This window comes from Psychrobacter sp. Pi2-52, assembly GCF_904846705.1.
In the GTDB taxonomy this organism is placed as follows: Bacteria; Pseudomonadota; Gammaproteobacteria; order Pseudomonadales; family Moraxellaceae; genus Psychrobacter.
The window spans coordinates 1-57,671 of record NZ_CAJHBS010000008.1 but is presented as its reverse complement, the minus strand read 5'-3'; the positions used below and the strand labels follow the sequence as shown (position 1 = coordinate 57,671).

Annotated in this window: 53 protein-coding genes, 1 tRNA gene and 1 pseudogene (1 of these 55 running past the window's edge); 34 read left to right on the top strand and 21 right to left on the bottom strand. The window is 41.2% G+C overall.

The window, feature by feature from the left end:
* The 3 genes from mraY to JMY00_RS06365 all read left to right on the top strand — a co-directional run.
* Positions 1-28, top strand: partial view of a phospho-N-acetylmuramoyl-pentapeptide-transferase gene (gene mraY, locus JMY00_RS06375; protein WP_201579523.1) — the end only. The gene continues 1,091 nt to the left of window position 1, outside the view; only the last 28 of its 1,119 coding nucleotides appear in the window; its start codon lies off the left edge, out of view; it ends in the stop codon at positions 26-28.
* 139 nt (positions 29-167) lie between these two features.
* Positions 168-1,115, top strand: coding sequence for a putative RNA methyltransferase (locus JMY00_RS06370; RefSeq protein ID WP_201579522.1), 948 nt, complete (start codon positions 168-170; stop codon positions 1,113-1,115).
* Between the two features lie 379 nt (positions 1,116-1,494).
* Entirely contained in the window at positions 1,495-1,806 is a 312-nt protein-coding gene (locus tag JMY00_RS06365) for a hypothetical protein (RefSeq protein ID WP_201579521.1), read from the top strand.
* A 95-nt stretch (positions 1,807-1,901) separates the two neighbouring features.
* Here JMY00_RS06365 and JMY00_RS06360 read toward each other — a convergent pair whose 3' ends face one another.
* Complete coding sequence (locus JMY00_RS06360; RefSeq protein WP_201579520.1) at positions 1,902-2,618, bottom strand: hypothetical protein; 717 nt, start codon at positions 2,616-2,618, stop codon at positions 1,902-1,904.
* A 493-nt stretch (positions 2,619-3,111) separates the two neighbouring features.
* A tRNA-Ser gene (locus JMY00_RS06355) sits at positions 3,112-3,202 on the bottom strand.
* A 177-nt stretch (positions 3,203-3,379) separates the two neighbouring features.
* On the opposite strand from JMY00_RS06355, the gene JMY00_RS06350 reads away from it, so the two are divergent.
* From JMY00_RS06350 to JMY00_RS06340, 3 genes are all read left to right on the top strand, one after another.
* A complete protein-coding gene (locus JMY00_RS06350) occupies positions 3,380-4,225 on the top strand; it encodes a DNA/RNA non-specific endonuclease (protein ID WP_201579519.1) in 846 nt (281 codons plus the stop codon).
* 71 nt (positions 4,226-4,296) lie between these two features.
* Positions 4,297-4,560 carry a hypothetical protein gene (locus tag JMY00_RS06345; protein WP_102092103.1) on the top strand — a complete coding sequence of 88 codons (264 nt, stop codon included), beginning with the start codon at positions 4,297-4,299 and terminating at the stop codon, positions 4,558-4,560.
* Between the two features lie 261 nt (positions 4,561-4,821).
* Entirely contained in the window at positions 4,822-5,205 is a 384-nt protein-coding gene (locus JMY00_RS06340; RefSeq protein ID WP_101205965.1) for a DUF2147 domain-containing protein, read from the top strand.
* 194 nt (positions 5,206-5,399) lie between these two features.
* On the opposite strand, the gene JMY00_RS06335 is transcribed toward JMY00_RS06340, so the two are convergent.
* From JMY00_RS06335 to JMY00_RS06320, 4 genes are all read right to left on the bottom strand, one after another.
* Positions 5,400-6,662: an ammonium transporter gene (locus JMY00_RS06335; protein ID WP_101205964.1), complete on the bottom strand. Its 1,263-nt coding sequence runs from the start codon at positions 6,660-6,662 to the stop codon at positions 5,400-5,402.
* Between the two features lie 107 nt (positions 6,663-6,769).
* Complete coding sequence (locus tag JMY00_RS06330; RefSeq protein WP_010197981.1) at positions 6,770-7,108, bottom strand: P-II family nitrogen regulator; 339 nt, start codon at positions 7,106-7,108, stop codon at positions 6,770-6,772.
* Positions 7,109-7,587: 479 nt separating this feature from the next.
* Positions 7,588-8,442 carry a universal stress protein gene (locus JMY00_RS06325; RefSeq protein ID WP_057762029.1) on the bottom strand — a complete coding sequence of 285 codons (855 nt, stop codon included), beginning with the start codon at positions 8,440-8,442 and terminating at the stop codon, positions 7,588-7,590.
* Positions 8,443-8,616: 174 nt separating this feature from the next.
* Positions 8,617-10,116: a SulP family inorganic anion transporter gene (locus JMY00_RS06320; protein ID WP_201579518.1), complete on the bottom strand. Its 1,500-nt coding sequence runs from the start codon at positions 10,114-10,116 to the stop codon at positions 8,617-8,619.
* 708 nt (positions 10,117-10,824) lie between these two features.
* On the opposite strand from JMY00_RS06320, the gene murD reads away from it, so the two are divergent.
* Both murD and JMY00_RS06310 read left to right on the top strand, forming a co-directional pair.
* Complete coding sequence (gene murD / locus JMY00_RS06315; protein WP_201579517.1) at positions 10,825-12,252, top strand: UDP-N-acetylmuramoyl-L-alanine--D-glutamate ligase; 1,428 nt, start codon at positions 10,825-10,827, stop codon at positions 12,250-12,252.
* Positions 12,253-12,529: 277 nt separating this feature from the next.
* A complete protein-coding gene (locus JMY00_RS06310; RefSeq protein WP_182176715.1) occupies positions 12,530-13,726 on the top strand; it encodes a putative peptidoglycan glycosyltransferase FtsW in 1,197 nt (398 codons plus the stop codon).
* Between the two features lie 127 nt (positions 13,727-13,853).
* On the opposite strand, the gene gluQRS is transcribed toward JMY00_RS06310, so the two are convergent.
* From gluQRS to JMY00_RS06280, 6 genes are all read right to left on the bottom strand, one after another.
* Positions 13,854-14,849 carry a tRNA glutamyl-Q(34) synthetase GluQRS gene (gene gluQRS / locus JMY00_RS06305; protein WP_201579516.1) on the bottom strand — a complete coding sequence of 332 codons (996 nt, stop codon included), beginning with the start codon at positions 14,847-14,849 and terminating at the stop codon, positions 13,854-13,856.
* A 241-nt stretch (positions 14,850-15,090) separates the two neighbouring features.
* Entirely contained in the window at positions 15,091-15,528 is a 438-nt protein-coding gene (dksA, locus tag JMY00_RS06300) for an RNA polymerase-binding protein DksA (protein ID WP_057762021.1), read from the bottom strand.
* A 492-nt stretch (positions 15,529-16,020) separates the two neighbouring features.
* Positions 16,021-16,860, bottom strand: a complete 840-nt coding sequence (locus tag JMY00_RS06295) for a metallophosphoesterase (RefSeq protein ID WP_201579515.1) — start codon at positions 16,858-16,860, stop codon at positions 16,021-16,023.
* 316 nt (positions 16,861-17,176) lie between these two features.
* The gene (locus JMY00_RS06290) at positions 17,177-17,980 is read right to left on the bottom strand and encodes a metal ABC transporter permease (RefSeq protein WP_101205961.1); all 804 of its coding nucleotides are present in this window, start codon (positions 17,978-17,980) and stop codon (positions 17,177-17,179) included.
* A 113-nt stretch (positions 17,981-18,093) separates the two neighbouring features.
* Positions 18,094-18,891 (bottom strand): metal ABC transporter ATP-binding protein, encoded by a 798-nt coding sequence (locus JMY00_RS06285; protein WP_201579514.1) that lies wholly within the window; start codon positions 18,889-18,891, stop codon positions 18,094-18,096.
* Between the two features lie 78 nt (positions 18,892-18,969).
* Positions 18,970-19,548 carry a transcriptional repressor gene (locus JMY00_RS06280; RefSeq protein WP_201579513.1) on the bottom strand — a complete coding sequence of 193 codons (579 nt, stop codon included), beginning with the start codon at positions 19,546-19,548 and terminating at the stop codon, positions 18,970-18,972.
* Positions 19,549-19,758: 210 nt separating this feature from the next.
* Between JMY00_RS06280 and JMY00_RS06275 the strand changes: the two genes are divergently transcribed.
* The 13 genes from JMY00_RS06275 (at position 19,759) to JMY00_RS06215 (ending at position 32,807) form a co-directional block, all read left to right on the top strand.
* Complete coding sequence (locus JMY00_RS06275; RefSeq protein ID WP_201579512.1) at positions 19,759-20,652, top strand: zinc ABC transporter substrate-binding protein; 894 nt, start codon at positions 19,759-19,761, stop codon at positions 20,650-20,652.
* 277 nt (positions 20,653-20,929) lie between these two features.
* Entirely contained in the window at positions 20,930-21,328 is a 399-nt protein-coding gene (locus JMY00_RS06270; RefSeq protein ID WP_201579511.1) for an ATP synthase subunit I, read from the top strand.
* Between the two features lie 676 nt (positions 21,329-22,004).
* A complete protein-coding gene (gene atpB, locus JMY00_RS06265; RefSeq protein ID WP_101205957.1) occupies positions 22,005-22,871 on the top strand; it encodes a F0F1 ATP synthase subunit A in 867 nt (288 codons plus the stop codon).
* Between the two features lie 33 nt (positions 22,872-22,904).
* Positions 22,905-23,153 (top strand): F0F1 ATP synthase subunit C, encoded by a 249-nt coding sequence (gene atpE, locus JMY00_RS06260; protein ID WP_010197960.1) that lies wholly within the window; start codon positions 22,905-22,907, stop codon positions 23,151-23,153.
* 117 nt (positions 23,154-23,270) lie between these two features.
* Positions 23,271-23,741 (top strand): F0F1 ATP synthase subunit B, encoded by a 471-nt coding sequence (locus JMY00_RS06255; protein ID WP_101205956.1) that lies wholly within the window; start codon positions 23,271-23,273, stop codon positions 23,739-23,741.
* Between the two features lie 13 nt (positions 23,742-23,754).
* On the top strand, positions 23,755-24,378 hold the full coding sequence (locus JMY00_RS06250; protein WP_057762004.1) for a F0F1 ATP synthase subunit delta: 624 nt from the start codon (positions 23,755-23,757) through the stop codon (positions 24,376-24,378).
* A gap of 93 nt (positions 24,379-24,471) precedes the next feature.
* A complete protein-coding gene (atpA, locus tag JMY00_RS06245; RefSeq protein WP_057762002.1) occupies positions 24,472-26,016 on the top strand; it encodes a F0F1 ATP synthase subunit alpha in 1,545 nt (514 codons plus the stop codon).
* 216 nt (positions 26,017-26,232) lie between these two features.
* Entirely contained in the window at positions 26,233-27,114 is an 882-nt protein-coding gene (atpG, locus tag JMY00_RS06240; RefSeq protein WP_160022091.1) for a F0F1 ATP synthase subunit gamma, read from the top strand.
* A 38-nt stretch (positions 27,115-27,152) separates the two neighbouring features.
* The gene (atpD, locus tag JMY00_RS06235; protein WP_057761998.1) at positions 27,153-28,586 is read left to right on the top strand and encodes a F0F1 ATP synthase subunit beta; all 1,434 of its coding nucleotides are present in this window, start codon (positions 27,153-27,155) and stop codon (positions 28,584-28,586) included.
* 114 nt (positions 28,587-28,700) lie between these two features.
* Positions 28,701-29,117 carry a F0F1 ATP synthase subunit epsilon gene (locus tag JMY00_RS06230; RefSeq protein WP_201579510.1) on the top strand — a complete coding sequence of 139 codons (417 nt, stop codon included), beginning with the start codon at positions 28,701-28,703 and terminating at the stop codon, positions 29,115-29,117.
* Positions 29,118-29,717: 600 nt separating this feature from the next.
* On the top strand, positions 29,718-30,434 hold the full coding sequence (locus JMY00_RS06225; protein ID WP_057761994.1) for a response regulator: 717 nt from the start codon (positions 29,718-29,720) through the stop codon (positions 30,432-30,434).
* Positions 30,435-30,751: 317 nt separating this feature from the next.
* A complete protein-coding gene (locus tag JMY00_RS06220) occupies positions 30,752-32,449 on the top strand; it encodes an ATP-binding protein (RefSeq protein WP_201579509.1) in 1,698 nt (565 codons plus the stop codon).
* 178 nt (positions 32,450-32,627) lie between these two features.
* Entirely contained in the window at positions 32,628-32,807 is a 180-nt protein-coding gene (locus JMY00_RS06215) for a hypothetical protein (protein WP_057761990.1), read from the top strand.
* A gap of 38 nt (positions 32,808-32,845) precedes the next feature.
* Here JMY00_RS06215 and JMY00_RS06210 read toward each other — a convergent pair whose 3' ends face one another.
* Positions 32,846-34,321 (bottom strand): ATP-binding protein, encoded by a 1,476-nt coding sequence (locus tag JMY00_RS06210; RefSeq protein ID WP_201579508.1) that lies wholly within the window; start codon positions 34,319-34,321, stop codon positions 32,846-32,848.
* 426 nt (positions 34,322-34,747) lie between these two features.
* On the opposite strand from JMY00_RS06210, the gene rpsP reads away from it, so the two are divergent.
* The 4 genes from rpsP to rplS all read left to right on the top strand — a co-directional run bounded on the left by rpsP (position 34,748) and on the right by rplS (position 37,183).
* A complete protein-coding gene (rpsP, locus tag JMY00_RS06205; protein WP_021812802.1) occupies positions 34,748-35,017 on the top strand; it encodes a 30S ribosomal protein S16 in 270 nt (89 codons plus the stop codon).
* A gap of 165 nt (positions 35,018-35,182) precedes the next feature.
* Positions 35,183-35,716: a ribosome maturation factor RimM gene (rimM, locus tag JMY00_RS06200; protein ID WP_201579507.1), complete on the top strand. Its 534-nt coding sequence runs from the start codon at positions 35,183-35,185 to the stop codon at positions 35,714-35,716.
* A gap of 77 nt (positions 35,717-35,793) precedes the next feature.
* Positions 35,794-36,558, top strand: coding sequence for a tRNA (guanosine(37)-N1)-methyltransferase TrmD (trmD, locus tag JMY00_RS06195; protein WP_102092093.1), 765 nt, complete (start codon positions 35,794-35,796; stop codon positions 36,556-36,558).
* Between the two features lie 205 nt (positions 36,559-36,763).
* Positions 36,764-37,183: a 50S ribosomal protein L19 gene (rplS, locus tag JMY00_RS06190; protein WP_101205948.1), complete on the top strand. Its 420-nt coding sequence runs from the start codon at positions 36,764-36,766 to the stop codon at positions 37,181-37,183.
* A 224-nt stretch (positions 37,184-37,407) separates the two neighbouring features.
* Here the strand turns inward: rplS and JMY00_RS06185 are convergent, their stop codons facing one another.
* Complete coding sequence (locus JMY00_RS06185; protein WP_201579506.1) at positions 37,408-37,968, bottom strand: DUF4442 domain-containing protein; 561 nt, start codon at positions 37,966-37,968, stop codon at positions 37,408-37,410.
* Between the two features lie 512 nt (positions 37,969-38,480).
* On the opposite strand from JMY00_RS06185, the gene JMY00_RS06180 reads away from it, so the two are divergent.
* Positions 38,481-40,004 (top strand): DUF3360 family protein, encoded by a 1,524-nt coding sequence (locus tag JMY00_RS06180; RefSeq protein WP_201579505.1) that lies wholly within the window; start codon positions 38,481-38,483, stop codon positions 40,002-40,004.
* 154 nt (positions 40,005-40,158) lie between these two features.
* Entirely contained in the window at positions 40,159-42,003 is a 1,845-nt protein-coding gene (gene uvrC, locus JMY00_RS06175; RefSeq protein ID WP_201579504.1) for an excinuclease ABC subunit UvrC, read from the top strand.
* Between the two features lie 128 nt (positions 42,004-42,131).
* On the opposite strand, the gene JMY00_RS06170 is transcribed toward uvrC, so the two are convergent.
* From JMY00_RS06170 to JMY00_RS06150, 5 genes and pseudogenes are all read right to left on the bottom strand, one after another.
* Entirely contained in the window at positions 42,132-42,704 is a 573-nt protein-coding gene (locus tag JMY00_RS06170; RefSeq protein WP_201572239.1) for a dihydrofolate reductase, read from the bottom strand.
* Positions 42,705-42,768: 64 nt separating this feature from the next.
* Positions 42,769-43,053 (bottom strand): annotated as a pseudogene (thyA, locus tag JMY00_RS06165) (thymidylate synthase); the annotation flags it as partial.
* Positions 43,054-43,271: 218 nt separating this feature from the next.
* Entirely contained in the window at positions 43,272-45,074 is a 1,803-nt protein-coding gene (locus tag JMY00_RS06160) for a restriction endonuclease subunit S (RefSeq protein ID WP_201579502.1), read from the bottom strand.
* Positions 45,075-45,076: 2 nt separating this feature from the next.
* Entirely contained in the window at positions 45,077-46,552 is a 1,476-nt protein-coding gene (locus tag JMY00_RS06155; RefSeq protein WP_201579501.1) for an N-6 DNA methylase, read from the bottom strand.
* A 123-nt stretch (positions 46,553-46,675) separates the two neighbouring features.
* On the bottom strand, positions 46,676-49,102 hold the full coding sequence (locus JMY00_RS06150) for a DEAD/DEAH box helicase family protein (protein ID WP_201579551.1): 2,427 nt from the start codon (positions 49,100-49,102) through the stop codon (positions 46,676-46,678).
* Between the two features lie 272 nt (positions 49,103-49,374).
* On the opposite strand from JMY00_RS06150, the gene JMY00_RS06145 reads away from it, so the two are divergent.
* The 4 genes from JMY00_RS06145 to JMY00_RS06130 all read left to right on the top strand — a co-directional run bounded on the left by JMY00_RS06145 (position 49,375) and on the right by JMY00_RS06130 (position 54,288).
* Positions 49,375-49,812, top strand: coding sequence for a hypothetical protein (locus JMY00_RS06145; RefSeq protein WP_201579500.1), 438 nt, complete (start codon positions 49,375-49,377; stop codon positions 49,810-49,812).
* A gap of 146 nt (positions 49,813-49,958) precedes the next feature.
* A complete protein-coding gene (locus tag JMY00_RS06140; RefSeq protein WP_201579499.1) occupies positions 49,959-50,567 on the top strand; it encodes a hypothetical protein in 609 nt (202 codons plus the stop codon).
* Positions 50,568-50,737: 170 nt separating this feature from the next.
* On the top strand, positions 50,738-52,648 hold the full coding sequence (locus tag JMY00_RS06135; protein WP_201579498.1) for an AAA family ATPase: 1,911 nt from the start codon (positions 50,738-50,740) through the stop codon (positions 52,646-52,648).
* Positions 52,645-54,288: an ATP-dependent helicase gene (locus JMY00_RS06130; protein ID WP_201579497.1), complete on the top strand. Its 1,644-nt coding sequence runs from the start codon at positions 52,645-52,647 to the stop codon at positions 54,286-54,288. Before JMY00_RS06135 ends, JMY00_RS06130 begins: the two co-directional genes overlap by 4 nt.
* A gap of 41 nt (positions 54,289-54,329) precedes the next feature.
* Here JMY00_RS06130 and JMY00_RS06125 read toward each other — a convergent pair whose 3' ends face one another.
* Positions 54,330-54,539, bottom strand: coding sequence for a helix-turn-helix transcriptional regulator (locus JMY00_RS06125; protein ID WP_201579496.1), 210 nt, complete (start codon positions 54,537-54,539; stop codon positions 54,330-54,332).
* A gap of 84 nt (positions 54,540-54,623) precedes the next feature.
* On the opposite strand from JMY00_RS06125, the gene JMY00_RS06120 reads away from it, so the two are divergent.
* Both JMY00_RS06120 and JMY00_RS06115 read left to right on the top strand, forming a co-directional pair.
* Entirely contained in the window at positions 54,624-55,916 is a 1,293-nt protein-coding gene (locus tag JMY00_RS06120; protein ID WP_201579495.1) for a hypothetical protein, read from the top strand.
* Positions 55,917-56,044: 128 nt separating this feature from the next.
* Positions 56,045-56,293, top strand: coding sequence for an antitoxin VbhA family protein (locus tag JMY00_RS06115; protein ID WP_201549598.1), 249 nt, complete (start codon positions 56,045-56,047; stop codon positions 56,291-56,293).
* 76 nt (positions 56,294-56,369) lie between these two features.
* Here JMY00_RS06115 and JMY00_RS06110 read toward each other — a convergent pair whose 3' ends face one another.
* Entirely contained in the window at positions 56,370-56,960 is a 591-nt protein-coding gene (locus JMY00_RS06110) for a recombinase family protein (protein ID WP_201579494.1), read from the bottom strand.
* A gap of 357 nt (positions 56,961-57,317) precedes the next feature.
* On the opposite strand from JMY00_RS06110, the gene JMY00_RS06105 reads away from it, so the two are divergent.
* Positions 57,318-57,632: a hypothetical protein gene (locus tag JMY00_RS06105; protein WP_201579493.1), complete on the top strand. Its 315-nt coding sequence runs from the start codon at positions 57,318-57,320 to the stop codon at positions 57,630-57,632.
* The last annotated feature ends 39 nt before the right edge of the window (positions 57,633-57,671 follow it).

Sequence of the window (57,671 nt, the reverse complement as noted above, 5' to 3'; positions counted from 1 at the left end):
TGGGCTAATGACGCTAAAACTGCGTTAAGCTATAACCACCAAATATCTATATGGATATCAATTTGCAAAACTCCAAAAAGCCGTTTCAATCATGATTGAGGCGGCTTTTTATCGCTCAAGGCAGATGAATTTTGTTAAAATGCGAAACATATTGCTATCACTTTGAGATGCCCGTGTCGTTATTTATTTGTCCACTTTGTCAGTCACCACTACAGCCTGCCGTAGATACTTGGCGCTGTGATGGTAGTTTGCACCCTAAGCAAACTTCACATCCCTTTGATGTGGCGCGTCAAGGCTATGTCAACTTACTACCAGTACAACAAAAAAAGTCCAAAGCACCTGGGGATAGCCAAGAATCTATCGATGCGCGTAAGCGGTTTTTGAATCATGGACACTATGCACCGCTCCAAGAGTTAATTAGCCAAAAAATGATAGAATTGCTGTCTAACGATGAGTTAATAGATAAGCAAGATAGCAAGACGGTCAATTGGCTTGATATTGGCTGCGGTGAAGGTTACTACACGCAAGCAATGGCGCAAATGGGATCGGATGTCATAGACACACTGATAGCCGCTGACATCAGTAAGCCTGCAGTGGTTGAGCTGGCCAAAGTCAGTAAAATAGCAGGTCGTCTATGGTATCAGCCGCGCAAAGAAGATACTTCCAAGACGACAGCAGTCTATCCATTAGTGACCAGTGCTGCACATCTACCATTACGCCCGCACAGTATGACGGGTATTAGTAGTATTTTTAGCCCTATCTTGTCCGAAGCTTTTGATAATGTATTGATGGATGGTGGCTATTTAATTATTGCCAAACCTGATATCGGGCATTTGGCAACGATGCGTGATGCGCTATTTGATGATGTACGTGAGCATGATTCTGATAAATTTTTGCAAGAATTGGCACCATATTTTACGTTGGTTGAGACCTGCCGTGTCAGTACAGAGCTGACGTTATCCGCAGAGGATTTGGCTGATTTGATGACGATGACACCTTATGCGTACCGTGCCCGCAGCGAAAAAAGGCAAGCACTATTGGCTGCCGTAGAAACAGTAGCATTTAGCACAGAGGCGAAGTTTGTGGTTTATATTTTGCAGAAAACGTCTGTTTAGCACATTTAGAGCATAGCAGGATGGGGTATTGCTATGCTCGTTTTAGACATTAGCCAGCAACTTCACCGTTTCCGTATTTGCATTCTTCAACAATCAGCTAGTCATTCGCGTTTTTATAAATATTCTGTTTACGATGCTTACCGATGAATCGTAAATAGACTGTCATTTAACCAAACATTACGCCAACACCTAACATGCCTTTAATCGCGCATGCCTTCGTAACAATCGCAACCTTTCTTCAAGTTTCATAAATCTACTTAATACTAGAATCATTTATCATTCTCTTTGTCGATAGAGTAAAGCTTTATCACGATAGTTCATTTAACACTAAGTGAATTATCTATAACTACTCTAAATATGAATTCAAAGGAATAAAATTATGAAAAAGATACTAGTTAGCTCGATTCTAGCCGTTACTGCTTGTTTGTCGATGGTTGGTCAGGCCAATGCCGCGCCTAATTTTGATAAGCATCATACAGCTCAGGTACAGCATCAAAAACACAGCAGCAATAAAGAGAGTAATAACTATAAGCATGCCAAAGCTAAGGCAGCAAAGTCACATCACAAAGCGAACGTAGTGGCTGCTAAACACAAAGCAACAGCCAAAAATGTCCATGCTAAAAACAGCAATGCTAAAAACAGCCACGACAAAAACAGTCATGATAAAAATAACCATGATCGTCGCTCGTAAAAACACAATTTTACTATCCAAAAATAGCGCCTTAATTAGGCGCTATTTTTTTTGTTCTTATATGACACTATTGATCGTTACTCGTTGAGCAAGTGCTACTGACTGATAAACGTCATTGATGTGGATGTACCGCTTTTATTAGGCTGAGTGAGTGTTACTTTACTACTCAAAACATCGCCTTTGGCATTGATTTTATAGCATTCTGACGACGTACCTGCAGCATCAGAAGTCAAAAGTAGATTGCCTGAGGTTTCTATACAGAGCCACGCCGTGTTATTTGTATCTTGTGTGAGCGACCAGTCCTGCTTATAAGTGGCGGTTTTCTGACGCATACTGCTGTCAGCATATACGTTTTCAGTGATGAGCTGATTTGAGTCGCCCACCGTAGCTATCTTAGGGATACTTGTCGTTTGTTTAGCGATTGAATACTCACCCGTACTATCCGTAAAACCATGGAACACCAATGGGTCTAGCGTAAAATAATTGATAGCGACTGACTGATCCGTGATCTGCTGATTCACTGTGTTGATTGTGCTGACTTCTGCGCCTTGTACCATTTTATTATTAAAACGCATGCTGCCTTTAGGAGTGATTTGAATATCTGCGGCTACGCTTTGTCCGCCGACAGTAGCGACCAATTTTTCACTACGTTGTTTGGTATAGATATTGAGTAAGGCAGTCTCAACTGGGTATTGAGTGACTACGTTAGCAGAGTTGTTATTTTGATTGGTGCCTGTTGCCATGCCGCCCATGCCAGTAGCGCAAGCACTCAATCCGAGTCCTGCTACGATACACATTCCTAGTGTTTTCATTATTGTATCCTTTAGTTTATTTAAATAAATACTACCAATATCTACTATAATCCAATTTTTTGACAATGGCATCTGCCAAGTATCAGTGACTCTACTGTTATTACATTTTTGTACGGAATAGCAATGATAGTAAATATAGATACAAAGCTAGATTAAGCGCTACAGAAAAACTCAAAGCCTTTTCGTATAAGGGTCTAGGAATAAAATTAAGCTATTAATAAAACGAATCGTAATAGAGTATCTACTCATTTTATGAGTCACTCTCAGCCCATGGTACGAATTTTTTAGTTTGGTCAATCAATGTGTTATTCAATTAGATATATAGTTATTAAATCTTATACGACATATGAAATTAAGGCTAAACAGAAATATTTCAGACAGCAGTAGAGGATGAGTATAGACTGAAAGTCTTACTGTTAAAAAGTATAAAGAATATTTAGAGAAAGGTAGAACAAGACAGGAAAACTGAGGTTTTGCTTAAGCAGAATAAGATTGGCGGTGAAGGAGGGATTCGAACCCTCGATACGCTATGAACGTATACACACTTTCCAGGCGTGCGGTTTCAGCCACTCACCCACTTCACCGTTTTTTGAACGCCTAAGTATAGCGGATACCATTTAAAATGTCACGACTTGCGCGCTATCTTTCTTTATTGGCAAGCGCCTGCTAGGATAGCAAGTATGTAACGGCAAGTATAAATGGTTGAAAGTTGAATGATAAGTTTTAGTAGGCTTAAGTACGGATGTAAGAATAGTGCGCTGATGGCAGTATTGCTTGTCGCGACGGGTATTACCCAAGCGCACGCTGATGATCTAACCCAGTGTAGCCAGTCTTTTTATGGGGGTGTTTATCCTGAATTTACCAATACCAAGCTAAAAAAAGACACACAAGCGCTATGCATGGATGGCTTTGCGGTTATGTATTCAGGAGTATCGCGTACACCGCTTTGGTCAGCAGAGCATCTCGATCGCACACGTCTGCAACAAGCTAAGCAGATCGATCGTGAAGATAGCTTCCACGAAGAGAGTAAACTACCAAAGTCAGCACGAGCCTCATTGTCTGATTATTCAGGTTCTGGCTATGATCGAGGTCATTTGGCACCCAATGCCAATATGGCCAATCGCAGCCAGCAGTATGATAGTTTTAGTTTAGCCAATATTGCCCCGCAGTCACCACGTAACAATCGCTACATTTGGCGTAATATTGAATCTGCCACTCGGTATTTAACGCAGCAATACGGTGAGGTGTATACCATCACAGGTGTGGCATTTACTAATAAAAAAACCAAGCAGCTCGCTAACCGTGTCCTTGTGCCCAGTCACTTCTTTAAAGCGGTATATATCCCAGCAACCAATCAAGCAGGCGTGTATTACGCCCCAAATGATGAGTCAGAACGCATCGACGTAATTAGTATCGACGAGCTGACTACTGAGATTGGCATCGATGTATTACCTATGCTAGATAGTCAGTCCAAATCTCAAGCGTTTGATTTACCATTGAAGGCGGGTGAGAGCTCAGATACCCCTGAGGCGCCTGTGGAGGAGCCTGAGTGGATGCTGTTTGTCTGGGCTATTTTAGAGTGGTTAATTGCACAATTGCAGGCTTAAGCTGAAAGTAAGCCCCTAAAATATCCACATTTCGAAAAATATAAAATGTTACTAATAATAAGGATAATCAAATGATTGAGCCATTCGCCAACGACCATCAAAGCATGCAGATTGGTGATCTTGTCATTGAAAATCAAAAAGACAAGATTATTATATATGGTGATATTGATCTCACTTTTGACGAATTAGGATACGACCAAGCCCAACAGCTACATGAGCTGTCGGGGAAAATTGTACAAGCATTTGCAGACAAAAATCTATATAGCAAGAATGATGCTAAGTCAAAGGAAAATGATGACCAATTAGATAAAGATATCGACAATCCTTTCCTATAAGTCTTTGATATGGTTTTATTTTTATAGAAATAAGAAACTGTAAAAAAATTACTAGGCAAAACCTAAAAATTGCTTATAATGAGTTAAGACATCGCTTGTGTCGCTTGAATCTTTAACCAAAAGCTTATAAGTTGTAATGGTAACTATCATTTAAAAAGGTCGAAATCATAAAGCTCGTAATGAAAGATTCTAGCAAAGGATAAGCATAGGACAACAGAAACATAACGTTTCGAGTAATCATTGTATGAAGGGAGTCAATCTATGAAATTATTTACAAAGACCACTTTAGCAGTTGCTGGTATTGGTATTGCTAGCATGGCATTCGCCGCTGACCCATTAGCCAACACTACTTGGCAGACATATGATGAAGGCAAGCCAAAAGGTACGGTAAAGATCACTGAGTCAAATGGTGTGTTGACCGGTACTCTTATTGCTACTAACTCAGCTAAAGGCAAAAAGCACGTTGGTACGACCATTATTAAAGGTCTAAAAGCTGACGGTGGTGGTAAATATAGTGGTGGTACGATTACTGACCCTGAAAAAGGCAAAGACTATCGTATGACTGCAAGCTTAAGCGGCAACACATTGAAGCTAAAAGGCTATATCGGACCATTCTCTCGTAGCCAAGAGTGGAAAAAGAAATAAACTAAAAAATTAGTTTCAGCTTAATACATAAAAATCCCGCGTTACCGAAAGGTCTCGCGGGATTTTTTACGTTTTAGATTTAAGCTTATGGCTTCAACAGGGGAGAACTTTAAACACTAAAATTATAAACGCCGATACTACAGTGGGTAGTATCAGCGCATTTAACATCAATCTTTAGCTTACTTGAAAGGAGCTTATCTTATAAATTCTGGGTAAGCTTCCATACCACATTCTGCAATATCAGCACCTTCGTATTCGTCTTCTTCAGAGATACGTAGACCGATAACTAGCTTGATGATAGACCAAACCACTAGGCTGGCAATGAATACCCAAGCAAAGATGGTTGCAGCACCCACAATCTGACCGATAAAGGTAGATGCTGGGTTAGTGATAGGTACAATTAGTAAACCGAATAGACCGACCACACCGTGAACTGAGATTGCACCAACTGGATCATCAATCTTGATTTTGTCTAAGGCTAAGATTGATAACACTACAATGATACCGGCGATAACACCAAAGATAGTGGCTTGTAGTGCAGAAGGGGTTGAAGGCTCAGCAGTAATGGCAACTAGACCTGCTAGTACACCGTTTAGAAGCATGGTTAGATCCGCTTTACCAAAGATGATGCGGGCTAAGATTAAGGCACCGACAGCACCGCCAGCAGCAGCAGCATTAGTGTTCAAGAATACCATTGCAACAGCATTTGCACTAGCGATGTCGCCTAATTTGAGCACTGAACCACCGTTGAAACCGAACCAACCCATCCATAAGATTAGTGTACCGAGTGCCGCCAATGGTAGGTTGGCACCAGGAATAGCGCGTATCTCGCCATTAGGGCCATATTTACCTTTACGTGAGCCTAATAGTAGTACACCTGCTAGAGCTGCTGCTGCACCTGCCATATGTACGATACCAGAGCCTGCAAAGTCAGAGAAGCCCATGTCGCCTAGGTTGAATAGGCCAAAGACATCGTTGCCGCCCCATGTCCAGCTACCTTCTAGTGGGTAGATAACACCAGTCATGACCACAGCAAACAACAAGAATGACCACAGTTTCATACGCTCAGCAACAGCACCTGATACGATTGACATACAGGTCGCTACAAAGACCACTTGGAAGAAAAAGTCTGATGCGGCAGAGTAGACAGAGTCGCCACCGAAGCCATTTTCAGCAGAGGCTGCTAGGGCGTCTTCTACTAATGTATCACCGCCTGCAATTCCGCTTAAGAATAGATCGCCACCATACATAATCGCATAGCCGCATACCATATACATGATACTAGCCGTTGCAAATAGTGCGACGTTTTTGGTTAAGATTTCGACTGTATTTTTTGATCGGACGAGTCCGGCCTCTAACATAGTGAAGCCTGCTGCCATCCACATGACCAACGCACCACATATCAAAAAGTAAAACGTATCGAGCGCATATTGGAGCTCAAAGATTTGACTTTCCATTTAAATTCCCCCTTGAATTTATAATATAGATATCGGCATTACCGATAGATAAAAATGCTGTAAGAGTCTGTACCTATAAGTTTATGCCCGTAGGTAGGTCTTCAAATTTAGATAGCGTCAGGTCCTGTTTCACCCGTACGGATGCGGATAACTTGCTCAAGTGCAGTGACGAAAATCTTGCCATCACCAATCTTACCAGTGCTAGCGATACGAGTGATTGCCTCGATAGCAGGCTCAACCATCTCGTCGATCACAGCGACTTCGACTTTTACTTTAGGTAAAAAGTCCACCACGTATTCTGCGCCACGATAGAGCTCTGTATGACCTTTTTGACGACCGAAACCTTTGACTTCAGTGACAGTGACACCTTTAACACCGATGTCGGAAAGCGCTTCACGCACGTCGTCGAGCTTAAACGGTTTTAAGATCGCAGTGATTAGCTTCATAAAAAATTCCTTATTTGTGTGATGCCGCAGATTGATAGAAGTACTATGGTGCATCATCATATCTCTGCCTTGCTTACTGTAAGTTATTCAAGAACTGTGCCAACCTACTCAAGGGGGGAGGTAGAATTGGCGTTGTTCATTAAAAAGTAATAACAGTAGTAACATAGAATATGGGCTACGATGCAACGATTAGAGCCATCGCTACAAGCATAATAAAGGTGAATCAATCTTTAGCGTTTGGTTAACGAAAACTTTATTATAACCAACTTTTTGAGTGCTTGGGGAGGCTATCCCTTTATTTCATGTGACGATTTGCTAACTTGAGTTTGGTCGTTCGCTTGGCCTTTTCATGCAAGCGTATCAAAGATGAATGGCGGGAAGGTAGAGAGAGAATAGAGGTAAGCGGCAGAGCCTAACATAGTAGTCAGACCCCTGGGCTTAGATAGATAAAGGGTTTGGGCGTGTTTATATATACGTCGTTAGGCTTTAGGAAATAGTAGATAAGGGGTTTTTGTACTGACCAATAGCTTTTTAGTGTCGCTACCTTGTAGTAATTCGCGTAGACGAGATTGGCCAAAAGCCCCAGTCATAAGTAAACCGATATCATGCTGATTTTGATAGTAGTTCAAAGCCGCAGCTACATCACGGCAGTCAAGCAATGTCTTTTTGGATTTGATACCCGCCTGTTTGAGTTTGGCGTAGGCTTCACGCAACGCATCACAGTTATCAGAAGTTTCCTTGCCAACCATCACAATATGAACCGTTAGTGCACGCACCAGTGGCGTTTTACACAGCCAATTTAGTAGTTTATGGCACGTTGGACTGTTATCAAACGCAAATAAAGCGGTAGTAGGGGGCAAAAATGGTGCATGTGTCACCAAAATGGGGCAGTGACTGACTCGAATGAGTTGACTTAGTGTTGATTTGCAGGTGACATGATGACCTATAACGATCATTTGTGCTTTGTCATCGACGTAATCAATGCTTTGGTTGAGGTTCTCATGACGATGCAGTGTGTATGTCTTTAGCTTATGGCGTTGCTGCTCACAATACGAGGTTGCTTGAGATAATAGCAATCGGCCTTGTGCCTTTAGTTCACAGTTGCTTAGATGTTCTTTGGATGTGAACTGTTCGAGCAAAGCGTTTTCGTCATCAATATTGAGACAACCAGAATAATTAATAGCGGCTTTTTGCTGCAAACTTGGCATCGAGTGCAATAAGCCAACAGGCGCGCGCAGGCGAATAGAAGCCCACATACTGGCCTCTAGTACCGCTTGAACATGATCAGGACAGTCCAAGCAAGCAATCACACTATCTGGTTTTAAATTACTCATAAAACGACCACATCATTTTAATAATAAAAATCTGCTATCTTAGTTTAGGGTTGGCGTATAAAAAATACATCCAACCCTTTTACCAATATAACTGTCTATTAATATCCGATACATTATCCATAGACTAATAATATAGTCACATGGCAACCGCGTAGATTTACTTAGCAGTGTCGCTTAGTCTAACAAGCCAATGTCTCGGCGGTCATGAATAGAGAAGCGATCAATCAGTGTTCGACTCGCATTGTTGAGTCCTACCACTTTGACATCAATACCTTCACGTTGCAAGCGCATCACTAGCTTGTCTAAAGTATCAACAGCGCTAACATCCCAAAAATGCGCTTGGCTTACATCAATCTGAATACTGTCTACAGCTTCTTTGGTATCGAAACTATTTAGGAACTGGGTGGTAGAGGCAAAGAATACCTGCCCTTGAACATAATAATAACGGGTGTTGCTGCTGTCATCATATTCACTAAAGATAGTTAAGAACTGACCAATTTTATTAGCAAATGCTAAAGCAGACAGTAAAACACCTACGCCGACACCGTAAGCCAAGTTGTGAGTAAAGACGGTAGTCAATACAGTCGCTAGCATGACAATATTGAACGACATTGGATGCGTCTTAAACTCGCGAATAGATTGCCAGTTAAACGTACCAATCGATACCATAATCATGACTGCAACTAGGGCTGCCATTGGGATTTGACTGACCCACTCACTTAAGAACACGACCATAATCAGAAGGACAACCCCGGCCATCAAAGTAGACAGACGCGTACGACCACCCGATTTGACGTTAATCATTGACTGGCCAATCATCGCACAGCCTGCCATACCACCAAAGAAACCCGACACGACATTAGCCATACCTTGACCACGACACTCTTTGTTTTTATCACTTGGGGTATCGGTCAATTCATCGACGATTGTCGCTGTCATCATAGACTCTAAAAGACCAACGATGGCAAGCGCGATAGAGTAGGGTGCAATAATCAGCAAGGTATTTAGGTTTAATGGAATGTCAGGCAACAAGAATACTGGCAATGAATCTGGCAAATCACCCATGCTGCCAACGTTGCGAATGTCAAGATTCATATACATTGCAACAGCGGTCAAACCTACAATACAAATAAGCGGTGAAGGAACGATGCGACCGATTTTAGGAATAAGGGGAAACAGATAAATAATCGCCAAACCAGCTGCCGTCATGATATAAACGGTCGTGCCAACACGCTCAGTCATGGGGTTCAGTTCTGGTAATTGCGCAGCAAAAATCAATATTGCTAAAGCATTGACGAAACCGATAACCACTGAGCGGGAAACAAAGCGCATCAGGTTACCAAGCTTTAGAATGCCCATCACGACCTGAATGGCACCACAAAGCAAAGTTGCGGCAAGCAAATATTGCAGACCATGGTCAGCAACCAAATCGACCATAACCAGTGCCATAGCGCCAGTCGCTGCCGAAATCATACCCGGACGACCACCGACAAAACTGATCACTACCGCGATACAAAATGAGGCATATAAGCCAACCTTTGGATCGACACCAGCGATAATAGAAAAGGCAATGGCTTCTGGAATAAGGGCTAGAGCTACAACCAAACCCGATAAAACGTCACCGCGAACATTGGAAAACCACTCGTCACGCAAGTTATCAATAAAAGATGTCATAAGTAAACTACATAGGGTTAGAGGCAAAAAAAGTAATCATTACTCATTTATAAAATGATCGCGTCGCTAATAATAGCTATTCATTTTTCTTTTACTTCAACATGCACTAGGTCATGTTGCTGTGTTGGATTGTGAGAAACTAATAACCAAAATATCTAACTAATAACCAAGATATCTAACTAATAACCGAGGTATCTACTGATTTTTTTGGTATCAAAAATACGCTCATCAATAATCAATACGATGATAAGGGCAGTAAATTACCTAAAAATATTTTTTAAAAGATTGCTTAAAATAGGCAACTAGATAGATGTACCTACAATAATATATAGAGTCAGCAATCACTTGCTGTAGTAGAAGGTGATATATCACTCGTCAAATTATCAAAATTGTCTGATACACCCTTATCACAACAAGAATCGTTGATGAAGAGGCGTGACAATAGCGCGATAAATGTGACAACATGCTAAACTAAAATGCTTGAGCAATGTGCTCAGCAAAATACTGATAAATATTAATCAAGCTGACTATTATAGCATTAGCCACTTAATATAAAAACAGGCGAATAATAGCATAAAGTCATAAAAAATCATTACCGAAATCTGAACGATGGCGTTAAGATGCTGCATATCTTAGCGGCGTCGTTTAGAGTCGCTATACAGCAGACTTATTTGATGCAATTTTTCTCGTTTAATAGAAGGAATAGATATGACCACTAATACAGCAACAGAAGCCTTACTTCATAAGGGTAGTGGTCTACAAGTCGTAGTCGGTTTGGGGCAGTCTGGATTGTCCGTCGCGCATTATCTGGCCAAACAAGGCTATCAAGTCGCAGTCACTGATGCTCAAGTTACCCCTAAATTGGCCGATCAGTTGCCAGCCGAGATAGAGATTCGTCAGTTTGGTGATATAGATGCCGATTTATTGCAGCAAGCGGCACGTATTATTATTAGCCCAGGTATTTCTCTCGAAACTGCCGCAGTAGCTGCTGCTCGCCAAGCCAATATTCCTGTAGTTAGTGATATTCAACTGTTCTGTGAAGCGTGTACCGTACCAATCGTAGCGATTACAGGTTCTAACGCCAAAAGTACGGTCACTACGTTAGTTGGTCAAATGGCGGCAGATGCTGGCGTTAATGTAGGTGTCGGCGGCAATATAGGTGTACCAGCTTTAACATTGCTAGCGAATCCTGATATGGAGCTTGCGGTGCTTGAGCTGTCTAGCTTTCAGTTAGAAACCGTCACCAACTTGGGCGCAAAAGTAGCAACTGTGCTCAATATGTCGCCTGATCACTTAGATCGTCATGGAGACATGCTTGGCTACCATCAAGCCAAACACCGTATATTCCAAGGTGCCAAGTCAGTGATGATTAACCGCGAAGATGCACTGACTCGTCCATTGGTCGCAGACAACCTACCGAGAATTAGTACCGGTATTCATGCCCCTGATAAAGGTCAGTATGGCCTTATTACCGACACAGAAGGCCAAACTTATCTTGCTCGTGGTACAGAACGATTACTGTCGGCAGACAAACTGTTGATTAAAGGTCGTCATAATCTACTGAATGCGCAAGCGGCTCTGGCACTTGGCGAGCTTGCAGGATTACCGCTAGAGAGCATGCTAACCACTTTGCAGCAGTTCACAGGTCTTGAGCACCGCTGCCAATATGTGGCTAACGCTGCTGGTATTGATTATTTCAATGATTCTAAAGGCACCAATATTGGTTCGACCATGGCCGCTATCGAAGGCTTGGGTGCAGTCTATGCGCCGAAAGACGGTAAGCTACTATTGATCTTAGGTGGGCAAGGCAAAGGGCAACAGTTTGGTGAATTAACGCCTTTTATCAATCAATACGTGAGCCAAGTCTTGTTCATTGGTGAAGATGGTCAGCAGATTGAACAACACCTAAGAGCTGCTAAATTGAGTGATGATGTTGCACTACATCAGTGTCAGACATTAGAGAATGCATTTGCGACTATCCAACAAGTCACTACCAGTAGTTTATCGCAAGTGCAGGCTGTATTGTTGTCACCTGCCTGTGCTAGCTTTGACCAATATAGTGGTTATGCCGCGCGCGGTGACCACTTTAGCCAACTGGTCAATCAATTAAGCACAGCGCAATCAGAAGCTTCATAGGTAGCCAAATAGGTCAGTCAGCTATATAGATTGGCATATCGCATATCGCGTCTTTAGCAGCAGCCAGTATTTTCTGGATAAATGATTGTTTTGCTTATAGATTGCTGCTACTGTCAAGCATATAATCTTGATTGCTGAAATAGGTGCTAGCTCAGACGTTTGCCGAGGGTTACAGGTTTCCTATCACCATCTATTTAGTACGATTTATTTTATGATTTTTTAAACGGTGGCGTTTCATAGACGCCGTGTTTTTTCGTTTGTTAGTGTATATAAAATTATGGCGCTCTCTTCTTTTTTTCGTTCCTCGCCCCAAACCAAGCAAACCTCTGGCTCAGACGGTGTTCTGTCTATGCCGTCAGCGCGCGCAATTTTATTATCAAGCGTCGGCTGTATGATGGTGCTTAGTCTGCTGATGGTGGCTTCTGCTTCTATCCCTTTTGCGCTTAGCCGTGGTATGACTGAGCTGTATTTTTTCAAAAACCAGTTGTTGTATATGACGATTGGTTTAATCGTTGCGGTTATTCCTTATTATGGCGTGTCTTTACGCACCCTATATAAGACTGAGACCCAGTTTGCTTTGTTAGGTATCACAGGGCTATTACTTGTTGCAACACTGTTTAGTACGCCAATTAATGGCTCCAAACGCTGGCTCACAGTAGGCGGCTTTAACTTTCAGGTAGCTGAGTTGGCCAAACTGGTCATGATTGTGTTTGTATCTGACTTTGTGGTGCGCCGATCTTTTGAAGTTCGTAATGGCTTAGATGGCTTCTTGCGAATTATGCTGGTAGTGGCGCTGATAACGATACTGTTATTATCGCAGCCAGATTTTGGTTCTTTTGTCGTCATTATTGGTACGCTGTTCGCGATTTTTTATATTGCTGGAGCACCTTATAAGCACTTCTTAGCCTTGGGTGCTGCTGCTGTTGGCGGTGCAGTGTTGATGGTGACTACGGCAGAGTACCGACTGGTGCGTGTGATGTCGTTTATGGATCCATTTGACGATGTACAAGATACTGATTATCAGCTCGCACGTAGTTTGATCGCCTTTGGTCGTGGGCAGTTCACGGGTGTTGGCTATGGCGAAAGTGTACAGAAACTGTCGCATTTGCCTGAGGCACATACGGATTTTTTATTAGCCATTACAGGTGAAGAGTTAGGGTTTGTCGGTGTCAGTATGGTACTGATACTTGAAGCGTTGATCATCGGTAGTGCGATGCGTATCAGTTACAATGCGCTAAAACGTCGTCAAATGCGTATGAGCTATACCGCTTTCGGAATCGGTGTGGTGTTTATTGCCCAGACGATTATTAACGCTGCGATGAATATGGGTGCTATTCCAACCAAAGGTCTCACTATGCCGTTCTTTAGTTATGGTGGATCGTCTATGTTGATTAGCTTGGTTATGGTCGCGCTATTATTAAAAATATATAAAGAAAGCCCTGAAATAGAAAAAAGCCAATGCCGTTATTACTAATAGGCTCTATATATAATAGTCTCTGCATAGCTTCAGAGTTTCGGTAAATAGTATTGCGAACTATCGGAATGAAAGCGTCACTCATAGTGGCGCTTTTTATTGTCTATTTGTAGCTTTTGAACTCTCATTAATAAGACAGATTTAATTGTTGCTTGCCTTGTAGTGGGGTATTGTCCCATTGAGCAATGGCTTGTTTAAGCATATTTTCTGGGGTATCGACATCGACCTTTGGTTGCTGTAATAGCGATAGTGCTTCAGCAATAAGTTGACTCGGGTCTGATGTATCGATGGGTTGAGCAAGATTTTGCTTAGAAAGCTTTTGACCGTCAGCATTATTAATCAATGGCAGATGATACCATTGGTCAATAATAGGTAGGCGCGCGGCTTGCATAATGCCGATCTGTGCAGTCGTCATAGGTAGAATATCAAGGCCACGCATGATATGAGTAACCTGCTGTAGACCATCATCGAGACTGGCTGCCAGTATGTAATTAATCATACCATCTTGGCGACGAGCGACCATATCGCCTAACGTCTGCTGCGGATTCTCCCATTGTAGTCCCTGAATACCATCATTGAAGCCAATCCGATAGTCTGGTAGTTGAATACGTAGCTTATGCTGCTGTCTATCAAGGTCAGCTGCCACACAGCGACGCGGATACCGCTGCCTATTGAGTTGTACTTGGTCAATTGATGGAACTTGTTCGTTCAAAGGTGTCTGATCGGTCGGCGCAACTAAGCTAGCACGACTATGGTTTCTACTTATCTCTTCTTGCGCCCAATACTGTTCTAAATCTTTACGGGAGCATTGGCAGCCATAGGTCAACGGCCCTAGGTATGATGATAGATAATCGTTGTAGATATCAATGCGTTCAGACTGATAAATAACATCGCCATCCCAATGTAGCCCAAGTGCCTCAAGATCCATTAAAATTTGCTCAGTGAACTGCCGATCACAGCGTTCAGTATCGGTATCTTCCATACGTAAAAGCCATTTACCACCGATTGATTTGATATGGCAAAAGCTGGCAAGCGCGGTGGTTAGAGAGCCAAGATGTAACTCACCCGTTGGTGAAGGCGCAAAGCGGCCAATGGGCTGTGATGGTGGCGTTTGAGTCGGCATGGCGGTAGGCATTGTTTTCAAAATAAATGGCTGTCTATAAAAGGTAATAAAGATAGAATAATAAATATGAGTAACAAAAGATATTCATTAAATGAGATTGTTTTGTTAGTCATGTCATTATTCAAGCGATTATATTTTTCAGAGTAAAATTAGTAACGCAGCAAAATAGTGACAGTCTAAATACAAAAAGCGACCTATTATAAGGTCGCTTCTGCTTACATTCATATCTGTAATATCTGATCTAAGCGCCTTGGTTTTGACGTTCTTTGATTTCAGATAAGGTTTTGCAGTCGATACATTGAGTAGCGGTTGGACGTGCTTCAAGGCGACGTAATCCAATCTCTACACCACAAGTCTCACAAAATCCATAGTCATCATTTTCGATTTCTAACATAGATTTGTCGATTTTGCGGATAAGTTTGCGCTCACGGTCGCGAGTACGTAATGCCAATGCAAACTCTTCTTCTTGAGTGGCACGGTCATTGATGTCTGGCATAGCGCTTGACTCATCTTGGATGTAGTTTTTGGTACGATCCGCTTCGCCAATCAGTTGGTTTTTCCAATCCAATAAAATAGCCTTAAAGTGCTCCAACTGCGCATCAGACATATACTCTTCGTCTTTGGCCGGCACATAAGGAGTAAATTTAACTTCACTCGGATTCGTGGTCAGGGTGCTCATATGGGTATCCTACTTTTTCAAATTAATTCAATAAAACGACGTATCAAAAGACAAGACGTTATTAATGCTACAAACGCTACAATTTGTCCTTTTATCAAACGTTTCACCACTTGGTAATACAAGTAACACAGCTGATCAAATAATATCGTAGACTTTATATCTTGACAGTTATATACCGATTGTTAGATAGGTTGTTATATAAACTTCGGTTTGAATAATACTGTCTAAAGCATGCCGTAGGTCATTGATTGTGAAAACTGAGCTTGTGGTTAATGGGCCATCCTAGCTATCGTGCAGTGACTTCATATTAGATATTGGGCCACCCTTGCTTTATTTCATAAGTTGTATCATTGTTTGTAATAATAATGAAGTGATTTTTTATATTGAATACATATTTTATTTGTTTATTACTGTGTTTTTTATCAAAAAATATTGGTGAAAGCTATAAGTATAAAGGGCTAAGACTTATACCAGTACCAATAATTCTGGGCATCAAGTATCCAGTCTTTCAACCCAGCTTGCAACTGTTCCATTGTTGGCTAATTGCAACCAGCGATATCCTGGTAATGCATGCTCATCATAAGAAAAATCATCTTCATAAGGTTTGAACTGATAGCAGGTAGATGGCGTGCTATACACCGTGACGCCTTGGCGCAGTCGAACTTGCTCTTGGTGAGTATGGCCACTGATCACCACTTGTAGCTGTTCAAATGGCGCCATATGCTGCCAAAAGCTCTCAGTGTTTTCTGCCATATGGGTATCAATCCAGTCAGAGTCAACTGGAACAATATGGTGGTGTAGGGCGATTAATGCGGGCTTATCACAGGTGCTGAGTCTCTCACATAACCAATTGATATCAGTAGGCGTAATCTCGCCTGCGACCTTACCAGAAATAGAGGAGTCTAATAACAACAGCTGCCAGTATTCAGTCTCAATGACATGACGACTTAACAAACGTAAGTCAGCAGGTTGAGCGACAAGTTCTCGCTGAAAAAACGGCAATTCTTTACCATTCTCGTCCGTCACATCATGATTACCCGCAATACAAGCAAAAGGAATCTGAGTCGCTTGTAATACAGTAAAGATATGATCATAAATTGAGGACTTTACTCGATTGACCAAGTCACCGGTCACAATAATCAAATCACAGCGAATATCTTCACTAAGTGCCTGTTGGAGAACTGCTTCAAAACTACGCTGACAAGCCATATCATCACTATAGGTATTACTCTCATCAACAAGGACAGGCGTCGATAAATGCAAATCAGTAATCTGTAAAATATTTATCGTTTTATCAGAGGTGCTTAACTTATTGGCAGGATAGTTTGGCATTGGTTCAGTCCCTTATCGAGTCACAACAATAAGTATTGTTAGCGCGAGTATGGATAAATGAGCTACTATTTTTCACTGGGTCTTTATAATTATTATTAATCTACTATAAAAGAGCACAGCGTTTGCCTTGAGCTTACTTTGACTCTAATCAACGATATTTATACTATCAACTAGCAATAGCAAATTTAAAGTCTAGAGCCACCTTATAGTATTATCGAGCTAAAGTATTCATTATATTAATAAAATAAAGTTGAACAAAAAGATAGCGAAAAACAGTCATGTTTTATTTATTATAACGTATTTACAGCGACGCTAACTAAAGTTTTATCTTTATTAACTTTGAAAAAATGAGTGCAGTAAAAAATAAAGCCGCTAATATCAAGACGATAGAAAGACCTGTTTGAATATCTAGCCAAATACTGCCCCACACACCAAGTGTCACACCCAGTTGAGCGATTATCAACGCTATAATCACCATTTGTTTTGGCGATGCTGACCATAGACGTGCGGTCAGTGCAGGTAGCACTAATAACCCGCTAATTAATAGACTACCAACCGCTTGTAGTGCAATCGCACAAAACCCTGCCAGTACACCCATAAAAAACAGCCGTTGCCGCGTTGGGTTGATACCTTGAATACGTGCCAATGCTTCATGCGTTGCCAGCTTGATTTGCGCAGGCCAAATGTAGATAAGCAGTCCCAAGCCAGCTAATACGCTACCAGCAAGCAAAGGCAAATCTGCCCAATCGAGATCTAGCAAATTGCCGAATAAAAATCCGAGCACATTGGCCTGTTGGTCAGTCAATTGGGTCAAAGCCAGTAAGCCTAGGCACAGGAGCGACACTGACACGACTGCCAATACAGCATCCACTGGCAGACGCTCATCATCAATCAAGACCAGTCCCAGTACGACCATGACACTGACCAATGCAATGCCGATACCCATTGGTAATTGCCACCACACAGCCAAAGCCACACCTAGCAACGTGCCATGAGCTAAGGCATCGGCGAAAAACGCCATGCGCCGCCACAATACCAAGCAACCTAACGGCGCTGATAATAACGCTAATATACTGCCAGCGATCCAAGCAGGCGCAATGATGGCTAACCAAGCAGTCATAATGAATGTCCGTAAAATTTTTTATAAAAGAGTAAAGCCGTATTATTTATATGTTTAATAGTTTTGGCTTTAATGAGCTGGATTTTGGCGATGTTGAGCCTTGATTACTAACGCTATAACTCGCTTGGTGCATGGTGTTCACAGGCATGGGGCTGATGCACGTATGGCTGCTCATAATGATGACCAAATAGCTTTTGAAATTCAGTACTAATAGCCAGCTCGCTTGGTTGTCCTTCACAGCAAATATGCTTATTCAAACAAATGACGCGGCGGCTGCCTTTCATGACCCAATGCAAATCGTGAGACACCACCAGCATGGCGCAACGTAAGAAATCAGGCAGCTCGTCAATAAACTGGTATAGCCAAACTTCAGTATCGGGATCGAGACCCTGCATCGGCTCGTCTAAAATAAGCAAATTGGGTTTGTCTAATAGCGCTCTGGCTAATAGTACGCGCTGCGTCTCACCACCTGATAAATGCAACATTTGCCGTGACAGCAAATGCGTTAATGATAAGTTATCAAAGATAAATTGCCGTTGTTCAGGGGTTAAACGCTTCTTATCTGCTTGCCCCAACAAGTCGCAGACACGCAGTGGTAATATCGGTGGCACAGCAAATCGCTGCGGTACATAACCAAGCTGTAGCGGCTTATGTGCTGTCATAGAGCCATCAGTTGACTCAATCAGACCTAAGATAAGTTTGACTAGCGTTGACTTACCAGCGCCATTGGGACCGATAAGGCTGACCGTCTCATTAACAGCAATGTCAATATCAATATGAGAGAGCAGACGTTGAGGCCCAATATGGTAACTGATATTGTTTAAGCTCAATAATTTGTCGGCATTACTCACAGTACTGCTATTCGCAACAGCAGTATTTAACTGATTAGAAGGTAGGGTAGAGGTATTCATAATATGACAACGCATAGGTAAATAGACAATCGACGAATCATGCTTAAAACGTTTACACAAACTATAGTAGCTTTAATTTTACTGGCAAGCTTGGCAACGACCGCTAAGCTCAATGACACTACGCTCAACCACAAACCCCACATCTTGCTCGGCGAAGCTCATCATTTCCTGAACGGGCAGGCTGCTGCATTCTTGAACCCGTTGACACTGATCGCAGATCAAAAAGGCGGCTGTATGCTGGGCACGAGGATGACAGCAGGGAACATAAGCATTAATAGAGGTTAACTGATGAATCAACCCTTCACTTAGCAAAAATTCTAAACTGCGATAAACCGTCGGTGGCGCGACATTTTTCGGCGCGCTTTTTTTAGTTGTCTTAGTTTCTACCGAAAGTGTTGGTGAGCTCGCTGCTTCTTGAGTATCACTATCATTAGGTATAGACAACCGCATTTGCTGCAACTGAGTGATTAGGTCATAAGCGCCAACGGGCTGATCTGCCTCTAAGACTAATTGGTATATCTGCTGACGCAAAGGAGTAAATCGCGCGCCATTTAGACGGCAATGCTCTTTAGCTGCTGCTAAGCGTTCATGAACATCATGCGGAGTCAGATCTTGCACATCATGCAAATGTTCGCAGATCGATGAAGTAATAGACATGGTACAAGCTCCTAAAAATAGCATGGTAATCGCATGACGTTTTTTATGATAGCGTTTTTTATTGTTATAGTATAACATACTAAAATAAGAAATGAGTTAATTGTCTTATAGTAGTCTTGTATATCTACCCTTTTTACAGGAGTGGGGCAAGACACTATTACTCATACGTTCGTTATCCAACAATGCTATCTAACAATAAAAGAGCTTACTATGAACGCTGTTTTTACTTACTCCGTACGTTCGCTTATCACATTACAGCGCTTGCTAATGACAGGATTGATAGTCCTAGGGTCTTTCACATTGAGTGCACAAGCTGCAACGGTCAGTGTTAGCAATTATCCGCTATTCTTGTTAAGTGAAGCAGTAACAGAAGGCGCGCCGTCAGCCAATCGACTATTGCAAGCGGGGGAGGTGGGACATCATGGTAGTATCAGCCCAGGTGATATCAAGGCAATCAAAGAAAGTAAGTTTGTGGTATGGTTTGGTGAGCCGCTAGAAAACAATCTAGCAGCAAGTCTAAAAACAGCCCCAAATGCCATTGCTTTATTTGAGTTTGACGCATTCAATCGTCATCCATTACGTGATGTAAAGGGCGACGCTATCGCGGGTACACTAGATCCACATATTTGGTTAGATCCTGAAAATGCCAAAGCCATTACCCGTGCATTGGCTGTGATTCATAGTCATGCCAATCCACAATATAAAGATCTATACCACGCCAACGCGAAAAAATTTGCGCAGCAGCTAGACGAAGAAGTTACTGCATTGGAGCAAAGCTCTACTCAAAGCGCCTCAAAAACACGACCTTATTGGGCTTATCATGATGCTTATCAATATATCGAAGACAGCTTACACTTAACGCTCGTCGGTAGCCTTAGCGTAGATCATCATCTCTCACCCAAAGCAAGCCAACTCCGTTGGTTGAACGAGCAACGCCCAGCCAAGCAAATGTGTTTGGTTAGTCCAAGTGAGCCAGCAAAAGGCTTACTTGCGAAGCTACAACCAGTGAAGAGTACGGTACAGCCAGAAGATATGAGTAGTAGCGATGACTTTATCAGTGGGTGGCAGAGTATGGCCAAACAGATATATCAATGTATCTCATAATGTAATCAAAAACAGCAATTTGCTAGGATTGTTTGAGTTGGTTGTACAGCTTCGCTGCAAGCATTTATTACAGACTAAATAATATAATAATCTTAGCAAAATGCGTTAGGTGACTGATAAAAGTCATATTTTACTTGCTTAATAGTTACGATCTACCTATAATAAGTAGCGTTTTATTTTGGCCGAAAGGTAATGCCTGTAGAGTAAGTCATTCACGGATAAAATTATCATAAGTATGATATATTGTCCCAATGCTGTAAGGGCTATAGGAATACCGATGACCAAGCCTGCCAAACGCACGCAAAAAGACAAGATTGGCATCTATATTAAACGACAAGCATGGATACTATTTATCCTTATTATCATTGCTTGGATAGTAGATACTATTTGTTTACATAGTGAGCTTACGATAGCAAAAAGTGCTGCAATTGGTGCGCTACTAAGTTTTATCACTCAAGCAGTATTTGCGTTTTTTATTTTTTGGTACACCGGATATCGCGCGCGCCAACACATCGTTAGCCAGCTATATCGGGGTCAGATGTCAAAATGGTTATTGACCGTGTTTGGTTTTGCACTAATTTTTATTACCGTACAACCCCTATCTGCGCCAGCGCTGTTTATCGGTTTTATGGTAATGCAAATTAGTCACAGTTGGATGTTGTGGCATATACGCTAGCGCTAATAAATGATCGCTAAACAGATGGTTTATTAATAGTACTGGCAAGTCACCCTGCCGTCCAGCTTCTCTATGACTAGTTCGAAAAGTCGAAGCACAACGCTGTCTTAGGATAGCACCAGTGATTATAAAGACCGCACTATGAGTCTCAATGTTAGACGTAGTATGCAGTGAGAGGGTAGGGGTTATTCAGCTATCTGTATTGCTGATAATTAGAGTACTGATATCTAATTATGGTTAATGGCTATATTAGCAAGTAAAACTGGTGGCTAACTTATTCATACAGTGGATAAAAAAATCACAATTGACTTTACACGAATACAACGCTGCATTAATATAGGCGGCTAAATATTTTGCTTATAAGCGCTACATTAAGCGCCGATCGTAAAAAACGGTCAGTGGGCAAGCACATATATAATAATTTTGCGTATAAAAATGCAAGGGCTATTACTGAGTTATCATAAGCCCTTTTTTGATAGCTAAAATTTATCTCACGCTATCAAATACTGCATATTAGTAATAGAACTATGGGTTGGATGTTGTTGGTTACATGAGTGATTTAGTACGGTTTATTTGTCTGCTTAATAGCAAGATAGATATAAATACTACACCTCATCAGATGACAACCATATTTTTGGTAGTTGATTAAATCGTTGATTAATAAGAAGCTTACATTATGGCATCCGAGCAAACATCATCAGAATATATCTCTCACCACTTAACGAATTGGACGTATGGCTATCTGCCGGGCGAAGGTTGGAAAGTTGCTCATACTGCTGAAGAAGCAGGGGCAATGGGCTTTAACGCTATCCATCTTGATTCTATGCTATGGTCGATTGGTCTAGGTATCTTATTTTGCGCCGTCTTTTGGATGGTTGCCAAAAAAGTCACTTCAGGCGTGCCAGGAAAAACTCAGGCAGCAGTTGAGATGATCGTTGAGTTTGTTGATAACAACGTTCGTGATTCATACAGTGGTACATCAAAACTGATTGCGCCATTGGCGTTGACCATTTTTGTCTGGATCTTTTTGATGAACTTGATGGATTTGATACCTGTTGATTTCATTCCAGGTATTGCTGGGCAAATCGGTGCCGCTATGGGCCATGATCCACATCATGTTTTCTTTAAGATTGTTCCAACGACTGATCCTAACATCACGCTTGGTATGTCGTTCTCTGTCTTTGCACTGATTATCTTTTATAGCATTAAAGAAAAAGGTTTGGGCGGCTTTATCGGTGAGTTAACACTGCATCCGTTTGGCGCCAAAAACCCAATCGTACAAGCGATTTTGATTCCCATCAACTTCATCCTAGAAGCAGTTACTCTAATAGCCAAACCTGTATCACTTGGTTTGCGTCTATTCGGCAACATGTATGCTGGGGAATTGATTTTCATACTGATTGCTCTAATGCCGTTTTGGATTCAATGGGCGTTATCGGTACCGTGGGCTATCTTCCACATCTTAGTTATTACACTTCAAGCGTTCGTATTCATGATGCTGACGATAGTTTATATGTCGCTTGCATCATCAACTGAACATTAATTAGACATTCAATAGGTAAATGAGGATACATCAATGGATCCAGTATTAGGTGGTTACACAGTTATCGCAGTAGCACTACTTATCGGTCTTGGCGCACTTGGCACAGGTATTGGTTTTGCTATTCTAGGTGGAAAATTCTTAGAAGGCGTTGCGCGTCAACCAGAGCTTGGCTCACAATTGCAAACTCGTATGTTCATCGTAGCAGGTCTTCTTGATGCTATTCCGATGATCGGTGTTGGTATTGCTATGCTATTGTTGTTCGCTAACCCTCTAGCAGGTTAATCCGAAAGCTCAGTTGTAAATGTTTGGTATTCGGAGACTTTCTATCAAATATAGTCAAGATTTGACTACCAAACATGATCAATGAAACTGATTTTTCATTAACAAAGAGGTGATCACGTGAATATCAATTTTACCCTCGTCGGTCAAGCCATTGCTTTTGCAATATTTGTGATTTTTTGCATGAAATTCGTGTGGCCACCACTTATCGGTGCCATCAATGAGCGTCAGCGTAAAATTGCTGAAGGTCTGAATGCCGCAGAAAAAGCAAAAGCAGATTTGGCGACCGCGGAGCAAAATGTCCAGCAGGAACTTGATCTTGCAAAGACCAAGGCTGCCGCTCTAATCGAGCAAGCGAACAAGAGTGCCAATCAGCTCGTCGAAGATGCAAAGTCGCAAGCCCAAGCGGAAGGCGAGCGCATTCGTCAACAAGCGCAAGCATCTATCGATCAAGAAATCAATCAAGCGCGTGAATCATTACGTGCCCAAGTTGCTGAACTGGCTGTACTTGGTGCAGAGAAGATTTTGCAAGACAAAGTCGATGTGCAAAAACATGCCAGTATGTTAGACCAACTGGCGGCGAAGCTGTAATTGTGAGGATATAATGGCTGACTTATCAACCTTAGCACGACCGTACGCTAAAGCCGCGTTTGACTATGCCAACGAAAACGGCGCAGTCAACGAGTGGGAAAACTTCTTACTTGTTGCTAGCACTGTTGTCAATGACAAGTCGTTCAGTACTTGGCTAGACAATCCAGCTGTTTCTGCTGAGCATAAGTCAGCTGCTTTGGTCGATCTTTATGATACGCAAGTAGCTAGCGCTAATGATTCTGCTTTTAAGCAGTTATTAAGCGAAGCTCAAGGGACTAGCCTTGACAGTAACGTAAGCTATCCAAAAGTATCAGTAGCACTTAGTAACTTCGTTAAACAGTTATCAGAACAAGAGCGTCTGGCGCTGCTTCCTGAAGTTTATGAGCATTATCGCCGTCACAAGGCAATAAGCTTAAAGCAGCTTGACGCATATGTGACCTCTGCCTACCCATTGACTGATGAACAGCGTCAAACGCTACAAACGCGTCTTGCTGCCTCGCTAAATGCTAGTGTAGTGATTCACGAATCAGTTGATCCAAGTCTATTGGCAGGCGCTACAATCAAAGTCGGTGACAAAGTCATTGATGATTCGATGCGCGGCAAGTTACAACAGTTAAAAACACAGCTAACTGCCTAATGCCAATCATCAATACAGTCAAATATTGACTGTATGATTATAAGAGCAATTAAGTCAGTGGGCGGGTTATCATAAATTAAAGGAAACAAGGCAATGCAACAATTGAATCCAGCGGAAATCAGTAACCTGATTAAGCAGCGTATTCAAGACCTTGATGCGGGTGCAACTGCAAAGAATGAAGGCACGATTGTCAAAGTATCTGACGGTATCGTGCAGATTCATGGTCTTGAAGATGCCATGTACGGCGAAATGATTGAGTTTGAAGGCGAAATCTACGGAATGGCTCTAAACTTAGAGCGTGATTCTGTTGGCGCGGTAGTACTTGGTGATTACCTAAAGCTGCAAGAAGGTCAAAAAGCCTATTGTACTGGTCGTATTCTTGAAGTACCAGTAGGTCCTGAGCTGTTAGGCCGTGTTGTTGATGCTTTGGGTAATCCTATTGATGGCAAAGGTCCTATCGATGCCAAGATGACTGATAAAGTCGAAAAGATCGCTCCAGGCGTTATCGACCGTCAATCAGTAGATCAACCAGTAATGACTGGTTATAAAGCCGTTGATACCATGATCCCAATCGGTCGTGGTCAGCGTGAGCTTATCATTGGTGACCGTCAGACTGGTAAAACAGCGATGGCTATCGATGCGATCATCGCACAGAAAGCTTCAGGCATTAAATGTGTATACGTGGCTATCGGACAGAAACGTTCGACTATCGCTAACGTAGTACGTAAGCTTGAGCAAACTGGTGCACTAGAATATACCACTGTTGTGGTTGCTTCAGCATCAGAGCCTGCAGCACTTCAGTATATCGCACCGTACTCAGGTTGTACGATGGGCGAATACTTCCGTGACCGCGGCGAAGATGCACTGATTGTATTTGATGACTTATCAAAGCAAGCAGTTGCTTATCGTCAGATTTCACTATTATTACGTCGTCCGCCAGGTCGTGAAGCTTATCCTGGTGACGTATTCTATTTACACTCACGCCTACTTGAGCGTGCATCACGTGTAAATGCTGATTATGTAGAAAAGTTCACTAACGGTGAAGTGAAAGGTAAAACTGGTTCTTTAACCGCACTACCAATCATTGAAACACAAGCTGGTGACGTATCTGCATTCGTACCAACCAACGTTATTTCGATCACTGATGGTCAGATCTTCCTAGAGTCTAGCTTATTCGCCTCAGGTATCCGTCCAGCAGTAAACGCTGGTATCTCGGTATCTCGTGTGGGCGGAGCCGCTCAGACTAAGATCATCAAAAAGCTATCTGGTGGTATTCGTACCGCTCTAGCTCAGTATCGTGAACTAGCAGCATTCGCTCAGTTTGCATCAGATCTTGATGACGCAACTCGCGAACAGCTTGATCATGGTGAGCGTGTGACTGAATTGATGAAGCAGAAGCAGTATCAGCCGATGTCAATCTCTGAGCAAGCAGCCGTTATCTATGCTTCAAACGAAGGCTTCTTAGCTGACGTACCTGTCGAAAAGATTGGTTCTTTCGAAGAAGCGTACCTACGTTATATGCATGATGAGCAAAGTGAATTGATGCGTGAGATTGATGACACTGCGAACTACAACGATGATATCGCAGGTCGTTTAAAGTCATCTCTAGAGACCTTTAAACAAAATCACAGTTATTAATTTAACGGGTTAAGCCGAATTGGTTATAACTGTAGCTTAGAGCTGATAAAGTGGCGCGTTGTCTGACCAGATATTTGCGCCACTGTTTTAACCATTACCGGTATTAGATCGCGTAATGCCACAAGATATAAAATGTTATTCTGTAAGATTGATGTTGTATATCAAACGATTGTCGCATGCGCCAATGCTTTTTAACCCTCTTATATTGGAATCATTATGGCAAGCTTAAAAGAGATACGTGCCAAAGTCACCAGTATTAAAAGCACCCAGAAAATTACTCGTGCTATGCAAATGGTAGCGGCAAGTAAAATGCGCCGTGCGCAAGAGCGCATGGACGTGGGTCGCCCGTATGCTGATAGTATGCGCCGGGTTATTTCACATTTGGTGCATGCCTCATCAGACTACAAACATCCGTATATGGTATCGCGTCCAGTCAATAAGGTTGGCTATATTGTCATTACCTCTGACCGTGGCCTAGCGGGTGGTTTGAATATTAACTTATTCAAAGCCCTAACTAAAAGTATCCAAGATTATCAAGATCAGTCTGTACAAGCTGAGTTTGCAGTCATCGGTGCCAAAGGTGTGAGTTTCTTCAAAAACTTTGGTGGTAAAGTTACGTCGGCTGTGACCGATTATGGCGATAAACCAACGTTTGAACAATTGAATGCACCGGTTCAAGCGATGCTTGAAGACTATAGTAACGGCAATATTGACCGTATCTATGTGGTCTATAACCGATTCGTCAATGCGATGACTCAGAAACCAACGGTCAATCAGTTGGTTCCTCTACCAGAGCAGTCATTTGATGATGAAGACAGTGGTCTACAGACAGAACTTAGCTGGGATTATATCTACGAGCCTGACATCAAGACGTTAATTGATGAATTGCTTGGTCGCTATATTGAGTCGATTGTTTATCAAGCGGTAATGGAAAACATTGCCTCTGAGCAGTCTTCACGTATGGTTGCGATGAAAGCGGCAACAGATAATGCTGGTGACCTTATTAACGATTTACAGTTGGTTTATAACAAGCTGCGTCAAGCGGCGATTACCCGAGAAATCTCGGAAATCGTTGGCGGTGCTGCTGCTGTTTCATAATTGACTACACCTATATATAGAAGTTCAAGGAGAACGCAATGAGTAGCGGTCGTATTGTACAGATTATTGGCGCGGTTCTTGACGTTGAGTTCAACCGTAATGAAGTTCCTCAAATTTTTGATGCCTTGCAAGTAGACGGTACCGAAACTACCCTAGAAGTACAGCAACAGCTAGGTGACGGTATTGTACGTACTATTGCAATGGGTTCAACTGAAGGTTTAAAGCGTAACCTACCTGTTACTAATACTGGTGCACCTATTTCTGTGCCTGTAGGTACTGGTACGCTAGGTCGCATCATGGATGTTCTTGGTCGTCCTATCGACGAAGAAGGTCCTGTTGTTGCTGACGAAAAATGGTCTATCCACCGTGAAGCGCCAAGCTACGCGGATCAGTCAAACAGCACTGAGCTACTAGAAACTGGTATCAAAGTTATCGATCTACTTTGCCCGTTTGCTAAAGGTGGTAAAGTTGGTCTGTTTGGTGGTGCTGGTGTTGGTAAAACCGTTAACATGATGGAGCTGATCAACAACATCGCTCTAAAACATGAAGGTTTGTCAGTATTTGCTGGTGTTGGTGAGCGTACTCGTGAAGGTAACGATTTCTATCATGAAATGCAGGAAGCTGGCGTTGTAAACACTGAAGACTTTAGTAAGTCTAAAGTAGCAATGGTATATGGTCAGATGAATGAGCCACCGGGTAACCGTTTACGTGTTGCACTGTCTGGTTTGACCATGGCTGAGTACTTCCGTGATACCAAAGATCCTGTTACTGGTAAAGGTCGTGACGTACTATTGTTTGTTGATAACATCTACCGTTATACACTAGCGGGTACAGAAGTATCAGCACTACTTGGTCGTATGCCCTCAGCGGTTGGTTATCAGCCAACACTAGCTGAAGAGATGGGCTTACTACAAGAACGTATTACGTCAACTCAGTCAGGCTCTATTACTTCAGTTCAGGCAGTATACGTACCTGCGGATGATTTGACCGATCCATCACCTGCTACAACGTTTGCTCACTTGGATGCAACAGTTGTACTAAGCCGTGATATCGCATCACAAGGTATCTATCCTGCGGTTGATCCATTGGATTCAACATCACGTCAGTTAGATCCTCAAGTAATCGGTGAAGATCATTACAATGTTGCTCGTGGTGTTCAGGAAGTTCTACAGCGTTATAAAGAGCTTAAAGACATCATCGCTATCTTGGGTATGGATGAGTTATCAGAAGAAGATAAACTGGTTGTTTATCGTGCTCGTAAGATTCAGCGCTTCTTGTCTCAGCCATTCCACGTAGCCGAAGTCTTCACTGGTGCACCTGGTAAATACGTACCACTACGCGATACTATTGCTAGCTTTAAAGCAATCATCGCTGGTGAATACGATGACCTACCAGAGCAGGCATTCTACATGGCTGGTAGCATCGATGAAGTAGTCGCTAAAGCTGAAAAAATGAAGTCTAAGTCAGCGTAAGTTGTATGAGCATAAGCTAACGAGTAGATATAATATAAACCTTGTATCTACTCTTCAGTAACGCATCGCAGTTTTACTGTTTTTTGATCGCGCTTTGATGGTAAGGAATTAAGTATGGCAACGTTACAATGTCGCGTCGTAAGTGCTCGTGAAGAGTTGTATTCAGGCGAAATTAGCATGTTAATAGCTACTGGTACCGAAGGCGAGATTGGTGTATTGCCAGGTCACACACCGCTTATTACTTTGCTAAAGCCAGGTGCAATGCGAGTGCAAACACCAAACGGTGAAGAAGAAGTAATTTACGTCTCAGGTGGCGTACTAGAAGTACAGCCTAAGATGGTTACGGTATTGGCTGATACAGCTATGCGTGCACACAGTCTTGACGAAAGCAAAATCGTCGAAGCACGTAAAAAAGCTGAGCAAATGCTAGTTAACCAGTCTGATACGCTACAAACCAATGCGGCTTTGGCCTCACTTGCAGAGTCAGTAGGACAATTACAGACTATTCGTAAGTACAAAAACCGCGCGTAATTTATTACTGATAGCTCTAGCTAATCATTTAGAGTTATCGCTAAAAGTAATAATAAAAAGACAGTCCATTATATGGGCTGTTTTTTTATGTCTATTCATTATGAAATTAACTGTTCTGCGGTAAATACACATAGTTATTACTTCGATAGTATTTGTGGCGGTTGAATCCATTCTCAGGAAAAATCTTTTATTATCAATGAATCATCGCCTATTAGAATTTTCTTAAAAAGACACTGGCGACAACGGTAATATATGGTTATATTAGACATAACGTATTATAAGTAACGAGCAGTAACTGTACGCGATAACGTTGGCTCGATGGTTTGGGTAATTAGCAAACGATAGATAATACAAATTGCGATGTACTAACGAAGTAATTGGCATAATTTTTGGACGCAAACTAAAGTTTTGATAGGGGTAGTTTATAGGTTTTGTTACCGACTATAAGCTATAGTACAGGAAGCTGATAATTTAATAGTATACTGTGCTACCAAGTTTGTAACAGCTATACGAACATCAATTGTGCCACTATATGGTGCTATTAATTTTACCGCTCTTACTTTTACTGCTTTTAAATTAGATGTATTAGAGGATATAACAATGACAACGAATGAAGAAGACAACACCCCCCGAATCTTGATTGTTGAAGATGATGAGCGTCTGGCCATGCTGACTCAAGATTACTTGGTCAAAAATGGTTTAGAAGTGGCAATTGAAACTGATGGTAATCGTGCTATTCGCCGTATCGTCAATGAGCAACCAGATATGGTTGTACTTGATGTCATGCTACCTGGTAGCGATGGTTTGACCGTATGCCGTGAAGTGCGTCCGCATTATCAAAATCCAATTTTGATGTTGACTGCACGTACTGAAGACATGGATCAGGTATTGGGTCTTGAGATGGGTGCTGACGATTATGTTGCCAAGCCTGCCCAGCCACGTGTATTGCTTGCACGTATTCGTGCGTTACTGCGCCGCTCAGAAAATGCACCATCAGAAGATGTGCCACAACGTCTAGAGTTTGGTGAGTTAGTCATTGATAACGGTGGTCGCTCAGTTAATCTAGGTGATGAGCTCGTCGATTTCACCAGTGCTGAATATGATTTACTATGGTTGCTTGCTTCTAATGCAGGTCGTATTCTATCTCGCGAAGATATCTTTGAGCGTCTACGCGGTATTGAGTATGATGGTCAAGATCGTTCAATTGACGTACGTATCTCACGTATTCGTCCAAAAATCGGTGATGATCCAGAAAATCCAAAGCGTATTAAGACCGTACGTAGTAAAGGCTATCTATTCGTAAAAGAAGGCAACTAATATTGTTGCTTCTATAGGTTGATTAATTATTAATCACTATTCGAAAAAACCAGCAACGATGCTGGTTTTTTTGTGGCTAAATTCTAATTTTTAAACTTAAATGCAGTGTTATGTGGTTTAATTAACTCATTATTATAGACGCTGACTAAATATATGTCATACATATAAGTCTTTGGATGATTGCTGCATATGAATTAAAATGCGGTAATTAAAAGTCTATCTCTATTCGATCATGCTCGATATCATCAAACACATAGCACTATCTATATGTTTGATGGTATTAGCAATTTCTATTTATTAAGTTGGTCACGGCACGTATGTCATTAGTCTCTTCTTTAAAACACAGTATTTTTGTTCGTATCTATGCTGGGCTACTTATAGTCTGTTTGTGTGTGGCACTGTTTGCGCAGTTATTGATGGATACCATCAATAAGGAGCGTGTGCAGTCCTATCGTGAAAATATGGCAAAGGGGGCATTTCATTTGGTGAGTGAAGGAATTGCTCACCAAAATAGCGAAGAAGAACGTGAATATTGGTTATCAGATGCGAGTAGTTTGTTTGGTACCACTTTTAAAGTCTTGCCTATTGATGAAGTAGATTTTAGCGCCAGTGAGTTACGCCACTTTAAAAATGATAATACCGTTGTACGTTATTTCAACCAGCCTGTATATGCAGATGTTTATTATCGCTTACCGGATAATAAGAATGTATTAACAGCGAGAATCTCTCAAGTCACCGAGCAGCAAGTACGAGCAATTGCGGTATTTCTGTTAGATGATTTGTCTTATCACATGACGCTATCGGACAAACGCGCACGTTTGGCTGAATTAGAGAAAAAGTTTTCTTTCCCTTTAGCATTCAAAGCAGTCAATACGCTTGAATTAGATTCAGATCAGATGGCTCGTTTGCGCCGTGATGAAGTTGTCATATCGCTGCAAGATACTAACAGTAGTACGAGTAACTCTGCGATTAGGGTAGTGGTACCATCCGAAATCAATGATATGGCAATTTTGATTGGGCCTATACCGCTATTTAATTGGTTCCCGCTTAACCTAATTATTAGTATGATTCTTATCAGTATGTTCCTAATTAGCTTAGGTGTATATGCGCTCATCTTCCCGCTTGAACGTAAGCTACAATTGATTCAAGTAGGTGTCAATGAGGTCAGTCAAGGTAACCTTGATATTCAAGTACAGGTTATTGGTCAAGATGAAATAGCGCGTTTGTCAGCGACTTTTAATGCCATGACCTCGCATATTAAGCGTTTGATTGAATCACAGCGCGAGCTTACCCGAGCGGTCTCACATGAGCTTCGTACGCCAGTGGCTCGTATTCGATTTGCCGTAGATATGCTTGCTGATACAGATGACGAAGACTCACGTTTTATGCAGCGTGACTATATTGATGAGGATATTGAATCGCTTAATGGTTTGATTGATGAAATTTTGACCTATGCTAAGCTTGAGGAAGGGTCACCAAAGTTAGATTTAGAACCAGTAAACTTAAGAGAGCTGTTAGAGCAGATCGAGCGCGAAACCAATGCGCTAGGTAAACCTATCAAAATAGTAACCAGTTTACCAAATGCAAAAGTAACAGCAGTGGCAGATAGACGCTACTTACACCGTGTGATTCAAAATCTTGCAGGTAATGCATTACGCTATGCAGAAACAACCATTATCATTAGTGCTGGTGTCAAAAAAGGTAATGCCTTCGTTAGTGTCGAAGATGATGGACATGGTATTCCTGAAGCAGATCGCGAAAAAGTATTCATTCCATTTTCACGCTTAGATGACAGCCGTACACGCGCGTCAGGTGGCTATGGCCTAGGCTTGTCTATTGTATCGCGCATTGCCTTTTGGTTTAATGGTAGTATGAAAGTAGATGAGAGTCGTGAGTTAGGCGGCGCAAGGTTCGTGATGACGTGGCCTATTAAACCATTGACGCAAATTCTTGCTGCTGATGAATTGACGCAGGAGAAAAGCGAGCGCGACTTCGATACTAAGTTGTCAGATTAGACCAAGTTATAGGGCTAAGCTATAAGAGCAAGCTATCAGACTACGCCATAATTATTAGTCATGATGCTAAAGACAATCAGCGTCATCTTAATGGTATAACAGGATACAGCTTTATAGCTGGGTGCGGCGCTTGTCGCTATTTTTAAGACAGTTGGACAATGTCATAGGAGGGCATAGGATGCCATATTTATTTGGTGGCTTGGTAGTGTTGAATGCCATTACGCTAGGCTATTATTTATTCTTAAAACAGCCATCAACGACCCAAACACTACAAACAGCTCAGGCTGAAATTACCCAGCCACTAGCTTTTACTAACAGTGCTGAGTATATTCCGCCGGCTATTGGTAGCAAAGACTAGCGTTGACCTCTTTGCTTATTCAGATTAAAGTCTCATCGCTATTTTGAATTTGGCATCGTACTGTCTACCTCAGATACCTTTTCTACGTCAGCCGCTAGCGTAGTATCTCCAGCGACTTTAGAGAGTAGGGGAATGCGTACGCATACTTGTAGCCCACCTTCAGGGTGGTTGATGGCTTCAACAGTACCATGATGTAATCGTGCAATACGATCAACAATCGCAAGACCTAGTCCGCTACCTTGAGTAGTCCGTGCCGTCTCTCCACGTTCAAACGGTTGCATAATTCGCTCTAATTGATCGTCAGCGACACCATCACCGCAATCTCGTACACAAATCACTAGCTGTTCTTGAGCTTCTTTGTTCACTACATTTTCGCTGACCACATCCGTATCTTCGTCTTCGACAGTTTCTATAAATGTCGGTACAACCGTAGCCGATAAATAAATTGGTGGCTTTCCATAACGATTGGCATTATTAACCAAGTTGATAATCAGACGCTTGATGGATAATGGACGTACAGGAACAACCTTGTCGCATTCTGACTCATATACAAACTTCATTGGCGCAAACTGCACCATGACTTCATTAAATATAGTGTCTAGGTTGGTCAAGCTGACTGGCTCATCAGAACCATCTTTCATAAACGAGATGAATTGCTCTAAAATAGCATCCATATCCTCAATATCGTAAATCAGCCCTTCACGGAAGAAATCATCTGGTAGCATTTCTGCGGTTAAGCGCATACGTGTCAACGGCGTCCGCAAATCATGTGAGATGCCGGCAAGCATGATTGTTCGCTCTTTTTGCGCTTGGTTTAAGGTCGTAAACAGTCGGTTAAAGGCCATGTTAACTTGACGTATTTCTGTGGGGCCTTTCTGAGTTGGCAGTGTGGTTGCATGACCGAGACGAATATAATTAGTAGCTGCCCGCTGTAGGTAGCGTAGCGGGCGATTTAATTGACGGGCTAATAGAATAATCGTGAGTAACGATAGGATAGGCAGTCCAATCAAAAATAGCACCAGTAATGTCGGGCTATATTGTGAATAGTAAACCACAGGCTCACGCACCCAAAAACTGTCATCACGGCTATCTTGTACCCATAGCTGCGGCGTTGGCTTAAATTTAAAATAGACCTCTACAGGACGACCGAGCTGTGCACCGATTTCACGTTGTAATACATCCGTAAAAAAGCTCACGAATGGCTTGTCAGCGACTTCTGGAAAGTCGCTGGGATTGTTTACCACGACGACATGAGAGTGCTGGTAAATCCATTGGCGTACTTCGGGACGACCTTGCCAATCTTTGTTAACGCTATTGATCAGCTGCAACTCACTCGTTAAATAGCGTGCATGGTTTTTTAGCTCTGGCAGATATAGACTGCGCCAAAAGAACAGAATTGATAAGCTCACACTAATAAGCACGATAAAGGCAACCATCAAGGTCGTTAGCCAAGTGTTGGAATAAGAGCGTGGCAGCCAACCTTTGCGACGCGGCTTTGGGTTTGGAGAGATCATATGTATCCAACAGAGTAAAAGAAAAGTTATTGTGATATAGCCTGTAGTTCTCTAAACATAGTCGTCTTAAGGCGAGTATGTGCGTTAATTTATGGCGGTATATCATAGAATAGCATAATCAATAAATAGTACTGATACAGTATGCAATCGACGAGCGAGCTAGATAGTTATTGGAATAGGTATAAAGTTAAGCTTAAGGATAAATGTATTTAGCAATCATCTATTTTTCAGAGAGAGCGATAGTAATCTATAGAATCTAAAGAAAAACTTTAAAAATAAACTATTATTATCAGTTATATTTTACTTAGGTCGACATTTAAGCTATTGTTAATAAATAATTAAATATGCACAGTTTATGTTTTCAACAAATAAAGACTGTGATATAATTATGCCCTTTTTGGTATACCTGCGAAAGAGAGAATTCACATGGTTGTTATTCGTTTAGCACGGGGCGGTGCCAAGAAACGCCCATTTTATCAAGTAGTTGTTGCTGATCAACGCCGCGCGCGTGACGGTCGCTATATTGAAAACATCGGCTTTTTTAACCCACTCGCTAAAGAGTCTGAAGAAGCAGTACGCCTAAACATGGAAGCGTACAATGCGTGGATCGCAAAAGGTGCACAACCTTCAGATCGCGTTGCTTCATTAGCAAAAGCTTACAACAAGTCTGCAGCTCAAACTGAAGCAACTGCTTAAGTTTTGGTTGTTACTGAGACGTTCGTAGCAAAACTATGATCTGACTCAGTAGACTTTAGAATACATAGCGTAACTGGTCTGACCAGGGTGCGCCATTAACTGTTTATCGCTTTTGACGCAATTGTTTTTGCAATTGCTGTTTTAATCATTGTTAGGTTAGCTGCTATGTCATCTGTTCCAAACGCTAGTGCCCTTATGAAAATTGGTCAGCTTAAGAAGCCTTACGGCATTAAAGGCTGGCTTTGGGTATTCAGTGATACGGATGACCGTACAGCAATATTCGACATGAAGCCGTGGTGGATGAAAACTGCCACTGGCATGAAACCTTTAACTGTGAAGGCTTGGCGTGAGCAAGGAACAGGAATTGTGGCTCAATTTGAGCAGATTCCTGATCGTAATGTTGCTGAGACTATGAACGGTGTTACCGTTTGGGTCGAACAAAACGTCCTACCTGAAACAGCTGAAGACGAATATTATTGGTCGGATTTGGTCAGTCTGCGCGTGATGAACGAGCAGGATGAGTATCTAGGTAGTATCACTGAAATGTTTGAAACCGGTGCCCATGACATCATGCGTGTAACGGCAAATTCAGACAGTTTAGACAATGAAGAACGCCTGATTCCATGGCATAAGCAAACTGTGATAGAAGTCAATATGACTGAAAAAACAGTGCTTGTGGCATGGCCGAGTGATTACTGATAGCGTTTCTGGCTTTTTAGTCAGACGTTATTATTACTTACACCGATTGTTTTAGCCTTAACGCAAGTAGACATCAGATGTATTTTGCCGTAATTAGTATTTTTCCTGAGATGTTTGCCACGATTCGTGAATTTGGAATCACGGGCCGAGCAGTGACTCAAGAGCAAGTTACGATTGAATGCATTAATCCACGTGATTATACCACCGATAACTATCGCCGTATTGATGAGCGCCCTTATGGGGGTGGTCCTGGGATGGTGATGATGGCTGAGCCATTATCGAAAGCCATTGAGGATGCACGATTACGTGCCAGTCAGCATGGTTGCCGTGTCGATAGTGAGCACTGTCCGGTGATTTATATGTCACCGCAAGGGCAAACGCTTAGTGAGAGTAGCGTAGTCAATATGACTGATTACGATGGCATGATTTTATTATGCGGTCGTTATGAAGGTATTGACGAGCGTTTACTGTCACAATATGTCGATATGGAAGTATCGTTAGGTGACTACGTGTTGACTGGTGGCGAGTTGCCAGCAATGGTGCTGATGGATAGTGTGATACGTCGTCTGCCCGATATCATGGGTGATGACAAGTCAGCGGAGCAAGACTCTTTTGTCGATGGCTTGCTTGACTGTCCACACTATACTAAGCCGCATGAGTTTGCGGGTATGGCGGTTCCTGAGGTATTACTTTCAGGTCACCATGCCAATATCGCTAAGTGGCGTTTTAGTCAGCAAGTTAGTCGTACGCAAACGCGTCGTCCAGACTTATGGCAAGCGTTTACCCCAACGGTAGAGCAAGCGAAGTGGTTGAAAGCATTGGCCAAGGCAGATAAAAAGTAGGTTTTTAAACTCTAACTTTATTGTTACTAGTTTTGATAAACAGTTAAGAAACAGAATTTTGAGCAATAATAAAACGAGTCATCACATAGTGGCCGTTGGTTATAACCCATTTACGTTGTGTCTCACTATAAAGAGATGCGATTAATTATTACAAACAGGTGATATGCGTTAAGCCTCTATTATCTAATGTGAGGAGATAACTCTCATGAGCAACAAGCATCCATTGGTTCAGGTCATCGAAAACGCTCAATTGCTTGAGCGCCCAAACTTTGCACCCGGCGATACCGTTGTGGTACAAGTAAAAGTACGTGAAGGTGAGCGTGAGCGTTTACAGGCTTTTGAAGGCGTTGTAATTGCTAAGCGTAACCGCGGTCTAAACTCAGCGTTTACCGTACGTAAAATCTCAAGCGGCGTTGGTGTTGAGCGTGCATTCCAATTGCATTCACCAATCATCGATAGCATTGAAGTGAAACGCCGCGGTGCTGTTCGCCGTGCGAAACTGTACTACTTACGTGAGCGTTCTGGTAAATCAGCACGTATCCGCGAAAAACTTGCGCCACGTCCAGCTCAGAAAAAAACTGACGCTGGTGTACCTGATGCAGTTGATACTGCACCTGGTATCTAAGCACAAGTTTGCCGTTTTGAATTAGTCCTATAATTTTAGGATTGGCTCAAGACAAGGTAATAGTAGATACAAGCCCTTATTCATAGGTTTATTTATAAATAAGCGGGCCATACCAAAAAAGACGAAACCCCAATCTATGCGAAAGCTAGATTGGGGTTTTTGTATGTATAGCATTAATAATTTGAGTTTTATCAGCTCTGATAGTGCCAGTTATAAGCTAAAGTTTATTGAGCATCAAACGTATCGATGCGGTTGACTTGCTCTTTGGACTTACTGTATTTGCGCAGTCTAATGTATAAAGTCTTGGTAACGGTTGCAATGAGCTTTTGCTGCTCATCAACGATATCGACTTTATATTCACGGAATACCGCTTCGCCTTCTTTTGCTAGATCTTGAATGGTAATAATTTCAGAGCTAGGTATTTTCATGCGTGCAGTGACTTTGCTATTGCCAGGCGCAATGAAATCAATATGTGAGCTTTTGTCCCACACCACGTAATTACTACCCAGTTGATGCATCAGCATAAGCATATAAAAAGGGTCAACCATTGAATATAAGCTACCACCGAACTGAGTACCGACGATATTTTTGTTCAGAGTGTTTAGTCCCATGCTTACCACGCACAAACCCTGATCGAGACTGATATGATCGATTTTGATACCTGCGCCAATGTATGGTGCATAAGTATTAAGGCGCAGCTTTAATAAATGCGGTGTCAGCAATGGCATGATGCTTTTTTTTGCCCGACGTTTCAAGGTCTCAAGGTTGGTAGGTAGTACGCTCATAAACTCGTCCTGTTGCCTTTTCTCAATTTTTTGATTGTATCAATAATGCGGTTTTAAGCAGTGTCACTGAGAAATAAATCGATAAAAAGTATTTATCATAATTAAAAAGTACTCAGCTCGCTAGCTCTAAAGCGTAACCGAAATGACATATTTATGCCCACTTACAGGTAACGATCATTATTTATTATAACTATCTTTGCTATTCATCTATGTGATAAAAATCTACCTAGATGTAAACAATTATCAATAAAATGGTCGTTTATCCTAATTCAAAGTCTATAACAGAGAGATTTTTTACTCATGGTTTTCTATTAAGGTTAATTTTGTCTCAAATAGAAACTTTAGTTTATATATTATAATGAGATACATAGTATCTTTAAATGGTTTTAGGTTCGCATTTCATCAAGTCTTGGCATACAATAGTTCGCAGTTTGTAATAGGCGCTTTGGTTTATGACATTAGAGCAGAGCGTGTGTAGTCAATCAAAGATGTAATCGACACAAGGAAATGTGATGAGTAACCCTCAGACCCCCTCTTCAGGGTCTAATCCGCCGACCTCGAACGTAAACCACAACAGTCAAGTACAAGGCAGTTATGTAGATTTGCATAAGCCCAGTTCTAGTTTCGACAGTCGTGATGCTTACTTAAACCATGAATTACAAATCATGCAGCCGAAACGCTGGCGTCCTAATTTACCATTCCGTGATTACCGTTTTGAATACGAAGATACTATTCCAGCAATGGCCGCGACCATTGGTAAAGTTGTTATGGTGGGCGCCATTGCAGCAACCTTTGCAGGTCCACTCGGCTTAGGTGATGCGTTTGTTTTAGAAAACGTGCGCTATGAGCTATTGATCGTCTCCTTCTTTATTATCTTATTTTCGGGCTTTCTACTGCCGACGGCCAACCTTGCAGGTACTCACGGTCCACTTATTCCTTTGATTCCTATTGTGGTAGCAGCTGGTGGGCACCCGATGGCCTTTGGTTTGCTTATCGGTGCTTTTGGTCTGCTCCTCGCGATTAGTAAAGGGGGGAGTCTACTAGCCAACTTAACCAGTAAAGGTGTGTGCGGTGGCCTATTGATTTACTTGGGCTTTATCGGAACCACATCACAGGTCAAAAATCTCTTTGCTTGGGCAGAAGGGATTGGCATGTCGCATATCGCTTTCTTTATTATTCTGGCGACTATTCTGCTGTATGCATTGCTTGAGCATTGGCAAAAACGCTGGCTCGCGGTTCCGCTAAGCTGTGTGTTAGGTGGTGGTCTTGCATTTGCATTGGGCGCACCTTTTGCGTTCAAAACAGCACCAGGTCTACCAAACATGAATCCAATGTATTGGTGGGGCGAAAACACAGGTTGGATGTTAGGTCTGCCGACGATTGAAAGCTTCATTGTAGTACTGCCGTTTGCTATTTTGGCCGTGGCAATGTGGTCGCCAGATTTCTTGGGCCATCAGGTGTTCCAAAAAATCAGCTATCCTAAGCGTACTGAAAAAGTGCTTATGGATATTGATGACACCATGACCAGTGCTTCATTTCGTCAGGTAGTCGGCTCTGTATTGGGCGGCGCCAACTTTGCGTCATCTTGGGGAACGTATATTGTTCCTGCGGCGATTGCTAAACGTCCAATTCCTGCCGGTGCTTTATTGACGGCTCTATTTTGTATTATCGCAGGGGTTTGGGGCTATCCGATGGATTTGGCCATTTGGCAGCCAGTGATGTGTGTGGCCTTGATCGTTGGGGTATTTATTCCATTACTAGAAGCTGGTATGGAGATGACGCGTGAAGGTAAAACCACGCAATCTGCTGCTATCGTGGTATTCGCATCGGCATTGGTCAACCCAGCCTTCGGTTGGTCGCTCACATTGTTGCTTGATAACTTAGGTCTGATCGGCTCTAAAGAACGTAGTGCCAATTTGACTAAGATGAGCCGCTGGATCATACCGGGTATTATGTTCGTGGTACTGACAGGCGTCATGGCTATCGTCGGTATGCTACCGGGTATCCCAGCATTGATGGCAAACTTCCGTCATTAGCAGTAGGTTATTGCATAAACGATAATAGAACAAACTAAGCCGGCGAAAGCTGGCTTTTTTATGGGTAGCACTGCGATAATAATTGGCTTGTAAAACAATGACTCCCGCCCCATAACTAGCAGTATTACTAAGGTTTTTAAGAGCAATAAATTCTATGGTTAATGTCTCAGAATCGAGTCCTGTCGATGATAAAAAAGCCCGTCTTAAGCATTTGATTAAACGCCTGCCTAATTTACCAGGAGTGTATAAGATGCTGGGTAAGAACGGCGATATATTATACGTTGGTAAAGCTAAGTCGCTAAAAAGTCGGGTAAATAGCTATTTTGCCAAGACGATTGACCATCCAAAGACACGGGCGCTAGTGGCGCGGATTCATAATATTGAGACTATTATTACGCGTAGTGAGACCGAAGCGCTGTTGCTTGAACAGAATCTAATCAAGGAGCATCGTCCGCCCTATAACGTGCTGCTGCGTGATGATAAATCCTATCTTTATGTGTTTATCTCAGCCGATAAGCCTTATCCACGTTTGGCCTACGGTCGCGGCAAAGGCAATCATCAAAAGGGTCGATTCTTTGGCCCGTTTCCCTCTGCACATGCGGCAAAAGAAACGTTGGTATTGATGCAGAAGATGTTTCAAATGCGTCAATGTACCAATACCTTTTTTAAGCAGCGTCAGCGTCCTTGTCTGGAGTATCAGATCAAACGTTGCCGTGCGCCCTGTGTCGGTTTGGTATCATCAGAAGAGTATGCAGAGGATGTGAATAACACCATCCGTTTTTTAAAAGGAGATTCTAGCGATATCCATAGTACACTGATTGAAAAGATGGAAGCGTCAGCTGAAACGTTAGATTTTGAAAAGGCGGTATTTTATCGAGATCAACTGTCCATGTTACGTGAAGTACAAGCAAGGCAAGCCGTCTATACCGTACAAGGTGAGGCAGATGTGATTGCCATTGCTAGTCAGGCTGGCATGACCTGTGTGAACGTGCTGACGGTACGTGGCGGCCGTGTATTGGGCGGGAAAAACTATTTCCCAGATGTGGACAGTAGTGAGTCGTTAGCAGATAACCTATCGGCCTTTATTACGTCATTCTATTTCCAAGTAACCGATGATTTGCCCGCTGAAATCATATTGAGCCATCAGATACCAGATCAAGTGGCAGTAAGTGAAGCATTGGCAACGCATTTCGGTAATAAAGTAGTCATCAAGACCAATGTGCGTGAGCACCGTTCAGAGTGGCTGGACTTAGCAACACTAAATACCAGTAATGCATTAAAAACCAAGCTTGGCGATTATCTAGAGCTACATGCGCGCTTTGGTGCGCTAAAAGACGTACTGGCGACTGTCACTGATCGGACGATTGATCGTATTGAATGCTTCGATATCTCACATACGATGGGTGAGGCGACCATTGGTAGCTGCGTGGTGTTTGACCAAGGTGGCTCGCGCCGTCGTGATTACCGTCAGTATGCTATTCATGATATTCAAGGTGGCGATGACTATGCAGCGATGAAGCAAGTGCTGACCAGACGTTATAAGAAGCAGCCATTGCCGGACTTGCTATTGGTTGATGGTGGTAAAGGTCAGCTTGGTATTGCCAAAGAAGTATTAACTGAGTTGGGTATTCTTGGTGACACCTTGCTCATTAGTGTGGCAAAAGGGGAAGGGCGCAAGGCTGGGCTTGAGGTATTGCACTTTATCAATCATGAGCCGTTAGATCTACCGATGGATAGCAAAGCATTGCACTTGCTGATGCATATTCGTGATGAGGCGCATCGTTTTGCGATTACCGCTCACCGTAAAAAACGGGATAAGCGTCGCTCTTCATCAGTGCTAGAGGTGATACCGGGACTGGGCGAGAAACGTCGTCGTGACTTGCTCAATCATTTTGGTGGTATGCAGCAGCTGCTTGGCGCTTCACAGCAAGAGTTGGCAGGCGTACAAGGAATCGGACCAGTACTCGCAAAAACGGTTTATAAAGTACTGCATGAGTAATGGATTAGATATTATCAAGCAGCAGTTTTTATTGATTGTCTATAAATAAGACTGTGTGAAGATTAAAAAAAGGGGCAATTTCAGATAAGTAAAATTATCCAAGACTGCCCTTTTTTAATAAGCTTTTACTACTTATCAGTTTCTACTTTATAAGTGGTAAATTTAAAGCTTAAATCGCTTTTTTCATCGTGCATCTGCTCAGATTCGTCTGCTACTTTAAAGCGTTCTGGCAACTCAGGGTAAAATGCATCGCCGTCTGCAATATCAGTATCTACATGAGTCAGCTCAATACGGTCCGTATACATCAGAGCATCACTAAATACGCGCTCACCGCCAATCACCCAAATCGTATCGAGATGCGCGCCATGTGCTAGGCTAGCTGCTTGTGTCAGAGCATCGTCTAGATTGTGTACCACATAAGCATTGTTGCTATCTGCTAGACCTTTTGTCTCAGCATAATCCATCTGTGTCGTGACAATGAAGCTCACACGCTTTGGTAATGGTTTGCTACCCATTGACTCAAATGTCTTACGACCCATGATCACGATACCTTGAATCTTACTATCGTTTTCTTTGGTCGTCATGCTTTTGAAATGTTGCAAATCTGCTGAGATATGCCACGGTAGCTCATTGTTTTTGCCGATACAGCGATTGCTACTAATAGCAGCGATTTGGGCAACTTCGGTATGGGCATAGCTCATAATATATCCTTTTTATTATATTCTTAAATTTTGCTCTGATTCAGTATAGTTAACCAGACTAACTTTATACGGCAACTTTGGCTTTGATAGCAGGGTGCGACTCATAGTCATTGACGTTAATGTCTTCGTACTCAAACGCAAATATGTCTTTTACTTCAGGGTTCAAAGACAATGTTGGCAGTTTATATAGCGAGCGTGTCAACTGTAGCTCGGCCTGCTCACGGTGGTTTTGATAGATATGGCAATCACCACCTGTCCAGACAAACTCTCCAACTTCTAGACCACATACCTGCGCGACCATATGAGTCAATAGCGCATAGCTCGCAATATTAAAAGGCACGCCTAAGAATTTTACAACCCCTAATTTATGCACAAGTCGTTTTATTTACTAATGTAGAGCATTATATTCTGACTGTGCATTTTTAATTCTGCACAATACGGAATGTGTAAACGGTCAGTTGTCCTTAGTAGCAATACCAACACTATTTGATTTACCGAGTAGAATGTCTTGATAAGAGATATTATATCTTATCAAGACATATAAAACACTTAGCCCAATACTAAAACTTACCCTAAAGCTCGATCAACCAATGCATCAGTAAGCTGAACTTGCGTCTCTTGAGACTGCTGTAGCTTCTCTTTTAGCTGATCACAAATAGCCATTAGCTCGTCGATTTTAGCAACGATGCGCAGCTGTTCTGCAAGAGGTGGTGTTGGCAATAAGATTGAACGACTTTTTGTGACTGAAATATTGTCCTGACCAGCTGTTCCTATAAGCGCAATTTTATCAAGAAACATACCTGAAACTAAGTAGGTATAGATAAATTTATTTAGATTCGAAATGAATGGTCTAAACATCACAATGGCCTGATTGCAGTTCCATTCTGGATAGGTATCGGGAATGATAGCTATCTTTCCAAGAGGTGGACCCACGATATTCATTATCACATCTCCTGGGCAAAGCTGAGAGCGCTTCAAACTTGAAGAGTGATAACCTTCCTCAATAAATTGTGGTTGGTATTCAAAATCTATTTTTTGGTTTCTTATATTATAAACCTTCAAGTATGGGATACCTGTATCATCTATAAATGAACTCTTAGGTGGCGTTGACCCAGAAGTTATACCATCGCATATATCATCTAATCGACACCATTCCCAACCTAAGGGCAAATCAAATAATCTTTCTTCATCTTCAATAGGTGGTAATGCTTTACGTGGTTTAATCTTCTTCTCTTGAATCAACTGCTCTTTCTCTTCCGCAATCTTTTCTAACAATACTGAAGCAGGTTCGTCATCTGAATTCTGTGAAACTAGCTTACCCATCACTGCTAATTGCAACACAGTTTGCTTTAGGGCTTCGATGCTTTGCTCAGTCGTAAATAGGCTATCGAAATACTCAGATATCCTTGCCCAGTTTTGTGCCAGCTCATTAGCATCCACACTATCTGTCAATGTGGCCAGTAATACTTCTACAAGCGTCGCATGAGCTTCGATACTAGCTTCGGTTTGCTGTTCTAGCTGATCACATAGCAGCATCAGTTCATCAACTTTAGCAGCAATAACGGCTTGTTCATCAAAAGGAGGTAGTGCAAAGACAAGGCCTCTTACTTTTTCCGAATTTAAGTTTTGCACCACCGCTCCAGAAGCTGATTCTTTAAATATTTTGTAAACATAAGGACTGGATAGAAGTAAATAAAGAAAGTTTTTATTTATTTCATTAGGTGGGTTAATTCTTAACCAACCATCATGTATGCATCCTTCGATATTCGTAATGTAAGGGCGACCGAAAGACATTGAATTCGTTAGTAGAAAATCCCCTGGATAAACCATCCTAGTTTTTTTCAAACCTTCAGGGCGTATTTTTTCAACGGTTTGATTAATGTACTTGCCACCTTGATCTGTATCACTAATTTTAATCCAATTTAAACCATCATCCGATTCTGTTAGATAGCTTTTAATAGGACGTGGAGAGCCTCCACGTTCAACGTGACAAACTTCTCCCAGTATGCACCACTCCCAACCAGTTGGAGTATCAAAGTTCATTTGATTTGTTAAAATATCAGGTAAAGGCTTTCCTTTCTTTATAGTACCTTCTTCGATACTTTTCTCTTTTTTAGTAAGCATTTTTTTAACTAAAACAGATGCTGGTTCATCGTCAGGGTTCTGCGGAACTAGCTTGCCACGTACTGCCAAGTCAAATATTAGCTCACGCAATTTGCTAATGCCGTATAGCTCATATTTTTTGCTACTACCACGCCCACTAGTCGATTTAGCCCGTATAGCGCTGGTCCAGATATCGATATGTTCAGTGATCAACTGCTCTGGCTTGCTTATATCTTTACCCATCTCTAAGCTTGTCTTTAGGTTCATAACTACTTGCCCTCTGTCGTGTTAGTAGACAGTGCAGTACCCAGTACATCTTTTAATTGGCTGCGTAACGTATCGATGCTTTGTTGTTGCTCTGCATATTCAGCCAGTAGCTTATTAGGGTCATAATCAATGACCTCGCCTTGGTAGGGGTTTGAGATATCGAGGTTATAGTTACGCTCGATGACCTCTTCAATGCTGACCTTCCAAGCGTGATTATTTTCGACACGACTGGCGAAGCCGTCAGATTCATCACCCCACCAGTCAATCTCGGTTTGAAACTCTTCAAACTTCATTGGTTTGGTTTTGCTGTAGTTTTTGACGCCTTCAGGATAAGGATGCTCATAAAACCAAATATCTTTGGTTGGCTGACCTTTGGTAAAGAAGAGAATATTGGTCTTAATGCCTGTATAAGGGTTAAACACACCGTTTGGTAAGCGCACGATGGTATGCAGATTACATTCTTCTATCAGCATCTTCTTTAGCTTGGTTTTTACCCCTTCACCAAATAAAGTACCATCAGGCAATACGACGGCGGCGCGACCTTTTTCTGCTAAGACCTCGATGATTAATTGTAAGAACAAATCTGCCGTTTCGCGTGTTTGGAATTCAGCAGGGAAGTTCTTTTCGATACCGTGCTCTTCAGTACCACCAAAAGGTGGGTTGGTTACGATGACATCAATATCACTGTCCCAACTTGATAGCGGCTTATTTAGGGTGTTATCGTGGCGTATCTGTACGGGTACTTCGATACCATGCAGCATCATATTGGTCGTACAGAGCAAATGTGGCAGTTGTTTCTTTTCAACACCCAAAATTTGTTTTTGTAGTATCTGATGGTCTTCGGCAGTTTCGACATAGTTGTTTTTGATATGATCAAATGAACATGCCAAAAACCCACCTGTACCACAAGCTGGATCCATGACGCGCTCACCCAGCTTTGGATCTACACGGTCAACGATGAAACGTGTCACTGCACGAGGGGTATAAAACTCACCTGCATTGCCCGCACTTTGTAAATCACGCAGCAGCTGCTCATAAATATCACCAAACAGATGACGCTCATCTGAACGATTGAAGTCCACTTCGTTGAGCTTATTAATCACTTGGCGTAACAGCGTGCCGTTTTTCATATAGTTGTAGGCATCGCTCAAACCTTGACGCACGACAAATCCACGTGGGTTGGTATCTACTGGCGCTGTCAGGTTTTTTAGCTCAACGAATATTTCATCGTTTACGAACTCTAGTAACTCCTCACCAGTGATGCCTTCGGGATCAGCCGCCCAATTACGCCAGAGGTATTTTTCAAGAATAGGTGTTTTATAGTTTTCTTGTTCGAACTCAAGTGCTTCTTCTTGTGCATCAAATATCTTAAGAAACAATAACCATGACAATTGGCTTAGACGTTGGGCGTCACCATCGACACCAGCATCTTGACGCATGATATCTTGAATAGACTTGATAACTGAACTGATTGACATGTTGTTTCTCTTTTTAATAAACAGTGGGTCTTAATGAACGATAGATTTTAATAAATAGTATGAATAAAACAAGCCTCAATAAGAGGCTTAGATATATAGTTGTAGCTAATTTTTTCTAGTTACTTAAGCTTGTTTAGGTGGCGGTGCCCAATAGATTTCGTTTTCAAGATCACTAATGGCTTGCTGATAATCTTGTTTACTACCGAAGCCTTGTTTGACGATTTCCATCGGACTACCCAGCTGATCAAGCGGCTTCACTTTGAGCACGTTTAGGCTTTCGATCTCCTCTACACCTGCATCAGCATATTTATCGAGCAAGGCGTTCAATACTTTCTGAGCAGTGTCTGAATACTTGGTGAAGTAATTGCGCTTCTTAACCTCATTCGCACGTTCACGACGGGTCAAGGGTGGCTGGTCATATACCACATGGCAAATCAGATCGAAGGGATCCATATCTGACCCGATTTCTTCCTGTAGTGCTTCCCAAATAATACCAGCATTTGCAAGCTCATCAATGATAGTCTGTTTGCGCTCAGTATCATTCCAACGCTTGGTAAACTCATCCAAACTAGCGAACTGTTTGGTAAAAGTTTTGCGAGTATAGTCCTGAAAAGACTCGGTGACCAGCTTGCCATCAGTATCATAATACTGGATACGCTGTGCCATGACTTGGACAGACACACCTTTCACATGGTATTTTTTCGCAGGCTCACTAACACCTATGTCATCACCCATACCAGTCCCTAAATCAAAGCCGCTCTTATCGTCTTGGGTTGTATAGGCCAGATCAGTACCATTAGCAATATCTAACTCTGCGTCTGACTCACCATCTACCACTTCATCAAGCTCATCGCTGCCTTCATTAATCTGTGATGGCGTCACGGTCATGATACGTTCAGGAATACCATCGAAACGCTCATCTGCAAATAGCTCAGTTGCTTTTTTAAAGTCGAGAATAGTAAACCAAAGCTTGCCATATTTATCATTGATACGAGTACCACGGCCAATAACCTGCTTAAATTTGGTCATCGATTTGATGTTTTGATCTAAGACGATTAGCTTACAAGTTTGGGCATCGACACCAGTCGTCATCAGCTCCGACGTCGTCGCTATCACAGGATAAGGTTTCTTTGGATTGATGAAGTTATCGAGCTGCGCTTTGCCCAACTCATCATCACCTGTAATTTTCATGACATACTTTTCGTTCTTTTTGACCTGCTCGGGATTACAGTTAATCAGCGCACGGCGCATGCGCTCTGCATGATCAATATCATTGCAGAATACAATGGTCTTAGCCATTGGGTCAGTGCGCTGAAGGTAGCTAGTAATGGTTTGTGCCACCAACTCAGTACGCTCATCAATCACTAAGGTACGATCAAAATCTTTTTGATTATAGATACGATCTTCAATCAGCTCACCATGCTTATCTGTCTGTCCTTTGTTTGGACGCCAGCCTTGTAGATCGACATCGATATCAATTCTAACCACTTTATAAGGCGCTAAAAACCCATCTTCGATACCTTGTTTTAAGGTATAGGTATAAACAGGATCTCCAAAGTAATAAGAATTAGATACCTCGTCAGTCTCTTTAGGTGTCGCTGTTAAGCCTACTTGTGTGGCGCTATTAAAATATTCCAATATTTCACGCCAAGCACTATCTTCCGCAGCACTACCTCGGTGGCACTCGTCAATGACAATCAGGTCAAAGAAGTCTGGTGCAACCTGTTTAAAGGCTTTCTGATGCTCTTCTGGACCTGTTAACGCCTGATATAAGCCTAAATGAATCTCGAAGGCTGGATCAACGGTACGGCCTTCTATTTTGGTCATTGCAGTGCCGAAAGGCTGAAAGTCATTCACCCGTGTTTGATCGACCAAAATATTACGATCTGCTAAAAACAAGATACGTTTCTTTTCTCTAGCCTTCCACAGACGCCAGATGATTTGAAATGCAGTGTAAGTTTTACCCGTCCCTGTTGCCATTACGAGCAGGATGCGATCCTGTCCACGAGAAATGGCTTCTATGGTCTTATTGATGGCTTGTAGTTGATAGTAGCGCGGTGATTTACCACTGCCATCATCATGATAGTCTTGAGTGATGATAGGTAGCTGAGATTGCGTATAGCCTTTCCACTGACAGTACTTATCCCATAGCTCAGCTGGCGTCGGAAAATCTGCTAATGAAATTTCTGTTTCGAGGGTAGTGGTACTGGTTTTATCATGAAAAATAAAGCCATCACCATTAGATGAAAATATAAACGGCACTTCGAGTAGCCCAGCATAATCAAGCGCTTGCTGCATCCCTTTACCAATAGAGTGTTTGTTTGCTTTGGCTTCGATAACCGCAAGTGGCAGATTAGGCTTGTGATATAGAACGATATCAGCAGATTTGACTGTCTTACGCACTGCCATTTGACCACGGACAATAACCTTCCCATCACGAAGCTTCACCTCTTCGCGGATTTGAGTCATGTCATCCCAACCTGAGCTTTTAATGGCAGGTAGAATAAACTTGCTGATAATATCTGTTTCAGATAATTCTAATTTGTTGATACCAGCCATGGCAGTAGGCTTCCTATCTAGCTAGTGTTGGGGGTAACTTATACTTTAACATATGTTTTGTATTATTCTTCTGTTGAAGTATCAACCTTGTAGTAGCTAAATACCTTTGAGGCAAAATTAGTCGAATAGAATAGCTTGTTAAAGCTGCTATAAAGATTTTTATAGCAGAAGAAATAAACATTTTTTTAGTAAAATTATATCGATTTTATTTCAAAACAACTATACTTTCCTAAAATATACTGATGATAGTCACGGAGAATTACATGGTAAGTACGACAAAAGCACTAGCAATTATCTTTGTAAGTATGATGCTCGGTCAAACAGCTAATGCTAAAGCAATGACATCTCAAGAGATATTAAAGCTAAAGGACGTAATTATTTATGACGAGCCTGTAACCGAAACAGAGAAAACGACTGATTGGTATGCTACGCCTATCTCAGTTATGGCTGAAAATGCAAAAACCAGAAAAGCTGAAGCTATATTGTTTTTTGTGGAATCTACTGGTTACTATGGTGCATTTGCCAACCATGTCCAAATCAACTGCGTCAACCCTTCAGAGTCTTTTGTCAAAATAGATAATAACAAAAATATAAGTCTAAAAACCTCAATGGCTTTTGAAGAAAATCCTTATGATAAGAATTTCGAATATCGTATGGACAGAAAAGCAGTTGAAGGAATTTTTACCAAGTTCTGTAAATGATAACTAAAGTATATTTTATGATCTATTGTAGCTATCACGAACAGTACATCAAGTGAGGATGGCGATATGTCAGGTGTATATATATTAGTAGATAGGTCTTTTATTCTTCACAATTACTTTCCTGTCTTCAAATAAGGATTATTACGATGATAAAAGCTATATCTGTAACTCTCACTACTATAGCCTTTACATTCTCAACCCCTGCTTATGCTGCACAGTTTTCTTCTATTATTGATGCAATAGCAATTCCTAAAAATGTTGAATACAACGTAAGCAATTGGGAGAACGCAGAGAAGATTCAAGGTGTTGAATGGGAATGGCCGTATTACGAGTCAGGTGCTCATGATCATACTATGGTAGGCACGACTAAAGTAGGAAGTAGTAAAAACCCTAATATTGGTTACACTGAAGTCACTATCAATGGTGCTAGAACTTTCATAACAGAAATCGAAATAACTATTCAAAACGCAGGAGAAAATCCTTCTAAAAGTGAAATAAATAAGCTTTTTGGTTCGGGTGAGTTAGTTAAAATTCTATCATCTTGTGATCAAGATTATGCCACTTGGGCAGATGCAACCTATCGGTTTAACAAAACAAAAGCCCAGCCAGTTTTTATACGATATGGAAGTAGCTGGGGTGCTTCGGGAAGCGGTGCTGTAACCATTAAAGTAGCTAATAGTTTAGTAGATTTAAATGGTTATGATGATTGCTATGATAGGCGGACATTAGATAAATGGAAAAGACTCTCTGTTTGAAAAAATTACTCTGAGTTACGTGCAAACAAAACAAAGTTTAAAAGCTAGTTATATAGAGTTTAGGGCACTATATTATCTAGACGCTAGGTTCATAAGTTTTTTGCTAAACGATTGGCTTATGAGTAAATTATAGACAAGTTGTTAACTTTCATTGGAACTAGAGAGATTTTATGATTTTAAAAACAGTACGTCTATCTAACTTCCAATGTTTTGGTAGTGAGCCAACAGAAATACATTTTGATAAGTTGACTTACTTAATTGGCCCAAATGGCTCTGGTAAAACTGCTGTCTTACAAGCGCTGTGTAAAATGTTTTCGATAGACCCTTCTATACGCAGGCTGAAACCTTCTGATTTCCATGTACCACATGATGAATCTGAAGTACCTAACGAAAGAAAGCTATGGGTAGAAGCGGAGTTCGAATTGCCGGAAGCATCTAATACCTCCGATGAGTCAGCTACTATTCCACCTATGTTTAGTCATATGCGACTTAGAAGTGCCTCAGCATTTCCTACAATTAGGTTTCGCCTTGAAGCTATTATGGGAGTTGATAGTGATATTGATGATCCAGCTTTATTTTATGTACTAGAGACTGATGAAGCAGGAGAACCAATAAATCCACATAGAGTTCCTCGTTCAGATAGGAATCTAATTCAAATTCACTATTTGCCTGCTAAAAGAGAACCTTCTGACCATGTGGCTTTTGGTACTAACGCATTGCTTGGACGTCTACTTCGCTCAGTAAATTGGTCTAATGAACGAGAAGTAATTAAAGATCTTACTGATAAAATCAGTGATAGCTTATCTACTAATGATTCAGTTAGTTTAGTGAGCTCGCTACTTCAAAGCGTATGGAGTGACCTACACAAAGGTAGCTACTTCACCAATCCAAAAATTAATTTTTCTAACTCAGAGATTGATTCACTTCTTCGTCATATGTCTGTATCTTTTTCGCCAGGCCACGGTCAAAATAATGTAGATTTTTCACAATTGAGCGATGGTCAGAAATCAATGCTATACCTCTCTTTAGTCCTGACTTCTCAGGCTGTTGGAAGAAAAGTACTTAAAGGAGAGGATAATACTTTTGATCTAGATAAGCTAAATCCTCCTATATTTACTATTGTTGCTCTTGAAGAGCCAGAAAATAGTTTGTCTCCTCATTTCCTTGGTAGAATTGTTAACTCGTTAAATAAACTGATATGTGAGAATGATGCTCAAGCATTAATAGCGACGCACGCACCTTCTATTTTAAAAAGAGTAGCGCCTGAACAGATACGCTATCTAAGATTAGGTACAGATAGGCAAGCTATAATTAGCTATATAAAACTACCAGATGAAAACGATGAAGCACATAAATTTGTGAGGCAAGCAGTTCAAGCCTATCCTGAGGTTTATTTTTCAAGATTAGTCGTTCTTGGAGAAGGCGATAGTGAGGAGATCGTCATACCAAAATTACTGGAAGTGAAAGGTATTCCTGCAGATGAAAATGCTATTACTATTGCCCCGTTAGGTGGTAGGCATGTTAATCACTTTTGGCGACTTCTTACAGGACTTGGAATACCTTTTATTACACTTTTAGACTTAGACCTAGCTCGTAATCAAGGCGGATGGGGAAGAATTAACTATGTTAATAACCAACTGTCAAACTATCGTCCAAACGATATTTTAACACCTGAAAACCATATCCCGAAATGGAACGATTCTGATAACCTTTTTAGAGAAACAAAAAACTACATTGATTATTTTGAAAGCAAAGGCATATTTTTTTCTTATCCCTTAGATTTAGATTTTTCGATGCTATATAGCTTTCAGGCTGCTTTTTCAGCTGAGACAGAGACACCTACAGAATCAACAATTAAAGCAGTGTTAGGGAAGAGTTATTTCGATTCGACACAATATAGCGAGGATGAACGTTTATTTTTCAGAGCTTACCATAAGAAATTCAAATTAAGCAGTAAACCTGCAAGCCATATTGATGCGTTAGCAAACCTATCCGATCAAGATATTCTTAATAATATGCCAGACTCCTATTCAAGAATGATTGATGCAATTATAAGTTTGATAGATGAGTTACCTGAATGATTGCTACTGAAGATTGGACCCCAGCCGATAAGCTCACTCTTGAGCCTAGTGCTATGACTGTTGTGAAGTCTATAAAGGGTTGTTATGCGCTTACAGCAGGTCCTGGAGCAGGTAAAACTGAAATGCTAGCTCAAAGAGCTGATTTTCTTTTAAGGACTCAAACTTGTCGTTATCCGAAAAGAATTTTAGCCATATCATTTAAAACTGATGCGAGTGGCAATTTAAGAGATAGAGTTATAAGACGTTGTGGCCATGAATTAGCAACTCGATTTGATAGTTTTACTTTTCATGCGTTTGCTAAAAAGATAATAGACCGATTTAGACCAATTCTTATAGGCCTCGATGCATTGGACTCTGATTATAAAATTGGAGAAGCTCGTGTTCATAGGAAACAAATAACTTTTAGTGATCTAGTACCTTTTGCTATCTCTATATTAGAAAGCTCAGATATGGTGAGAAACATAATCAAAAACACATATACTGATGTATTTCTTGATGAGTTTCAGGACTGTACTAATTTGCAATATAAGCTCATTCAACTGGCTTTTTTAGGTACAAATGCTCGTATAGTATCTGTAGGTGACAGTAAGCAAAGAATAATGGGTTGGGCTGGTGCTCTTGAAGGTATATTTAAAACTTACGCAGATGATTTTTCAGCTACTCCATTAAGACTTTACCTAAATTTTCGTTCAAAGCCTAGATTATTAAGATTACAAAATGAAATTATACGAGTGTTGGAGCCTGAATCTGTAATGCCTGAAGGCTCACTTGATGGTGAAGAGGGAAAAATTCTCATCGAGTGTTTTACGGACGCTCAAGCTGAAGCAGTATTTATAGCAGGTCAAATCCAGAACTGGCTTGAAGTAGAACATATTCCAGCCTATGAAATTGCTATTCTTATATCTAAACAAATAGACTTGTATGCCCATTGCTTAATGGATGAATTAAATAGGTTAAATATCCCCTTTCGTAATGAACAACAACTGCAAGATTTAAGCAATGAGCCCATCACTCAATTACTGGTCGATTTCGTGTTATGCATATACAGTGAACATGAACCAAAATCTTGGATTAAATTACATGAAAAGATTGCGACATTTGATGATATTGACCATTCAAGTGTAACTTTGAAGATAAGTAGTTACATTCAAAAAGAATCTAAATCCTATAGACAGTCTAAAGACTATTCAAATTGGTGGGAAAACATTCGATTCCTTCTCAAAACTTTGAAAGCGAAAAGATTGATTACACTTTCTCCCTCTTATGAATCTGTTGACTATCTAAAGCAGCTTGTACTCGAATTTAAGCAAGAGCTAGAAAGTATTTTAAGTTTAGAGGTAGACTTAATTGAGGCTTTGATAAGGTTTTCAGGAGATAATGCCATAAGATTATTAACGATTCATAAGAGTAAAGGCTTAGAGTTTGACTCAGTTATTATGATGGCAATTGAAAAAGAGATTTTCTTTGGTAAAGAACGTGATGAAAGATGTGCCTTTTTCGTTGGAGCCTCTAGAGCAAAAAGGCAGTTACTATTGACACATACGAATAGTCGGAGTCGCCCTAATAACCATTCAGGACGCTGGAATGTGAACAGAGCACCTTACCATGAGTTTTTAAACTATTGCCGTTTAGTACAATAGTGTCAGAAAAGCTTTGACTCGATTGGTCCATATAATAATATTTATACCAAATTTTGTATCTCAATCTCCAGCGCATCACATATCTCATATGCTTTCTTAAGCGTAACATTCTTCTCTCCACGCTCAATATTCCCCATGTAGCTACGATCAATACCTGCCATCTCTGCCAATCTTTCTTGGGATATTCCTTTGCTTTTTCGCATCTCACGGACACGCTTGCCAAAGGCAATCATGCGATCATCTGTTGTCATCTCATTAACCACTGCTAAAGATAGCAATACTCACAGTGGTAAGCTACAATATCCACGGGATATAGTCGGTATTGAGAGGTGGGCGTGAAAACTAAACTAGAGTATCAGCCAGATATTACAGAGACCAATAAGCTTATTTGTGAGAGATACTGGCTAAGAGAAGCCGACAAACGAAGTGGTTTTATATATACCTGTAAAGAGATAGGTCAAGAGTTTGATGTTAAGCATCAGGATATACCTAGTATCGTTAAAATAAATGCTCATCTTGTCGTACTGGACTGTCAATGCATAGACTGCGGTAAAACTAAGATTTGCTATACTCGTTCACAGCTAACCCGATTGGATACTATTAGGTGGCGGTGTGATGATTGTAGTGAGGCGCTTGAAAAAAGAATGGATCAAGAGTACTTAGAGTATCGTCTTAAACAAGACCGTTTATCAGAAGAAAAGAGACAGACCGCTCTAGAGTACATCAATCAATGCCGAAGCATTCAATTAAGCAGTATGCCTTCAGTCACTGAGCTTAACGACGTGGATAAACTTCTACTCGCAGCGACTGTAGAGAGCCTAGGGGCAGATAATATAAGGCATACAGTCTCTCTACGTGACAACTTATCATTACCTTTATCACCGTTCTCTAAATTAGATGAAGAAATACTACAGCATCTCTTTAACCGAAATCTGCTTATACTAGGTCCTGAAAATAGCTACGAATACGTAACTATCAACGAAGAAAAAGAGCTAGAAATAGATTTCTATCAAGCGATCTTTGAGTTTGCTTATAGTACTGAGAATCTTACTAAAATATTGACAAACGCTAAGTCTAAAAAAAATACCAGTGCTCTAGTAGCAGATAGTCAATTTAAGAACTGGTGTGAAAAGTTACAGCTAGGAGAGTGTTTAAGCTACCTGATTACTAGGTCAAGACTGAACTATCTAGCACCGCCTATTGGCGACAAGCTAATTAGCATTCTCAGAGCATGTTTAGCTGAATGCTCTGTATCAACCATGCATTATGTCATTTGGAAGTCTGTTGAAAATGCTGCAGCATACGTGCAAAAACCAGGTATTACTCGAAGACATGCTTCAAATTCTGTTTCTGGTAATATAGAAAGGGTTTTCGGTAAAATACATAGTGGTAGTTGGAATCGCAATAAATCTTTTCGCGATGCTAGCCACCCTCAGTCTGCAATGGCCAAAATATTTTTTGATTATGTATTTGGAGTAGATGATGGTGGTTTTCACCATACTCTTGATGAGCTATTCAGCCCATATAGGTCTCAAAAAACTTTAGAGCAAGTAAGTTACGCAACTCTAGGAGATGCTAGAAGTACGAATTATTCAGTCACAATAGCTCTTGATATTAAACAATCATGATTTACCGATGTCTAAATCATTAATACAATTAAATCAGCCGAATAAGACATAGCAATGAGAGGAAAGTTATCTAGATAGAAGACTATCTGACTTGCTGAACAATTTTATTACTACTGATAGGAGCTAGTATGGAAGATTCTAAATCTAAAACACCGATTGTTGACGATCGTCCTATTTTAGTAAGTCAGAAAGAGATAGAAAAGCGCCGCCGCATCAACTCTGATATTTTGAGCAGCTTTGCAATCGATAATATTCCTATCAACCCAGATACTCAGCATATTTTCAAAGACTTTGAGGAAGGTAAAATTGCAACTAGCAGGGAAGTAAAAGCTTTGCTACACGCTCACTATACTAAGATAGCTCTTGAAGATAGTTAGCGCTTATGACTACTGTTTTATTTTTAGATATAGTAATTCAGCAAAGCATAATTATTTAAGTTCATTACCTGACGTATTACGTATCTTTTAGTACTCGATAAACTGTAGCCACTCCAACACCACAGGCCTTAGCTATTTCATCTTTTTTCATATTATTTTGACTTGCTAATTCTCTAATGCGTTTGTGCTTCTGTGTATTAGCTTTTTTGCCTGTAGGTTTATAACCACTATTAGCTAATCCTTGCTTAATACGCTCTCTACGCTTGTCATTATCCAGTTTAGCCATTGTTGCTAACAAATCAATTAGCATGTTGTTGATTACAGCCAATATCTCTCCACTCATACCAGTATTAATTGTATGCGTAGTAGGTAGGTCTGCTACGATTAATCTTAAGCCTTTGTCTTTCATTCTTTGTTTTAAAATACCAAAATCATCTTGAGACAATCTGCTTAATCTATCCACGCTCTCAACAAGCAATACATCTCCCTGATTTGCATCATCAAGTAACTTAGTAAGTTCTGGTCTATCTAACTTAGTACCACTATAGTTTTCAATGTAATCAACATGACTGTCAGCATAATCTTTACTAACGCCAATCAAGTCAGACAAGGCTCTCTTAGCATCTTGGTCTTTTGTGCTAGCTCTCACATATATTCTGACTGTCATAGGTATCAATATATCTTTTAGACTTAAATATTATTGTTTAATGATAATACTATCGTTTAATAGTGAAAACAACTCTAATGATAGATTTATTATCATTTAATTATTTTACTGTTAAGGTATAGGCTAATGATAGGGAGAAAGCGTAGTAACCTGTCTTATAGTTCAAAAGTCTGTTATAAATGGTTCCATATTAAAGTCTGTTTTAAGTAGTCTGATAATAAGTTTGAAGGGTTAAGTAGCTAGTTCCGCTGGGGTATACCTTTTAAAACTGGTTACTTAAAATGATAAAAAACGAGTTCAAAGTATAATATGCCATTTCTCAATGATTTGATGTAGTCAGAATAGGAAGAGTACTACATGAAGAAACTAGCTCCTTTCTCAGAAATGATTGGTACTTCCAATCCAATAATAAATTCAAAAGAATTTCCAAGTGTAGAAACTAAAGTTAACAAACTATCAAGTGCTGATGCAGATACTGTTTATAAATATTTGATAAATGGCATAGAAGTAATAGAATTTCTATCGCCTGAGCTAGATATCATTGATAGTAAAGTTAATGTTCGTACTAAGGTCTTTACTGATGGTTGCTATCTCTGGACGATGATGATCCCTCATCTAGTAAAAAACTATAAAGTGAACCGCCCCGGGATTGTCGGAGACTCAACATTCTGAGAGAATACGACAATGAAAAAACAAACCTACACTCCTGAG

Excerpts from the sequence above, each read along its gene's own strand:
- JMY00_RS06215 (WP_057761990.1), top strand. The coding sequence starts at position 32,628 with ATGCCATATTTATTTGGTGGCTTGGTAGTGTTGAATGCCATTACGCTA.
- atpD (WP_057761998.1), top strand. The coding sequence starts at position 27,153 with ATGAGTAGCGGTCGTATTGTACAGATTATTGGCGCGGTTCTTGACGTT.
- JMY00_RS06340 (WP_101205965.1), top strand. The coding sequence starts at position 4,822 with ATGAAATTATTTACAAAGACCACTTTAGCAGTTGCTGGTATTGGTATT.
- trmD (WP_102092093.1), top strand. The coding sequence starts at position 35,794 with ATGTATTTTGCCGTAATTAGTATTTTTCCTGAGATGTTTGCCACGATT.
- JMY00_RS06295 (WP_201579515.1), bottom strand. The coding sequence starts at position 16,860 with ATGCCAAACTATCCTGCCAATAAGTTAAGCACCTCTGATAAAACGATA.
- JMY00_RS06250 (WP_057762004.1), top strand. The coding sequence starts at position 23,755 with ATGGCTGACTTATCAACCTTAGCACGACCGTACGCTAAAGCCGCGTTT.
- JMY00_RS06155 (WP_201579501.1), bottom strand. The coding sequence starts at position 46,552 with ATGTCAATCAGTTCAGTTATCAAGTCTATTCAAGATATCATGCGTCAA.
- JMY00_RS06220 (WP_201579509.1), top strand. The coding sequence starts at position 30,752 with ATGTCATTAGTCTCTTCTTTAAAACACAGTATTTTTGTTCGTATCTAT.
- gluQRS (WP_201579516.1), bottom strand. The coding sequence starts at position 14,849 with ATGCCGACTCAAACGCCACCATCACAGCCCATTGGCCGCTTTGCGCCT.
- JMY00_RS06370 (WP_201579522.1), top strand. The coding sequence starts at position 168 with ATGCCCGTGTCGTTATTTATTTGTCCACTTTGTCAGTCACCACTACAG.
- rimM (WP_201579507.1), top strand. The coding sequence starts at position 35,183 with ATGTCATCTGTTCCAAACGCTAGTGCCCTTATGAAAATTGGTCAGCTT.
- JMY00_RS06170 (WP_201572239.1), bottom strand. The coding sequence starts at position 42,704 with ATGAGCTATGCCCATACCGAAGTTGCCCAAATCGCTGCTATTAGTAGC.
- murD (WP_201579517.1), top strand. The coding sequence starts at position 10,825 with ATGACCACTAATACAGCAACAGAAGCCTTACTTCATAAGGGTAGTGGT.
- JMY00_RS06270 (WP_201579511.1), top strand. The coding sequence starts at position 20,930 with ATGACCAAGCCTGCCAAACGCACGCAAAAAGACAAGATTGGCATCTAT.
- JMY00_RS06325 (WP_057762029.1), bottom strand. The coding sequence starts at position 8,442 with ATGAGTAATTTAAAACCAGATAGTGTGATTGCTTGCTTGGACTGTCCT.
- JMY00_RS06105 (WP_201579493.1), top strand. The coding sequence starts at position 57,318 with ATGAAGAAACTAGCTCCTTTCTCAGAAATGATTGGTACTTCCAATCCA.
- JMY00_RS06330 (WP_010197981.1), bottom strand. The coding sequence starts at position 7,108 with ATGAAGCTAATCACTGCGATCTTAAAACCGTTTAAGCTCGACGACGTG.
- JMY00_RS06345 (WP_102092103.1), top strand. The coding sequence starts at position 4,297 with ATGATTGAGCCATTCGCCAACGACCATCAAAGCATGCAGATTGGTGAT.
- JMY00_RS06180 (WP_201579505.1), top strand. The coding sequence starts at position 38,481 with ATGAGTAACCCTCAGACCCCCTCTTCAGGGTCTAATCCGCCGACCTCG.
- JMY00_RS06140 (WP_201579499.1), top strand. The coding sequence starts at position 49,959 with ATGATAAAAGCTATATCTGTAACTCTCACTACTATAGCCTTTACATTC.
- JMY00_RS06110 (WP_201579494.1), bottom strand. The coding sequence starts at position 56,960 with ATGACAGTCAGAATATATGTGAGAGCTAGCACAAAAGACCAAGATGCT.
- JMY00_RS06160 (WP_201579502.1), bottom strand. The coding sequence starts at position 45,074 with ATGAACCTAAAGACAAGCTTAGAGATGGGTAAAGATATAAGCAAGCCA.
- JMY00_RS06350 (WP_201579519.1), top strand. The coding sequence starts at position 3,380 with ATGGCAGTATTGCTTGTCGCGACGGGTATTACCCAAGCGCACGCTGAT.
- JMY00_RS06145 (WP_201579500.1), top strand. The coding sequence starts at position 49,375 with ATGGTAAGTACGACAAAAGCACTAGCAATTATCTTTGTAAGTATGATG.
- atpB (WP_101205957.1), top strand. The coding sequence starts at position 22,005 with ATGGCATCCGAGCAAACATCATCAGAATATATCTCTCACCACTTAACG.
- atpE (WP_010197960.1), top strand. The coding sequence starts at position 22,905 with ATGGATCCAGTATTAGGTGGTTACACAGTTATCGCAGTAGCACTACTT.
- JMY00_RS06320 (WP_201579518.1), bottom strand. The coding sequence starts at position 10,116 with ATGACATCTTTTATTGATAACTTGCGTGACGAGTGGTTTTCCAATGTT.
- JMY00_RS06125 (WP_201579496.1), bottom strand. The coding sequence starts at position 54,539 with ATGACAACAGATGATCGCATGATTGCCTTTGGCAAGCGTGTCCGTGAG.
- JMY00_RS06185 (WP_201579506.1), bottom strand. The coding sequence starts at position 37,968 with ATGAGCGTACTACCTACCAACCTTGAGACCTTGAAACGTCGGGCAAAA.
- JMY00_RS06210 (WP_201579508.1), bottom strand. The coding sequence starts at position 34,321 with ATGATCTCTCCAAACCCAAAGCCGCGTCGCAAAGGTTGGCTGCCACGC.
- JMY00_RS06365 (WP_201579521.1), top strand. The coding sequence starts at position 1,495 with ATGAAAAAGATACTAGTTAGCTCGATTCTAGCCGTTACTGCTTGTTTG.
- JMY00_RS06225 (WP_057761994.1), top strand. The coding sequence starts at position 29,718 with ATGACAACGAATGAAGAAGACAACACCCCCCGAATCTTGATTGTTGAA.
- JMY00_RS06280 (WP_201579513.1), bottom strand. The coding sequence starts at position 19,548 with ATGTCTATTACTTCATCGATCTGCGAACATTTGCATGATGTGCAAGAT.
- JMY00_RS06285 (WP_201579514.1), bottom strand. The coding sequence starts at position 18,891 with ATGAATACCTCTACCCTACCTTCTAATCAGTTAAATACTGCTGTTGCG.
- uvrC (WP_201579504.1), top strand. The coding sequence starts at position 40,159 with ATGGTTAATGTCTCAGAATCGAGTCCTGTCGATGATAAAAAAGCCCGT.
- JMY00_RS06230 (WP_201579510.1), top strand. The coding sequence starts at position 28,701 with ATGGCAACGTTACAATGTCGCGTCGTAAGTGCTCGTGAAGAGTTGTAT.
- atpG (WP_160022091.1), top strand. The coding sequence starts at position 26,233 with ATGGCAAGCTTAAAAGAGATACGTGCCAAAGTCACCAGTATTAAAAGC.
- JMY00_RS06310 (WP_182176715.1), top strand. The coding sequence starts at position 12,530 with ATGGCGCTCTCTTCTTTTTTTCGTTCCTCGCCCCAAACCAAGCAAACC.
- JMY00_RS06335 (WP_101205964.1), bottom strand. The coding sequence starts at position 6,662 with ATGGAAAGTCAAATCTTTGAGCTCCAATATGCGCTCGATACGTTTTAC.
- JMY00_RS06130 (WP_201579497.1), top strand. The coding sequence starts at position 52,645 with ATGATTGCTACTGAAGATTGGACCCCAGCCGATAAGCTCACTCTTGAG.
- rplS (WP_101205948.1), top strand. The coding sequence starts at position 36,764 with ATGAGCAACAAGCATCCATTGGTTCAGGTCATCGAAAACGCTCAATTG.
- JMY00_RS06115 (WP_201549598.1), top strand. The coding sequence starts at position 56,045 with ATGGAAGATTCTAAATCTAAAACACCGATTGTTGACGATCGTCCTATT.
- dksA (WP_057762021.1), bottom strand. The coding sequence starts at position 15,528 with ATGAGCACCCTGACCACGAATCCGAGTGAAGTTAAATTTACTCCTTAT.
- JMY00_RS06135 (WP_201579498.1), top strand. The coding sequence starts at position 50,738 with ATGATTTTAAAAACAGTACGTCTATCTAACTTCCAATGTTTTGGTAGT.
- rpsP (WP_021812802.1), top strand. The coding sequence starts at position 34,748 with ATGGTTGTTATTCGTTTAGCACGGGGCGGTGCCAAGAAACGCCCATTT.
- atpA (WP_057762002.1), top strand. The coding sequence starts at position 24,472 with ATGCAACAATTGAATCCAGCGGAAATCAGTAACCTGATTAAGCAGCGT.
- JMY00_RS06275 (WP_201579512.1), top strand. The coding sequence starts at position 19,759 with ATGAACGCTGTTTTTACTTACTCCGTACGTTCGCTTATCACATTACAG.
- JMY00_RS06290 (WP_101205961.1), bottom strand. The coding sequence starts at position 17,980 with ATGACTGCTTGGTTAGCCATCATTGCGCCTGCTTGGATCGCTGGCAGT.
- JMY00_RS06360 (WP_201579520.1), bottom strand. The coding sequence starts at position 2,618 with ATGAAAACACTAGGAATGTGTATCGTAGCAGGACTCGGATTGAGTGCT.